Annotated in this window: 52 protein-coding genes; 20 read left to right on the top strand and 32 right to left on the bottom strand. The window is 63.7% G+C overall.

All coding sequences use genetic code 11. From position 1 onward, the window contains the following. Nucleotide 1: 1 nt before the first annotated feature. Both tdh and AB6802_RS29080 read right to left on the bottom strand, forming a co-directional pair. The gene (gene tdh, locus AB6802_RS29085; protein ID WP_371013660.1) at nt 2–1,036 is read right to left on the bottom strand and encodes an L-threonine 3-dehydrogenase; all 1,035 of its coding nucleotides are present in this window, start codon (nt 1,034–1,036) and stop codon (nt 2–4) included. A gap of 46 nt (nt 1,037–1,082) precedes the next feature. Further along, nucleotides 1,083–2,270, bottom strand: coding sequence for a glycine C-acetyltransferase (locus AB6802_RS29080; protein WP_371013659.1), 1,188 nt, complete (start codon nt 2,268–2,270; stop codon nt 1,083–1,085). A gap of 298 nt (nt 2,271–2,568) precedes the next feature. Between AB6802_RS29080 and AB6802_RS29075 the strand changes: the two genes are divergently transcribed. Further along, nucleotides 2,569–4,638: a putative bifunctional diguanylate cyclase/phosphodiesterase gene (locus AB6802_RS29075; protein ID WP_371013658.1), complete on the top strand. Its 2,070-nt coding sequence runs from the start codon at nt 2,569–2,571 to the stop codon at nt 4,636–4,638. Nucleotides 4,639–4,820: 182 nt separating this feature from the next. After that, nucleotides 4,821–5,555 (top strand): polysaccharide deacetylase family protein, encoded by a 735-nt coding sequence (locus tag AB6802_RS29070; RefSeq protein WP_371013657.1) that lies wholly within the window; start codon nt 4,821–4,823, stop codon nt 5,553–5,555. 6 nt (nt 5,556–5,561) lie between these two features. On the opposite strand, the gene AB6802_RS29065 is transcribed toward AB6802_RS29070, so the two are convergent. Then, on the bottom strand, nt 5,562–5,990 hold the full coding sequence (locus tag AB6802_RS29065) for a MarR family winged helix-turn-helix transcriptional regulator (RefSeq protein ID WP_371013656.1): 429 nt from the start codon (nt 5,988–5,990) through the stop codon (nt 5,562–5,564). A 140-nt stretch (nt 5,991–6,130) separates the two neighbouring features. Between AB6802_RS29065 and AB6802_RS29060 the strand changes: the two genes are divergently transcribed. Next, the gene (locus AB6802_RS29060; RefSeq protein WP_371013655.1) at nt 6,131–6,538 is read left to right on the top strand and encodes a hypothetical protein; all 408 of its coding nucleotides are present in this window, start codon (nt 6,131–6,133) and stop codon (nt 6,536–6,538) included. 154 nt (nt 6,539–6,692) lie between these two features. On the opposite strand, the gene AB6802_RS29055 is transcribed toward AB6802_RS29060, so the two are convergent. After that, nucleotides 6,693–8,738, bottom strand: a complete 2,046-nt coding sequence (locus AB6802_RS29055; protein WP_371013654.1) for an FAD-dependent oxidoreductase — start codon at nt 8,736–8,738, stop codon at nt 6,693–6,695. Between the two features lie 128 nt (nt 8,739–8,866). On the opposite strand from AB6802_RS29055, the gene queF reads away from it, so the two are divergent. Further along, nucleotides 8,867–9,328: a preQ(1) synthase gene (queF, locus tag AB6802_RS29050; protein WP_371013653.1), complete on the top strand. Its 462-nt coding sequence runs from the start codon at nt 8,867–8,869 to the stop codon at nt 9,326–9,328. A 4-nt stretch (nt 9,329–9,332) separates the two neighbouring features. Here queF and AB6802_RS29045 read toward each other — a convergent pair whose 3' ends face one another. The 5 genes from AB6802_RS29045 to AB6802_RS29025 form a co-directional block, all read right to left on the bottom strand. After that, complete coding sequence (locus tag AB6802_RS29045; RefSeq protein ID WP_371013652.1) at nt 9,333–10,202, bottom strand: alpha/beta hydrolase; 870 nt, start codon at nt 10,200–10,202, stop codon at nt 9,333–9,335. Between the two features lie 29 nt (nt 10,203–10,231). Next, nucleotides 10,232–10,810 (bottom strand): hypothetical protein, encoded by a 579-nt coding sequence (locus tag AB6802_RS29040; RefSeq protein WP_371013651.1) that lies wholly within the window; start codon nt 10,808–10,810, stop codon nt 10,232–10,234. Nucleotides 10,811–10,814: 4 nt separating this feature from the next. Continuing rightward, a complete protein-coding gene (locus tag AB6802_RS29035; RefSeq protein WP_371013650.1) occupies nt 10,815–11,294 on the bottom strand; it encodes a DUF3828 domain-containing protein in 480 nt (159 codons plus the stop codon). A 100-nt stretch (nt 11,295–11,394) separates the two neighbouring features. Further along, on the bottom strand, nt 11,395–13,044 hold the full coding sequence (locus AB6802_RS29030) for an ABC transporter substrate-binding protein (protein WP_371013649.1): 1,650 nt from the start codon (nt 13,042–13,044) through the stop codon (nt 11,395–11,397). A gap of 64 nt (nt 13,045–13,108) precedes the next feature. Further along, nucleotides 13,109–14,659 (bottom strand): trimethylamine methyltransferase family protein, encoded by a 1,551-nt coding sequence (locus AB6802_RS29025; RefSeq protein ID WP_371013648.1) that lies wholly within the window; start codon nt 14,657–14,659, stop codon nt 13,109–13,111. An 89-nt stretch (nt 14,660–14,748) separates the two neighbouring features. Here AB6802_RS29025 and AB6802_RS29020 point away from each other — a divergent pair, with 89 nt between their 5' ends. Both AB6802_RS29020 and mutL read left to right on the top strand, forming a co-directional pair. Next, a complete protein-coding gene (locus AB6802_RS29020; RefSeq protein WP_371013647.1) occupies nt 14,749–15,651 on the top strand; it encodes a LysR substrate-binding domain-containing protein in 903 nt (300 codons plus the stop codon). Between the two features lie 127 nt (nt 15,652–15,778). After that, nucleotides 15,779–17,644 carry a DNA mismatch repair endonuclease MutL gene (gene mutL / locus AB6802_RS29015; protein ID WP_371013646.1) on the top strand — a complete coding sequence of 622 codons (1,866 nt, stop codon included), beginning with the start codon at nt 15,779–15,781 and terminating at the stop codon, nt 17,642–17,644. 201 nt (nt 17,645–17,845) lie between these two features. Here mutL and AB6802_RS29010 read toward each other — a convergent pair whose 3' ends face one another. Further along, nucleotides 17,846–18,739 carry a DMT family transporter gene (locus AB6802_RS29010; RefSeq protein WP_371013645.1) on the bottom strand — a complete coding sequence of 298 codons (894 nt, stop codon included), beginning with the start codon at nt 18,737–18,739 and terminating at the stop codon, nt 17,846–17,848. 90 nt (nt 18,740–18,829) lie between these two features. Between AB6802_RS29010 and AB6802_RS29005 the strand changes: the two genes are divergently transcribed. Then, nucleotides 18,830–19,756, top strand: a complete 927-nt coding sequence (locus tag AB6802_RS29005) for a LysR substrate-binding domain-containing protein (protein WP_371013644.1) — start codon at nt 18,830–18,832, stop codon at nt 19,754–19,756. Between the two features lie 127 nt (nt 19,757–19,883). Here the strand turns inward: AB6802_RS29005 and AB6802_RS29000 are convergent, their stop codons facing one another. Next, nucleotides 19,884–20,483, bottom strand: a complete 600-nt coding sequence (locus AB6802_RS29000) for a hypothetical protein (RefSeq protein ID WP_371013643.1) — start codon at nt 20,481–20,483, stop codon at nt 19,884–19,886. Between the two features lie 116 nt (nt 20,484–20,599). Here AB6802_RS29000 and AB6802_RS28995 point away from each other — a divergent pair, with 116 nt between their 5' ends. Further along, a complete protein-coding gene (locus tag AB6802_RS28995) occupies nt 20,600–20,833 on the top strand; it encodes a DUF2093 domain-containing protein (protein WP_371013642.1) in 234 nt (77 codons plus the stop codon). A 14-nt stretch (nt 20,834–20,847) separates the two neighbouring features. Here AB6802_RS28995 and AB6802_RS28990 read toward each other — a convergent pair whose 3' ends face one another. The 8 genes from AB6802_RS28990 to epmA all read right to left on the bottom strand — a co-directional run bounded on the left by AB6802_RS28990 (nt 20,848) and on the right by epmA (nt 28,219). Continuing rightward, nucleotides 20,848–21,333: a hypothetical protein gene (locus AB6802_RS28990; protein ID WP_371013641.1), complete on the bottom strand. Its 486-nt coding sequence runs from the start codon at nt 21,331–21,333 to the stop codon at nt 20,848–20,850. Between the two features lie 76 nt (nt 21,334–21,409). Next, nucleotides 21,410–22,438 carry a tetraacyldisaccharide 4'-kinase gene (lpxK, locus tag AB6802_RS28985; protein ID WP_371013640.1) on the bottom strand — a complete coding sequence of 343 codons (1,029 nt, stop codon included), beginning with the start codon at nt 22,436–22,438 and terminating at the stop codon, nt 21,410–21,412. Between the two features lies 1 nt (nt 22,439). Beyond that, nucleotides 22,440–23,756 (bottom strand): lipid IV(A) 3-deoxy-D-manno-octulosonic acid transferase, encoded by a 1,317-nt coding sequence (waaA, locus tag AB6802_RS28980; RefSeq protein WP_371013639.1) that lies wholly within the window; start codon nt 23,754–23,756, stop codon nt 22,440–22,442. Continuing rightward, nucleotides 23,753–24,529 carry a lysophospholipid acyltransferase family protein gene (locus AB6802_RS28975; protein WP_371013682.1) on the bottom strand — a complete coding sequence of 259 codons (777 nt, stop codon included), beginning with the start codon at nt 24,527–24,529 and terminating at the stop codon, nt 23,753–23,755. Before AB6802_RS28975 ends, waaA begins: the two co-directional genes overlap by 4 nt. Nucleotides 24,530–24,534: 5 nt before the next feature. Continuing rightward, nucleotides 24,535–24,780, bottom strand: a complete 246-nt coding sequence (locus AB6802_RS28970; protein WP_371013638.1) for a DUF4170 domain-containing protein — start codon at nt 24,778–24,780, stop codon at nt 24,535–24,537. A 73-nt stretch (nt 24,781–24,853) separates the two neighbouring features. After that, nucleotides 24,854–25,663, bottom strand: coding sequence for a 3'(2'),5'-bisphosphate nucleotidase CysQ (locus tag AB6802_RS28965; protein WP_371013637.1), 810 nt, complete (start codon nt 25,661–25,663; stop codon nt 24,854–24,856). After that, nucleotides 25,650–26,993 carry a TldD/PmbA family protein gene (locus AB6802_RS28960; RefSeq protein ID WP_371013636.1) on the bottom strand — a complete coding sequence of 448 codons (1,344 nt, stop codon included), beginning with the start codon at nt 26,991–26,993 and terminating at the stop codon, nt 25,650–25,652. Before AB6802_RS28960 ends, AB6802_RS28965 begins: the two co-directional genes overlap by 14 nt. Nucleotides 26,994–27,175: 182 nt before the next feature. Further along, nucleotides 27,176–28,219: an EF-P lysine aminoacylase EpmA gene (gene epmA / locus AB6802_RS28955; RefSeq protein WP_371013635.1), complete on the bottom strand. Its 1,044-nt coding sequence runs from the start codon at nt 28,217–28,219 to the stop codon at nt 27,176–27,178. Between the two features lie 129 nt (nt 28,220–28,348). On the opposite strand from epmA, the gene efp reads away from it, so the two are divergent. Together efp and AB6802_RS28945 are read left to right on the top strand one after the other, a co-directional pair. Continuing rightward, nucleotides 28,349–28,918 (top strand): elongation factor P, encoded by a 570-nt coding sequence (gene efp, locus AB6802_RS28950; RefSeq protein WP_371013681.1) that lies wholly within the window; start codon nt 28,349–28,351, stop codon nt 28,916–28,918. Between the two features lie 101 nt (nt 28,919–29,019). Then, nucleotides 29,020–30,108 carry an acyltransferase family protein gene (locus AB6802_RS28945; protein ID WP_371013634.1) on the top strand — a complete coding sequence of 363 codons (1,089 nt, stop codon included), beginning with the start codon at nt 29,020–29,022 and terminating at the stop codon, nt 30,106–30,108. Between the two features lie 38 nt (nt 30,109–30,146). Here AB6802_RS28945 and AB6802_RS28940 read toward each other — a convergent pair whose 3' ends face one another. Continuing rightward, nucleotides 30,147–30,788: a DUF5074 domain-containing protein gene (locus tag AB6802_RS28940; RefSeq protein ID WP_371013633.1), complete on the bottom strand. Its 642-nt coding sequence runs from the start codon at nt 30,786–30,788 to the stop codon at nt 30,147–30,149. A gap of 66 nt (nt 30,789–30,854) precedes the next feature. After that, nucleotides 30,855–32,075: a helix-turn-helix domain-containing protein gene (locus AB6802_RS28935; RefSeq protein WP_371013632.1), complete on the bottom strand. Its 1,221-nt coding sequence runs from the start codon at nt 32,073–32,075 to the stop codon at nt 30,855–30,857. A gap of 122 nt (nt 32,076–32,197) precedes the next feature. Here AB6802_RS28935 and AB6802_RS28930 point away from each other — a divergent pair, with 122 nt between their 5' ends. From AB6802_RS28930 to AB6802_RS28915, 4 genes are all read left to right on the top strand, one after another. Then, nucleotides 32,198–32,947, top strand: coding sequence for a DUF899 domain-containing protein (locus tag AB6802_RS28930; RefSeq protein ID WP_371013631.1), 750 nt, complete (start codon nt 32,198–32,200; stop codon nt 32,945–32,947). 84 nt (nt 32,948–33,031) lie between these two features. After that, nucleotides 33,032–33,265: a hypothetical protein gene (locus AB6802_RS28925; RefSeq protein WP_371013630.1), complete on the top strand. Its 234-nt coding sequence runs from the start codon at nt 33,032–33,034 to the stop codon at nt 33,263–33,265. Between the two features lie 109 nt (nt 33,266–33,374). Then, nucleotides 33,375–34,133 (top strand): SDR family NAD(P)-dependent oxidoreductase, encoded by a 759-nt coding sequence (locus tag AB6802_RS28920; RefSeq protein ID WP_371013629.1) that lies wholly within the window; start codon nt 33,375–33,377, stop codon nt 34,131–34,133. Continuing rightward, complete coding sequence (locus tag AB6802_RS28915) at nt 34,130–35,029, top strand: sigma-70 family RNA polymerase sigma factor (protein WP_371013628.1); 900 nt, start codon at nt 34,130–34,132, stop codon at nt 35,027–35,029. Before AB6802_RS28920 ends, AB6802_RS28915 begins: the two co-directional genes overlap by 4 nt. Before the next feature lie 137 nt (nt 35,030–35,166). Here AB6802_RS28915 and AB6802_RS28910 read toward each other — a convergent pair whose 3' ends face one another. Continuing rightward, nucleotides 35,167–35,397, bottom strand: coding sequence for a hypothetical protein (locus AB6802_RS28910; protein WP_371013627.1), 231 nt, complete (start codon nt 35,395–35,397; stop codon nt 35,167–35,169). A gap of 127 nt (nt 35,398–35,524) precedes the next feature. Continuing rightward, nucleotides 35,525–36,508 carry a methyltransferase gene (locus tag AB6802_RS28905; RefSeq protein WP_371013626.1) on the bottom strand — a complete coding sequence of 328 codons (984 nt, stop codon included), beginning with the start codon at nt 36,506–36,508 and terminating at the stop codon, nt 35,525–35,527. A gap of 208 nt (nt 36,509–36,716) precedes the next feature. Between AB6802_RS28905 and AB6802_RS28900 the strand changes: the two genes are divergently transcribed. After that, nucleotides 36,717–38,177, top strand: coding sequence for a phospholipase D-like domain-containing protein (locus AB6802_RS28900; protein WP_371013625.1), 1,461 nt, complete (start codon nt 36,717–36,719; stop codon nt 38,175–38,177). A gap of 26 nt (nt 38,178–38,203) precedes the next feature. Then, a complete protein-coding gene (locus tag AB6802_RS28895) occupies nt 38,204–39,013 on the top strand; it encodes an endonuclease/exonuclease/phosphatase family protein (RefSeq protein WP_371013624.1) in 810 nt (269 codons plus the stop codon). Between the two features lie 66 nt (nt 39,014–39,079). Here AB6802_RS28895 and AB6802_RS28890 read toward each other — a convergent pair whose 3' ends face one another. The 5 genes from AB6802_RS28890 to AB6802_RS28870 form a co-directional block, all read right to left on the bottom strand. Continuing rightward, the gene (locus AB6802_RS28890; protein ID WP_371013623.1) at nt 39,080–41,071 is read right to left on the bottom strand and encodes a glycoside hydrolase family 127 protein; all 1,992 of its coding nucleotides are present in this window, start codon (nt 41,069–41,071) and stop codon (nt 39,080–39,082) included. Between the two features lie 18 nt (nt 41,072–41,089). Beyond that, nucleotides 41,090–41,947 (bottom strand): carbohydrate ABC transporter permease, encoded by an 858-nt coding sequence (locus tag AB6802_RS28885; protein WP_371013622.1) that lies wholly within the window; start codon nt 41,945–41,947, stop codon nt 41,090–41,092. Further along, nucleotides 41,947–42,867, bottom strand: coding sequence for a carbohydrate ABC transporter permease (locus AB6802_RS28880; protein WP_371013621.1), 921 nt, complete (start codon nt 42,865–42,867; stop codon nt 41,947–41,949). The genes AB6802_RS28885 and AB6802_RS28880 overlap by 1 nt, the downstream gene beginning before the upstream one ends. Before the next feature lie 312 nt (nt 42,868–43,179). Further along, nucleotides 43,180–44,427: a sugar ABC transporter substrate-binding protein gene (locus AB6802_RS28875; protein WP_371013620.1), complete on the bottom strand. Its 1,248-nt coding sequence runs from the start codon at nt 44,425–44,427 to the stop codon at nt 43,180–43,182. Between the two features lie 80 nt (nt 44,428–44,507). After that, complete coding sequence (locus AB6802_RS28870; RefSeq protein ID WP_371013619.1) at nt 44,508–45,551, bottom strand: LacI family DNA-binding transcriptional regulator; 1,044 nt, start codon at nt 45,549–45,551, stop codon at nt 44,508–44,510. Nucleotides 45,552–45,834: 283 nt separating this feature from the next. Between AB6802_RS28870 and AB6802_RS28865 the strand changes: the two genes are divergently transcribed. Next, entirely contained in the window at nt 45,835–49,710 is a 3,876-nt protein-coding gene (locus AB6802_RS28865) for an SIR2 family protein (protein WP_371013618.1), read from the top strand. Between the two features lie 102 nt (nt 49,711–49,812). Here AB6802_RS28865 and AB6802_RS28860 read toward each other — a convergent pair whose 3' ends face one another. Together AB6802_RS28860 and AB6802_RS28855 are read right to left on the bottom strand one after the other, a co-directional pair. Then, complete coding sequence (locus tag AB6802_RS28860) at nt 49,813–50,664, bottom strand: alpha/beta fold hydrolase (RefSeq protein WP_371013617.1); 852 nt, start codon at nt 50,662–50,664, stop codon at nt 49,813–49,815. A gap of 19 nt (nt 50,665–50,683) precedes the next feature. Beyond that, entirely contained in the window at nt 50,684–51,577 is an 894-nt protein-coding gene (locus AB6802_RS28855; protein ID WP_371013616.1) for an Lpg1974 family pore-forming outer membrane protein, read from the bottom strand. A gap of 284 nt (nt 51,578–51,861) precedes the next feature. Between AB6802_RS28855 and AB6802_RS28850 the strand changes: the two genes are divergently transcribed. Both AB6802_RS28850 and AB6802_RS28845 read left to right on the top strand, forming a co-directional pair. Beyond that, nucleotides 51,862–53,055 carry a cytochrome P450 gene (locus AB6802_RS28850; RefSeq protein WP_371013615.1) on the top strand — a complete coding sequence of 398 codons (1,194 nt, stop codon included), beginning with the start codon at nt 51,862–51,864 and terminating at the stop codon, nt 53,053–53,055. After that, nucleotides 53,052–53,651, top strand: a complete 600-nt coding sequence (locus tag AB6802_RS28845; protein ID WP_371013614.1) for a hypothetical protein — start codon at nt 53,052–53,054, stop codon at nt 53,649–53,651. The genes AB6802_RS28850 and AB6802_RS28845 overlap by 4 nt, the downstream gene beginning before the upstream one ends. A gap of 34 nt (nt 53,652–53,685) precedes the next feature. Here AB6802_RS28845 and AB6802_RS28840 read toward each other — a convergent pair whose 3' ends face one another. Continuing rightward, the gene (locus AB6802_RS28840) at nt 53,686–54,552 is read right to left on the bottom strand and encodes an alpha/beta hydrolase (protein ID WP_371013613.1); all 867 of its coding nucleotides are present in this window, start codon (nt 54,550–54,552) and stop codon (nt 53,686–53,688) included. Beyond that, nucleotides 54,552–54,983: a hypothetical protein gene (locus AB6802_RS28835; RefSeq protein WP_371013612.1), complete on the bottom strand. Its 432-nt coding sequence runs from the start codon at nt 54,981–54,983 to the stop codon at nt 54,552–54,554. Before AB6802_RS28835 ends, AB6802_RS28840 begins: the two co-directional genes overlap by 1 nt. Before the next feature lie 248 nt (nt 54,984–55,231). Here AB6802_RS28835 and AB6802_RS28830 point away from each other — a divergent pair, with 248 nt between their 5' ends. After that, nucleotides 55,232–55,771, top strand: a complete 540-nt coding sequence (locus AB6802_RS28830) for a dihydrofolate reductase family protein (protein ID WP_371013611.1) — start codon at nt 55,232–55,234, stop codon at nt 55,769–55,771. The last annotated feature ends 139 nt before the right edge of the window (nt 55,772–55,910 follow it).

Raw genomic sequence — 55,910 nt, 5'->3', positions numbered from 1 at the left:
CTCACCAATCCATCACCACCTTGCCCGAACTCCCACTCCGCATCGCATCGAACCCAACCTGGAAATCATCGATACCGATCCGGTGCGTGATCAACCCCGACACATCGAGCGGTCCCTGCACCAGAGCGATCATCTTGTACCAGGTCTCGAACATCTCGCGGCCGTAGATGCCCTTCAAGTGCAGCATCTTGAAGATGACCTTGTTCCAGTCGATCTCGAAGCCGGTCGGCGCGATGCCCAAAATGGCGATCTTGCCGCCATTGTTCATGGTGTCGATCATATCGCGGAAGGCAGGTGCTGCGCCCGACATCTCCAGGCCGACATCGAAACCTTCGGTCATGCCGATCGAGGGCATCACGTCTCGCAGTTTTTCCTTCGAGGCATCGACGACATGCTGGACGCCGAGCTTTCGCGCCAGGTCGAGCCGCACCGGGTTGATGTCGGTGATGACGACCTTTCGGGCGCCGACGCATTGCGCGACAAGCGCGCCCATGATGCCGATCGGCCCGGCGCCGGTGACCAGCACGTCCTCGCCGACCAGATCGAAGGACAAAGCGGTGTGGACCGCATTGCCGAGTGGATCGAAGATCGCCGCGATCTCGTCGGGCACATCGTCGGGAATCGGCACGACATTGTGCTGCGGGATGACGAGATATTCGCCGAAGGCGCCGGGACGGTTGACGCCGACGCCGAGCGTGTTGCGGCACAGATGCCCTCGCCCGGCGCGGCAGTTGCGGCAATGGCCGCAGACGATATGGCCCTCACCCGAGACGCGCTGGCCGACCTTGTATTCGGTGACCGCGGCGCCGAAATCGGCGACCGTGCCGACAAATTCATGACCGGTCACCATGGGTACAGGTACGGTTTTCTGCGCCCACTGGTCCCAATTGTAGATATGGACATCTGTGCCGCAGATCGCGGTCTTCTTAACCTTGATCAGCACGTCGTTGGGGCCGATGTCCGGCACCGGCACCTCTTCCATCCAGATGCCCGGCTCGGCCTTGGCCTTCACCAGCGCCTTCATCATGTTGGACATTCTTTTGTTCCTTGAATCCCTTGATCCGGAATTGCTTTTCAGCCGCTCAGGAAATCACCCCAAGTTCCTTGCCGGTCGCGCCGAACGCCTCGACCGCGCGGTCGATGTCGGCGCTGGAATGCGCCGCCGACATCTGGGTGCGGATGCGGGCCTGGCCTTTCGGCACCACCGGGAAGGAAAAGCCGATGACATAGATGCCGCGCTTCAGCATGCGCGCCGCCATTTCCTGCGCCAGGGCCGCATCGCCCAGCATTACCGGGATGATCGGGTGGTCGGCGCCGGCCAGCGTGAAACCCAACTTGCCCATCTGCGACCGGAAGCGTTCCGCGTTTGCATATAGGCGCTGGCGCAGCGCGTCGCCATGGCGGATCAGGTCGAACACCTTGATCGAGGCGCCGGCGATGGCCGGCATCAGCGTGTTGGAGAAGAGATAGGGCCGCGAGCGCTGGCGCAGCCAGTCGACCACCTGGCCCTTGCCCGACGTGTAGCCGCCGGAAGCGCCGCCGAGTGCCTTGCCGAGCGTGCCGGTAATGATGTCCACCCTGCCCTCGACGCCGCAATGCTCGGCCGAGCCGCGGCCTTGTCTGCCGACGAAGCCGACCGCATGGCTGTCGTCGACCATGACCATGGCGTCGTATTTCTCAGCGAGATCACAGACGCCCTTGAGGTTGGCGATGATGCCGTCCATCGAAAACACGCCGTCCGTGGCGATCAGCCGGAAGCGGCAATCCTTGGCTTCCTTCAGCCGCGCTTCCAGATCGGCCATGTCGTTGTTGGCGTAACGGAAGCGCTTGGCCTTCGACAGCCGCACACCGTCGATGATCGAGGCATGGTTCAGCGCGTCGGAGATGATGGCGTCCTCCTCGCCAAGCAGCGTCTCGAACAGGCCGCCATTGGCATCGAAGCAAGAGCCGTAAAGAATGGTGTCGTCCATGCCGAGGAAGGACGAGATCGTGGATTCGAGCTGCTTGTGCTCTTCCTGCGTGCCGCAGATGAAGCGCACCGAGGCCATGCCGTAGCCATAACGGTCGAGCGCCTGCTTTGCGGCATTGCGCAAATCCGCGTTGTCGGCAAGGCCGAGATAGTTGTTGGCGCAGAAATTCAGCACCTTTTCGCCGCCGACCTCGATCTGCGCCGACTGCATCGAGGAAATGACCCGCTCGGACTTGTAGAGCCCGGCCGCTCTCAGGCCCTTAAGCTCGCTGTCGATATGGGAGAGGAATGCTGCGCTCATGGTCCTGCCCTGTTGCGTTCGAGGCGGGACTGTCGCGCTCCTCCCGAGAAAAATCCACCGCAAAAACGACCGCTTCGGTGGGGTTGCGAAAGCGAGCCTGCAATCCTTGGCGATAGCGCGATGACGATACACTCAAAAACGGGTGCGCGGGAAACGACATGATAACCATCTTATAAGCTTGTCGCGTCGCCGCGAACGCCGGCCCGGCCTGCTTGCCGACCTGTTAACTCTTTCAAGGCAAGCGTTTCCCGTCGCGAATCCCGGGCAGGATTCCGTCGACCGCAGGGGGCACCCAACTATGTCGCAGCAGCCAGTGCAGAGCGTTTCGCGCAAGCTCGTTCTGCTGATCAAGAGCGGCTACTGGCTGGCTCTGGTCATCATCGCCGCGATGGTGATCGCCTCCTTCCTGCTTCTCCAGCAATTGATGGCGCAGCAGCAGCACAACGACGCGCTGCTCGACATCGTCTCGACGCAAAAGGCGCTGTCGCAGCGCATCGTCTTCCTGGCGAGCGCCACCGGCGCCGCTTCGCGCGACAAGCAGCCGGCGCTCGTCACCGCGCTCAAACAAGCGACGCAGGAGTTCGAGACCAATTACGACCGCCTGCTGACGGAAACCGGCGCCGACCCGCAGTCGCCGGCGGTTAACGATCCGAAGTCGATCGAATATGTATTGTTCAGCAAGCCGTTCCATCTCGACTATTTCTCGGTCGGCCTGATCGCCAACGGCGAGCGGCTCGCCTCATCCTTCGAGTCCCAGCTCGGCATGCAGGCCCAGAGCTACAAGGGTGGCGTCGATCGCGTCGGCCTCGACGCCTCCGTCGCCAACGCGACGATGTCCGGCTACGCCGCGCTCGGCCAGCGCATCAGCGCCTTTGCCGACGAACGTTCGGGCAAGATGCTCGACCTGCATCGCACGCTGTTCTTCGCCACCATTGGCGTCATCATTCTGGTGGCGCTGTTCATCTTCCGCCCGATGTCCAACGCCATCCTGCGCAAGACGCATGAGCTGGTCGACGCGCGCAATTCGATGGCCTTCATCGCCGTGCATGACGGCCTGACCGGGCTGCACAACCGCACCTTCCTCACCGAACATTTCGAAACGCTGATCAAGGGCGCGCATCGTCGGCGCGAACGGCTGGCGGTGATCCAGTTCGACCTCGACCGCTTCAAGCAGATCAACGATACGCTGGGCCACGCCGCCGGCGACTATGTGCTGGTGGTGACAGCGCAGCGCATGCGCGATTCCTGCCGCGCGTCCGACCTTTGCGCCCGGCTCGGCGGCGATGAGTTCGTCATGATCCTCAACGGCGCCGGTTCCACCGAGGACATTCATACGCTGGCCAAACGCATCATCGGCGAGATCAACGAGCCGATCACTTTCCAGGGCGCGACCATCATGCCCGGCGCCAGCGCCGGCATTGCGGTCTATCCGGTCGACGCCGACAACGCGCAGGACCTTCTCGTCCATGCCGACCTCGCGCTTTACTCGGCCAAGAAGCTTGGCGGCGGCAGCTTCTCCTTCTTCTCCGAAGAATTGAGGCGCGAGCTCGACTACCGCAAGCAGCTCGAGCAGGACATCCGCACCGCGATCGCCGACAAAGCCTTCCAGGTCTATTTCCAGCCGCAGGTGTCGCTGACCAGCGGTAAGATCAGCGGCATCGAGGCTCTGGTGCGCTGGAAGCACGCGACGCGCGGCATGATCTCGCCCGGCGAGTTCATTCCCGTGGCCGAGAAATGCGGCTTCATGCCGGATATCGGCCGCATCGTCATCACCAAGGCGATCGAGGAAGCCGCCGAATGGAACCGCGCCGGCATCGATTTCGGGCGCCTCGCCGTCAATGTCTCGGGCACGGAACTGCGCGAGGCCGACTTCGACAATTTCCTGTTCTCGACCCTGGAACGCGTCGGACTGCCGCCACAGAAACTGTCGCTGGAAATCGTCGAATCCGTCATCCTCGACGACGAGAAGACCGGCATTGCCGCGAAGCTCCGCCACATCCGCGCCGCTGGCGTGCATCTCGAGCTCGACGATTTCGGCACGGGCTATGCCTCGCTCAGCCACGTCAACCCCAATGAGATCGACCGGCTGAAGATCGACCGCCGCTTCGTCCAGAACATCAACGAGAATGGCGACAACACCAAGATCGTGCGCGCCATCACCGAGCTTGCCCGCGGGCTCGGCATCTCGATCGTGGCCGAGGGTGCGGAGACCGAGGCCGAGCTCGATTCGCTGATGGCGATCGGCTGCGACCAGGTGCAGGGCTACTCCATCGCCTTCCCGATGCCGCAGGACAAGGCGCGCGAATGGCTGCTGGCGCGCAGCCCGAAGAAGGCGAAGCTGAAGGTGGTGCGGGGCAGCCTGGTTTAGGGTCTGTTGCTATTCGGGTGAAGCCGGCCTGCGAACGGTGGCTTCCTGCGCTTCCGGTGCTCACGTACTTCAAGTACGCTCCGCTCCGGTTCTCGGAAGCCACCGTTCTCGACTCGGCCTGACCCGAATCCCAACAGACCCTTGGCGTGGCGGTCTGCCACGATCGCAAATGGATCTCGCGGATGCCACTTCGTTTTGTACTGCTGATGCTGTTGTTGATCGCCTCACCGGCCTTGGCCGCCGACCGAACCATCTATCTCACCTTCGACGACGGTCCGCTGAACGGCACCAGCAACATCCTCGATGTGCTGCAGGCCGAGCAGGTGCCGGCCACGCTGTTCATGGTCGGCATGCATGCCGAGGCCAGCGCGACCAATCGAGCGCTGCTGCAGCGGGCGAAATCGATGCCGCTGGTGACGATCGGCAACCACAGCTACAGCCATGCCTACAACCATTATCGGCACTTTTACGGCGACACCGAAGGCGTCGTGGCCGATATGCTGCGGGCCAATGCCGTGCTGGGGCTCAAGCCGGCCGTGCATGCGCGGCTGCCGGGACGCGACGTGTTTCGTTTGCCCAGCTATTCGCAAAACGACAATTCGCTCGGCCCGGCACAGGCAGGACGCGAGGATCCCGATTACGAATTCGTCGCGGCCTCAGGCTTCTGGCTTTACGGCTGGGATCATGAATGGGTGCATGAGGACAGCGGCAAGCCGGTGCAGAGCGTCGACCATCTGGTGAGCGAGATCGACCATCTGTTCAGCTACAACCGGTTCGTCAAGCCGCACAAACTGATCCTGCTCATGCATGACGAGATGTTCCAGGACACTTTCGACGGCAAGGCGAAGCTGACGGCGCTGATCGCCGCGCTGCGGCTGCGCCATTACGCCTTCGGCGCGATCGCGGGCTATGACTGAGGCGAATTAGCTGCCCGCATTCGACCTCAGCGCCGCAAGCACCTCGGCGAATTCGGCCAGCCGTTCGTCTTCAATGCCTTTGCGCAATCGCTTATCGAAGGCGAGCGCTGCCAGGCGCAACGTCTCGAACATGGCTTCGCCGGCATCGGTCAACTCCACCTGATGCACCCGCCGGTTTTCCGGATCGCGCCGGCGCGTCAGCAGGCCTTGCGCTTCCATGGCGTTGAGGTGGTGCGTCAGCGTCGCGCCCTGGATGCCGATCATGCCTGCCAGTTCGCGCTGGTTGGCGAGTTCCTTCGACTTGACCGACAGCAAGGTCAGCCAGACCGGCAGCGTGCCGCCGGCCTCGACCATCGCGGCATCGAAAGCCTGCGCCACGATCTTTGAAGTGCGGGCGAGATTCATGCCGACAGGCGGACGGTCAAACGGTGTCATGACGTGACAGTAGAGCAAGCCATGGGAAGGTGAAACTCGGCTTCATGGTTGACATCTAACCATTAGATATCTAACTTTGTCTTATTGATGGCGTCGCGAACATGGCTGCGACGCGGCAGGCAGCAGAGAGGAATGCGGTCATGCAATATGTCTACATCATCACCATCGGCCTGCACGTCATGGCCGGCGTCTTCTGGGCCGGCACGACCATCGCGGTTGCCCGCGATCCGGACATCAAGGCGGAGCGTTTCATCCGGCCGCAATTGGGCGCCTCGGGCGTAGTGTTCCTGACCGGCATACTGCTCTGGTATTTCTTTCATGAAGGGTCTTTCGGCTCGATGGAGAAGGTGCTGGCGCTTGGCATTTTGACCGCGCTGGTCGCCGCCGGCGTGCAGGGCGCCCTTGTGGCCTCCGCCAGCAGACAGCTCGCCGGCGCCGATCAAGCGACGCAGGCTGAGCTGCGGGCAAGAATGACCCGAGGCGAACGCATCGCCGGTGGGCTGCTGGTCATCACCGTGTTTTGCATGGCGACCGCCAAGCTGTTTTGAGATCGCACGGCCGGTGCAAGCCGACCTTGCGCGGCGCGCAATCGACCCAAGCGGCAGGTGGCTCTCCTTGCGAAGGTCGGTTGCGCGTCTTTCTTGTTTGAGCATGATCTTTTCCAAAAAACCGGTTTCCACTTTTTGGGATCATGCTCGAGGATCAAATCCTGATGCCAAACCGAATGCCGTCATAGATGGCGGCGTGGATGTTGCGGGAGGCGACCGCGTCGCCGATGCGGAAGACAACAAAGGCGCCTTCGTGATTGCGCGCGGGGAAGATCTCGCCGCCATTCACCAGCCGCTCGTAGTCGACCGCGCCGCCGTTTTTCGAGAGTGGCTTCAGCGCAAGGTAGAGGTCGTCGAGGGGCGCCGTGCCATGCTCGACCACCACCTGATCGACGCGCCGCACGCCGCGCCAGCCATCGGCGAAATCGGAGGCAAGCTCGGCGACGAGCTGGTTGCCCTCGCGCCGCACCGAACGCAGCCTGGTGTTGATGGTGACGGTGACGCCCTTTTCGTGGAAGGCGCGCATATAGGGCACATGGTTCATGCCCCCCATCTCCGGCGCGAAGAAGCGCTCCGGCGAGACCAGCTCCAGTTTCGAACCGGCGTTGGCGATCAGCTCCGCCGCGCCCATGCCCTGATGGCCGCCATTGTCGTCATAGACAAGCACATTCTCGGCCGGCTTGACGCCGCCCGCCATGATGTCCCAACTCGATGTGACGAGGTTGTCGCCGGCGGCCAGGGGCGGGTTCTGCGGCACGCCGCCGGTGGCGACGATCACCACGTCCGGTGACAGCGCCAGCACATCGTCCTTTTCGGCCCAGGTGTCGTAGCGGACTTCGACCCCCAGGCGATCGAGCTCGGCCAGCCGCCAGTCGATGATGCCGATCAGCTCCTTGCGGCGCGGGTTCTGGGTAGCCAACCGCACCTGGCCACCAGCCTGTCCGGAGGCTTCAAGCACGGTGACCTGATGGCCGCGCTCGGCGGCGACACGCGCAGCTTCGAGACCGCCGGCGCCAGCGCCGACCACCACGACCTTTCTCTTTGGCCCTTCTGTCTTGACGATGATGTGCGGAATTTCGGCCTCGCGGCCGGTCGCGGCATTGTGGACGCAGAGCGCCTCGCCGCCTTCATAGATGCGATCCAGGCAATAAGTAGCGCCGACGCAAGGGCGGATCTCATGCTCGCGGCCCTCCATCACCTTCCGGATGATATGCGGATCGGCGATGTGGGCGCGCGTCATGCCGACCATGTCGAGCTTGCCGGTGGCGATCGCGTGACGAGCGGTGGCGACATCGGAGATGCGCGCGGCGTGGAACGTCGGGAACTTCGTCGCCGCCCTCACCTCGCCGGCGAAATCGAGATGCGGCGAGGAGCGCATGCCGGTCACCGGAATGACCTTGGTCAGCGCCGCGTCGGTTTCGATGGTGCCGCGTATGATGTTGAGGAAATCGACCTTGCCGCCGCCGGCGAGCCGTTTTGCGATCTCCACGCCCTCAGCCTTCGAGATGCCCTTGTCGAGATCCTCGTCGGCGACCATGCGGATGCCGACGATGAATTTTTCGCCGACGGCTTTGCGCACCGCGTCCAGCACCATGTCGGTAAAGCGCAGCCGGTTGTCGAGCGAGCCGCCGAACTCGTCGTCGCGATGATTGGTGGCCGGCGACCAGAAACCGTCCATCAGGTGGCCGTAAGATTCGAACTCGATGCCGTCGAGGCCAGCCGCTTGGCAGCGCTGCGCAGCTGATGCATAGTCGGCGACGATGCGCTCCATGTCCCAGTCCTCGATGGTCTTTGGGAAGGCGCGATGCGCCGGCTCGCGTACCGGCGAGGCCGACAGCACCGGCAGCCAGTCGGCCTTGTTCCAGCCGGTGCGGCGTCCGAGATGGGTGATCTGGATCATCACCTTGCAGTCATGCTCGTGGCAGGCATCGGCAAGCTCCGCCAGCCACGGCACGATCCGGTCGTCATAGACATGCAGATTGCCGAAGGCGGCGGGGCTGTCGCGCGACACGATCGCCGAGCCCGCCGTCATGGTCAGCGCCATGCCGCCTTTGGCCTTCTCGGCATGATAGAGCCGGTAGCGCGCCTTCGGCATGCCGTCCTCCGAATAGGCCGGCTCATGGCTGGTCGACATCACGCGGTTCTTCAGCGTCAGGTGCTTGAGCTGGTAAGGTTGGAGAAGCGGGTCGTTGCTGGTCATCTTCTTCCTGCCGTTTCAATTTGTGCTAATGAGCCGCCGAACATGCCGTACCCTGTTGGATCACGGCGCACTTTCAATCGATTTCGTCTGCCGCCCTTGCAGTCATCGGCGACAGCAAGGAGCCGCCCATGACCGACGCCAAGAACCTCACCCAGCTCGGCAAGCACGTCGAGACGCCACAGAGCCCTGAACAGGCGGTCCTGGAGACAGTGCCGTTCCAGCGCGGCGACGGCCCGCCGGCCATCGTGCGCTTCACCTGCCCGGAATTCACCTCGCTCTGCCCCGTCACCGGCCAGCCGGATTTCGCCCACATCGTCATCGACTACGCGCCCGATAACGCGCTGGTGGAATCGAAATCGCTGAAGCTGTTCATGACCTCTTTCCGCAACCATGGCGCCTTCCACGAGGACTGCACGGTGATGATTGGACAGCGCATTGTGGCTGCGACCAGGCCGCTATGGTTGCGCATAGGCGGCTATTGGTATCCGCGCGGCGGCATTCCGATCGACGTCTTCTGGCAGACCGGCGCGCCGCCGGAAGGCGCATGGCTGCCCGACACTGGTGTTGCGCCTTATCGGGGACGAGGCTGAGCGGTCATCCATGGCTGCTACCAGGCTGGCAAAGATTCTTTGACAGGAATGGCAGCACCGCGTTCATGTATCGCGACTGGTCGAAACGCAGAAGGTCGACATGGCCAGCGCCCTCGAACCAGACGAGTTCGGCTCCAGCTGCCGCGTCCTGCAAGGCCGTCACCTGCCCGCGATCGATGAACGGATCGACGGTTCCCGCCAAAAGGATCAGCGGCCTGCCGATCCGGCCGACGCGATCGACCGGCCGGACATCGTCGGCGCTGAAGCCGAGGCGCACCGGCATCTGCGCCAGCAGCACATCGGCTTGCAGCCCGCGCAGAACGGTGAACGGCATGCGCCAGGCCGTCGTCTCGCGCAGGGTCGCGTAGAGCTGTTCCAGCACATAGGCATCGGCCAGTGTTCCCGGCGTTGCGAACACCAGCGAGGCAGCGCCCAGCGACGAGCCCAGCGCGCCGAGCTTCTGGCCCGGAAAGCGCTGCCGCGCGTAGATGCGGGCGGCATCCTGCCCTTCGGTGTAGCCGAAGCCCTGAACGGTGCCGCCGCTTTCGCCATGCCCCGACAGGTCGAAGAGGACGACCGAGTAGCCGGCGTTAAACAGCAGTTTTGCCCTCTGTACCACTGCAAGCCGGTTGGCGCCGCGCCCGTGCAACAAAACGATGGCGCCGCAACTGCCCTTGCGATCCGCCACCCAGCCAGCCAGGCCGGGAGCGCCGGCCTGCTCCAGCTTGACGGTCTCGAAGGGCAGGTCGGCAGGCACCGCAAGGACCTGACGAGGTTCGCGAGCGATCAGCATCGAGCCGACGCGCCATACGCCGACACAACCCACGATGCAGACCGCAAGCAATGCCAGGGCGACAAACCCACGAAATCTCATCGGCGATCACCGGGAAGCGTCATCGAGGCTCATTCGCACTGGTACTGGCTGAGCGCCCATTCGCCGGTCACCGACAGAAGATCGGAAATCTTCCAGTCGCCGCCGACCTTCTTCAGCTTCCATTCGAGACGGTGCTTGTTGCCCTCGACGACGAAGGCGACGACCACCTTGGCTTCGTCGCCTTTGACCGCCTCGATGGTGCGCAGGCTCCTGTCGATGGCGAGCTTGTCATAGTTGGCATTGTCGAGCGCCATGTTGGGATCGAGGCATTCGCCCTCACCCGAGGCGCGCAGCGCATCGCTCTTGTCGAGCACGGTCTTGGCAGGATCGATGAAGTTCTTGCGTTGGGCCGGATCGATTTCCAGCCCGACATGATCGTAGAAGGGTTTGACCACCGCGGTCGGCGACCCAGGCAGGATCGGCGCCGGCGGCGGTAGTTCGACCGGCGCGGTTAGCGGCGGCGGCAACGCGGCCGGCGGTGCAGCGTTGTTGTCCGAGGGCGACGCGACCGGCGGCGCGCCGAACAGGCCTTGGGCCAAGGCGCCACCACTCAGCCCCGCGGCCAGCATCGATAGTGTCGACAGCGTGAGGGCGAGGCGGCGGAGCATTGCTTCACTGCGGCGCCTTGTCGGGCATGCATTCCAAGGCGCTCAGCGTCCAGTTGCTGGTCTTGGAGGCGATGTCGGCGACCTTCCACTTGCCATCCAGCTTCTTCAGAGACCAGACCATTTCGCGTTTGGAATCATCGCCTTCCGGGAAAAGATTGAACGTTGCCGTCACCTCGGCCGTATCGCCATTGACGGTTTCCGCGAGCTTCAGCGTCTTGGCCAGCGTCTTCTGGTCGAAATCCTGAGCGTCGAGGCCCGGATCGAAATCGAGACAGGCGACCTCGTCGGGATTGTTCTTGGTCGCCTTGTCGTTGAGATCGAAAAGCTTGGTGACCGGGTCGGTGAAGCGGTCGCGGTATTTGGCGTCGCCCTCGAACTTCACGTCAGGCACATAGAAGAACTTCACCGCATTGGAAGCCGGCCCGGCAAGGGCCGCGGCGGGCAGGACAATAGACAGGACAGCGGCAACCACTATCGGTTTCATGCGACAATCTCCGGACGTAAGGCGGCGTGGCGGCAAGATCACCACCACGCACCCTGCATACCGGCTTTTTTGCGGCTCATGAAGTCCCGCCGCTCGTGGCTTAAGCGTCCAGCCAGACGTTCTGGAAGTCCATTTCGTAGGTCTGGTGCATCGTGTGGTTCTTCACCTTCTTGTTCATGTGGCAATAGAGCTTCTGCCAGAACGGCTGGATGATGACGCCGGAGTCTTGCAGGATCGCTTCGACGTCCTTCATCACCTCCTTGCGCTTGGCGACGTCGATCTGCGACAGCGCCTCCTTGAGCTTGGCGTCGAAATCCGGGTTGGAATAGGCCGTCTCGTTCCAGGCTTCGCCGGTGCGGTAGCCCAGCGCCAGCACCTGGACGCCGAGCGGGCGCATGTACCAGATCGTCATCGAATAGGGATATTTCGTCCAGTCGTTCCAGAAGGTCGAGCCCGGCAGCACGGTGCGCTTCACCTTGATCCCGGCATCGCGCAACTGGCCGGCAATGGCGTCACCGGTGTTCTTTTGCCAGTCATCCTCGACCGTGATCAGCTCATGCTCGAAGTCGGCCTGCCCGGCTTCCGCCATCAGCTTCTTGGCGCCGGCGGCGTCGCGCTCTTTCTTGGGCAGCGCGTAATATTCCGGATGGATCGGGCTGACATGGTGGTTCTCGCCGACCGTGCCGCGGCCATTGTAGCCGAGCTGCATCACGGCGTTGTTGTCGACCGCCATCTGCAGCGCATTGCGCACCCGCTTGTCATCATAGGGCTTGTGGGTGACGTTGGTACGGGCAACCAGCGTGGTCGCCGTCGCCACCTCCGATTTCACCAGATCCATCTTGTCCAGGGCGTCGATGAAGTCGGCCGGCGTTTCGAAATCGAGATCGATCTCGCCGGAATCGAAGGCATTCAGCGTGGCGTTGAAGTCGGTGCCGTAGTCGATGAATTCAACGCTGTCGAGCGGGGCTTCGCCACCCCACCACTTGCCGTTCTCGCGGCGCTTGACAACGGCTTTCGTGCCGACCGCGTACGAGACCAGCTCGAACGCACCGGTGCCGACCGGCGCCTTGATCGGATCGGCGCCGCCCTTGTCGAAGTCGCGGTGCACGACCAGCGCCGGATAGTCGGTGAAGCCGGGAATAATGGCGATATCGGCTTCCGCCAGCTTCAGCTTGACGGTGTGATCGTCGACCTTGGTGATGGCGCCATCCTTCGCCTTGCCGGTCTTGGCATCGATCAGCGCGCCGACGCGGGCCGCCATCGAATTGCCGGAAGCGCCCTTCTCGCACCAGCGGTTGAGATTGAAGACCACGTCATCGGCGTTGAAGGCATCGCCGTTGTTCCAGGTCACGCCCTTGCGCAGATGCAGCGTGTATTCGGTGGCGTCGTCATTGACGTCCCAGCTTTCGAGCAGCACCGGCTCGAAGGTGAACTGGTGCGTGTAGCGCACGAGCGGCTCCAGCCAGGTGCGCGTTATATTTGCCATCTCGGTCCAATCGTAAGTGCGCGGGTCCTTCTGCGCCTTGACCGACATCGCGACATGCAGCGTCCCGCCTTTCTTGGGCTCGTCGGCCAAGGCTTTGGTCGGCGCGGCAAGGCCGATCATGCCATAGGCGAAGGCCGTCGATGCGCCGAAGGCGCTGGCCAAAGCTAGGAATTCGCGCCGGTCGACGCGGCCGGCACGCGCCTCTTCGGCCATCGCCTCGATAGCATGAGGAACGCGATCGCCATTGCTTTTGAAAATCGTCATTTGTTGTTCTCCCATTTCTGTTCCCTGCAGGTCTTTGCCTGTCGTTCTAAGTGCGTCCCCTGCTTTAGCTCACGGTGTCGGGCAGCTTCTCCTCACGTCGCGCGATCAGATCCTTGAGGCCTTCGGCGATGCCCTCGTCGAGCTTCGGCTCCTGATAGTCGGCCAGCATATTGCGCGCCTTTTCGATACCGCGGGTGTCATGGTCCTTCGCGCCTTCGGCGCTCCATTGCTCGAAGGAATTGAAGTCCATGATGTTGGGCATGAAGAAGGCGCTCTCGAAATGCTCGAGCGTGTGCTGGGTACCCAGGAAATGGCCCTGCGGGCCGACCTCGCGGATCGCGGCAAGAGCTTCCTTGAAGTCGTCGAACGGCACGCCGCCGGCATATTTGTACCATGCGACCAGCTGCTCGCAGTCGGTGGCGAATTTCGAATAACCGCAGGTGAGGCCCGCCTCCAGCCAGCCGGCGGAATGCCAGATGTAGTTGGCGCCGGACAGGATCGCTGCGTGCATCAGCATGTTCGCTTCGTAGCCGGCCTGGGCGTCGTTGAGCTTGGAGCCGACATGGAAGCCGGAGGTGCGCCACGGCAGTTTGTATTTCCGCGCCAGGGCGCCCATCAGATACATCATCTGCGCCGCTTCCGGCGTTCCGCCCATCGGCGCGCCGGTCTTCATGTCGACGGTGACCATGAACTGGCCGTAGAGCTGCGGCGAGCCCGGACGGATCAGTTGGGTGAGCGCAACGCCAGCCAGCGCCTCGGCATTGACCTGCGCCACCGCGCCGACAGCCGAGGCCGAGGTCGAGGCGCCGCAGAGCGCGAAGGGCGCCAGGATCAGCGGCTGATTGTGGCTCGCATAGACCCGCATCGCATCGATCATGGTGGCATCCCACACCAGCGGCGAATTGCAGTTGGTGATCGCCACCAGCACCGGGTTGTCGCGCACGAAGTCCTCGCCGAAGACGATCGCAGCCATCGCCATCGTGTCCTCGGCGCGCTCCTTCGACGTCACGATGCCCATGAACGGCTTGTCGGAGTGCTTCAGCGCCGAATGGATGATGTGCAAATGCCGCTTCGGCACCGCAATTTCCATCGGCTCGCAGATGACCGAGCTCGAGGAATGCAGCGCCGGTGCCATGTAGGCGAGCTTGTGGAAATTGTTGAGGTCGTCGAGCGTGCCGTAGCGGCGCTTGTTGTCGAGGTCACGGACATAGGGCGCGCCATACATCGGCACGAAGATCGAGTTCTTGCCGCCGACCCGCACCGTGCGCTCGGGATTTCGCGCATGAAGCGTGAATTCCGGCGGGACCTTCGAGACGAGTTCCATCAAGAGCGCGCGGTCGATGCGGACGCGCGTTTGCCTGACATCGGCGCCCGCCGCCTTCCAGAGCTCGATCGCCCCGTCGTCGCGGAACTCGCAACCCACCTCTTCGAGGATTTTGAGCGACTCGTCGTGGATCAGCTCCACCGCCTCGTCGGGTACGATCTCGTAAACGGGTATGTTGCGGACCAGAGTCGGGAAAGACGCGATGGGCGCGCTTCTCAGCGCCTTGCGCCCAAGACGGCCGCCGCCACGACGGTGGGTCTGCTCGATCAATTCAGCGGCCGGTGCGTTCATAGAGCCTCCTTCTTCCCCCCGACCAAGTTAGCGAGGCAAAATATGGCTGTGACGCTAGAAAATCCTGATGGCTTGTATAAGCTGCGCTTATGCGAAGCCTACGCCACCTCCTTCCCTCCGCCGGCAGCCTGATCGTCTTCGAGGCGGCCGGTCGGTTGTCCAGCTTCACCGCCGCCGGCCGAGAGCTCGGCATGACGCAGGCCGCTGTCTCCTATGCCGTGCGCGGGCTGGAGGAACAGCTCGGCGCCCAGCTCTTCCAGCGCCGCCATCGCCAGGTGCTTTTGACCGAGGCCGGCGAGCGCTTCCACGCCGATGTCTCGCTCGGGCTGTCGCATATCCGCAAGTCGGCCGAGGATCTGCGCCTGCAGGCGAGCGGCGGCCATGTCACGCTTGCCGCCTCGACCGCTTTCGGCTCGTTCTGGATGATGCCGCGTCTGCAGCAGTTCCGCGACGAGCTGCCGGGCGTCGATCTGCGCATCCAGACAGCCGACCGCGACCTCGACATCATCGCCGAGGGCATTCCGCTCGGGGTGCGCGGCGGCGTGCCGCGCGACTGGCCGGACTACCATTCGCTGTCGCTCTCCGACGAAGAGATCTTCCCGGTTGCTGGCCCGAGCTACCTCGCCAAATTCGGCATGCCAAGAACCGTCGAGGAGCTGGCGACGCACCGGCTCATCCATCTCGAGGAGCCCTATCGCGAGGCGCCGAACTGGGACGAGTGGTTCGCGTCGGCCGGGACCAGCCTGCGCAATGCCGAGCGCGGCCTGCGCATCAACGATTATGCGCTGGTGATCCAGGCGGTGATGGAGGGCCAAGGCATCTCGCTTGGCTGGCGCCACCTGGTGGAGCGCCTTGTGGCATCAGGCCTGCTGGTGCCGGTGACCGACCATGTGATGCGGACCGGCATTGCGTTTCATGTGATATGGCCGAAGAACCGCGACCTGCGCGACAATGCGCGCAAGGTCAGGGATTGGCTGGTGGCGCAGGCGTGAAGCCGGCCGCCACCGCATGACGCATGATGGCGTCGGCGTTGTACAGGCGCGAAGGAACGCGGCTTGCAGTGATCAAACTTCATTCCGCCCCTCCCCCACACCACTCGAATCCGCCTATAGTCTCGGGATGCCAATCCGCCAGCTATCCGAAACGATGATCAACCAGATCGCCGCCGGCGAGGTGATCGAGCGTCCGGCGAGCGTGGTGAAGGAGCTGGTCGAGAACGCGCTCGACGCCGGCGCAAGCCGCGTCGAGGTGGTCACGGCGGGCGGCGGCTTGAGCCTGATCCGCGTCACCGATGACGGCTCGGGCATTCCCGAGCGCGAACTCGCGCTGGCGGTTGCCCGCCACTGCACCTCTAAGCTCTCGGACGATATCCACGACATCCGCTCGCTCGGCTTCCGTGGCGAGGCCCTGCCCTCGATCGGCTCGGTGGCGCGGCTGTCGATCCGCTCGCGCACGGCAAGCGGCGACGCTGCCGCCGAGATCGGCATCGAGGGCGGCCGCGTTTCGGCGGTGAAGCCCGCGGCGGCCAACCGCGGCACCACGGTCGAGGTACGCGACCTGTTCTTCGCCACGCCGGCCCGGCTCAAATTCATGAAGGGCGAGCGCGCCGAAAGCTCGGCGACGAGCGATATCGTCAAGCGCATCGCGATCGCCTTTCCCGCCGTGCGCTTCACGCTGGCCGGCTCCGATCGCTCGACGCTGGAACTGCCGGCAACGAACGACACGACGGAAGGCCGCCTTGCGCGTGTCGCGCAAGTGATGGGCAAGGATTTTCCCGACAACGCTATTGCCATCGATGCAACGCGCGACGGCGTGCATCTCGCCGGCCATGTCTCGATCCCGTCCTACACGCGCGCCAACGCGCTGCAGCAATATGCGTATGTCAACGGACGTCCAGTGCGCGACAAGCTGATCGCCGGCGCGATCCGCGGCGCCTTCGCCGACGTTTTGCCGCGCGACCGGCACGCGGTGACGGTGCTGTTCCTGTCGCTCGATCCGGCAATTGTCGACGTCAACGTGCATCCGGCCAAGGCCGATGTGCGCTTCCGCGATCCGGGGCTGGTGCGCGGCCTGATCGTCGGCGCCATCCGCGAGGCGCTGGCCGGCGCCGGCATCCGCGCCGCCACCAGTGGGGCTGCCGGCATGATGGCGGCCTTCCGTCCAGGTGCTTCGCCCTATCATCCCGGCCCGGCCAATGGCGATCGCAGCTATGAAGCGGCCTATCGCGCCTCCAGCGATTTCGACCCGGCGCACTCGTCGCAGCGGCCGCTCGACATGGCTCATAGTGAGGCAAGGCCACGCTCCGGTGGTTTTGCGGAAAACGACCAGGCCGCCTTCGACACCGGGCCGCTGGCCAGCGCCGACGCGCGCGCTGGCATCGCCGAGCCGGCCGAAGCGCTGCTCGGCATGGTGCTGGGCGCGGCGCGCGCGCAGGTGCATGAAAACTACATCGTCGCGCAGACCAGGGATTCGCTGGTCATCGTCGACCAGCACGCCGCGCATGAGCGGTTGGTCTATGAGGCGTTGAAGAACGCGCTGCATGCCCGCGCGGTGCCCTCGCAGATGCTGCTTTTGCCCGAGATCGTCGACCTGCCTGAAGAAGATGCCGAGCGGCTGGCGATGCATTCCGAAACGCTGGCCAAATTCGGCCTCGGCATCGAACGTTTCGGCCCGGGCGCGGTCGCGGTGCGCGAGACGCCGTCGATGCTCGGCGAAACCAATGTGCAGCAATTGGTGCGCGACCTTGCCGACGAGATCGCCGACAACGACACGGTCGACACGCTGAAGGAGCGGCTGGACAGAATAGCCGCGACCATGGCTTGCCACGGCTCGGTGCGTTCCGGCCGCCTGCTCAAGGCAGAGGAGATGAACGCGTTGCTGCGCCAGATGGAAGCGACGCCTGGATCAGGCACCTGCAACCATGGCCGCCCGACCTATATCGAGCTCAAGCTTGCCGATATCGAGCGGCTGTTCGGACGGCGGTGACTGCGCCAAGGCCCCTCACCCAGCCTCCGCTTCGCTCGGCTGACCTCTCCCCGCTGGGGAGAGGAGATTTTCAGCGCCGGCGCCAACCTCTTCTCCCCGACGGGGAGAAGGTGGCCGCGTAGCGGCCGGATGAGGGGACGAGAAAAGAGCCGCTCGAAGCGGCTCTTTTCTCGAGTCCGGAAACCGTCCCAACCCTCTGAGCTACCGCTTCAAATTCACCACGATGACGCCACCCAGCGCCAGCGCGCCGCCGATTATGCCGAGGAGCGTCGGCACTTCGCCGAGCCAGAAGAAGCCGATCAGCGCGGAAGTTGGCGAGACCAGATAGAGGAAGTTCGAGGCACGCGCCGCCGGCAGGCGGGAGAGCGCGGTTGCCCAGGCGGCGTATGCGATCAGGCTCGGCACGATGCCGAGATAGATGACGGCGCCGAGACCGGCGGTGTCGGCGACCGCGGCTTGCGAGAATGCCTCCGGCAGGAAGGGCGACAGGCAAAGCGCGCCGAGCACCATGTTGGAGGCGGAAATGGTCAGCGGATGATGGCGGGCAAAGAGCGGCTTCTGGACGATGGTGTTGAGCGCCGAGCACAGGGCCGAGCCCAGCACCAGCAGCGCGCCGGCGTTGAAATGCAGGCCGTGCCCGTCCGCCACCGCAATGATGCCGATACCGGCGAAGGAAATCACGGTGCCCAGCCAGGCCATGCGCGAGAAGCGCTCGCCGAGCAGCGCCATGGCCATGATGGCGGTGAAGATCGGGCTGACATTGATGATGAAGCCGGCGGCGCCCGCCGAGACGGTCAGCTCGCCGAAATTGAGCATGGCGGTGTAGAGCGCGACGAAGACAGCGCCGCCGAATGCAAAGCGCCACAATTCGCCGACCTTCGGCAGCGCCGGGCGCTTCACCGCAAGGTAGATCGCCGCCGGCACTGCCGCGATGCCGAAGCGCAGCGCGCCGAGTTCCAGCGGCTGGAAGGCGACAAGGCCGGCGCGGATCGCCGGGAAGGCCGAGGCCCAGCCGACCACCGTCAAGGCCACCGCGATCATCGCCGTGGTGTCCATGCGCTGTGTTTCATTCAACGTGCCGGTGTATGCGCTCATTGCCGTGGCCTCGTCTTTCTGTGACATGAGCACAGAAGACGCGATTGGGCGGCGATTGACAAACGAGCAATTCGAGGGTCAGCTGTGAGCATGGATCACAGCTCAGACCAGATACTACCGCTCGAGACGTTGCGCGCCTTCGACGCGGCGGCGCGTACCGGCAGCTTCTCGGCGGCGGCGGAGAAGCTCAACCTTACCCATGGCGCGGTGAGCCGGCAGATCGCCAAGCTGGAGGATTGGCTGGGGCTCAAAGTGTTCGAGCGCAATGCGCGCGGGGTGACGCTGACCATCGAGGGCAACAGGCTGCATCTGAGGACGTCGGAAGCCTTTGCGCTGATCTCCTTCAATTCCGATCGCTGGGTCGAGCCGCGCGGCACCGCCGTGGTGCGGCTGGCGTCAATCCCTTCGGTGAGCGGCCTGTGGCTGATGCCGCGCATGGCGGCGCTGGAGAACAGTCCGACCAAGCTGCGCATCGTGCTCGATGTCGACAACCGCCAGGCCGACCTTGCGGACGAAGGCATCGACCTTTCGGTGCGTTGCGGGCGCGGCGGCATTCCCGGCCGCGTCTCGGTGCAGCTGTTCGAGGAACATATTTTCCCGATCGCTTCGCCGGGGCTGGCGAAGGAGATCGGCCACGGCGACCCGGCCCGGCTGCTCAAATTCCCGCTGATCAACGATTCCGACGCATCGGGATGGCGGGCCTGGTTCGCGGCGAATGACATGGATTATCGGCCGCGGTCGCAGGACCGGCGCTTTGAGGATTACAATCTGGTGCTCGATGCGGCAGCGCATGGGCTGGGCATCGCGCTGGCGCGGCCGCCGTTGACGCAGGACCAGCTCAAATCCGGCCGTATCGTTCCGGTCGACGATCGCAAGGTGCTCAATCCGGTATCCTACTGGCTCGACCGCCCGGTTGGCCGGCCGCGCGCGGCGGCGGCCGACCTTGCCAGTCGAATCGCCGGACAGGCCGGACTTGCCCCGGAGAGGGTCGAAGCCTTCCTGCAGGACGACGATTGAAGTCTGGTCGCGATTCGGCTCAAGAGCGCTTCACCGGTTCATGGAACCGGTGAAGCGCTCTATCTCTTTGTTTTACGCAATTCCGGACGGAAAACCGCCCACACTTTTCCTGGAATTGCTCTAGCAATCAGCGCAGCACCAGCACCATGATGCAGGTGGTCACGGCCGACACGACCGCAGTGACCACCGATATCGTCCATAGTGAGACCGGGGTGGATTCCGATCGCGGCGCATGGCCCGCTGGCCGGGCCGCCGACCCCCGCGGCTGTGGCGCGTTAGCATTGGCAGCCACCAGCGCCGGCGACGACAGCACGGCAGCCGCAAACGGTTGTGGCGGCATGGCAGCGGACCTTACGGCACTGTCGGCGACGGGCGGCTGATCCGGCGCGCCGGCGCGTGGAGCCGGGTCCGCATCGGCCGCTTGCCTGCCCGTCGGCGCCCTCGCCGGCGCGTCCTCGGCGCCATCGTCCGGCTCCATCATTGCGCGATAGGCGTCCTCGACCGGATTGGACGACGGACGCTGCGTGGCACGTGCGGGTGGCACCTGCAAGGAATTGGTCTGTGCCTGCGCCGCAAACTGCGCCGCCTGCGCGCTCGGTGGCGCGGCAGGTTGCACCAGCGCCTTGATCAACGCCGTCGTCGCGGGATCCGCCTTGGCCGACGGCAACGGCTGCGGGGTCAGCGTTTCATTGATCAGCGCGCTCAAACGGGTCGGGGTAATGTCCATGCCGGGCTCCCGGGAACCATTGTATCGGTGCAGCGATATTACACGAGCATTGCGTCAAGCTTGACCGCGCACCAGATTTATGGCGATTGAATCTCAATGAAGCCAAGCGTCACTCCATGATGAACCGTTTTGAAGGCCCGGGCGGCAGGGAAGCCCGCATCCGTTATCTCGACGGCGATTTCCAGGTCACCAGCCCGGGGTCGTTCGTGCGCTGCGCGGTGACGGGCGAGAACATCCCGCTCGACGAGCTCAAATATTGGAGCGTCGAACGGCAGGAGCCTTATGTGAGCGCGACCGCCTCGCTGCGCCGCGAGATCGAGACGCATCCGGAACTGCGCAAGCGCGGCTAGACCGGTTTCAATCGCTATTGGGCGTCGCTGCCCGGCACGCTTTCGGCGTTGAAATCGAACGCGTGGAGCAATTGCTCACCAACATAGACCTTAATCGAATATGGCCCGGCGGGATCGCCTTCGGCCACGCACCAGCCATGCGAGATCCAGCCATCCTTCGGCCGGTAGAACATGGTGGTCTCGGAAATCTTCCGATCCTTTGAAAGCTGGCTGGAACTGTAGTCGTTCTCATCCACCCCGCCCCACAGAGTCGGCGGCGCCGGAAGTTCGAACACTTCCCTGGCGCTTACCAGCCTGTCGCCGGACGTCAGGCGTATGCGCCATTCATAGCAGACCCGGCCGGGAATGAGCGGCACGCTGTTGGAACGCTCGACGCGGGTCGCGCCGTTCGAGCCCGTGATGGCGACGAGGAATTCCGTTTCCGCCGCGCCGGGCATCTGCGCCCAGGCTGCGCTGGATGCCAGGCCACAAAGCAGAACCGTTGCGCGCAATCTGGTCAACTGGGCCTCCAAACGGGTTTCTGCGGCCGATGATCGCCAAAATGGCGAGAATATCAACGCCTCGCGCGCTTGAGGTTCAGCCGCGCATCTTGCGCTGGCGCCAGGCGTCGAGCGTTTCGTCGATGATGCGCTCCGGCACATGGTCGAGCTCGAACTTGGCCTCGATGTCGAGCACGTCGAGGCGATCGAGGAAGCCTGCGGGCGTCGTGCCATGGCGCAGCCGCGCGGCGTCCTTGGCGGTGGTGACGAGGCGCAGGCCCTCGCGCTCAGCCAGCGCCAGCAGATCGCCGAGATCGTCCTGAGCGTAGAAATGATGGTCCGGAAAGGCACGCGACAGCGCCACCTCGCCGCCCGCGCCGCGCACCGTGTCGAAGAATTTCTCCGGGTGACCGATGCCGGCGAAGGCAAGGAAACGACCGCCGGCAAAGCGCGCCGGGTCCGCGGGCTCGACATGCGCAAGGAAGATCGGCCGGCCGGCGCGCGCCGCCTGGCGCACCACGCCGTCGGCCGCGGTCCCCTCGCCCATCTTCAGCAAACCGCTGGTGAACACCAGCTGGTCGACGACCTTGGCCCGCAACGGTCCGCCCGGAATGACGCGGCCATTGCCGACGCCGAAGCGCGCATCGACCACGACCAGCGCATAATCGATGTGTATGCGCGCCGACTGAAGGCCGTCATCCATGATCAGGAAATCGCAGCCATGCTCCTCGATGAGCAATTTTGCGCCGGCGGCGCGGTTGGCCGTTACCGCGACCGGGGCATGTTCGGCCAGGAGCAGCGGCTCGTCGCCGACATGCTTGGCGGCGTCGTGATGGGCGTCGACGACATGCGGCTTGGCGAACGAGCCGCCATGGCCGCGCGACAGGAAACCGGGGGTGAGCTGCAGACGCTTGGCCTGCTTGGCGAGCGCAATGGCGACCGGCGTCTTGCCGCTGCCGCCAACGGTGAGATTGCCGACGCAAAGCACCGGTGCGGCTACCTTCTCGCGCGGCGCCCGGCGCATGCGCCGGCCGGCAACCATGCCGTAAGCCGCCGACACCGGCGACAAAGCAAACACCCGCCAGTCCGGCTTTTCCCACCAGAAGGGCGGCGCCTCGCTGGTCATCTCACTTGCCGCTGGCGCCTTTGAGGCGCGACTTGACGATCAGCGGTTGGATGTAAGGCTCAAGCGATTTCAACGTACGGGCGAGCGCGCCGCGCATCTCGTCGACCGTCGCGACCCCGGCTGCCATCATCTCGTGGCGTGCCACTTCATTGCTCAAGAGAAAATTGACGGCGCCGGTCAGCATGTCGCGGTCGCGCACCAGCTTGGCGCCGCCGCTGTCGAGCAGCCGCTGATAGGCCTCGCGGAAGTTCTGAACGTTGCGACCGGCAAGCACGGCGGTGTCGAGCATGGCCGGCTCAAGCGGATTCTGGCCGCCTTCCGAGGTCAGCGAGCGACCAACGAAAGCAATCTCCGTCAGGCGCAGATAAAGCCCCATCTCGCCGATCGTGTCGCCAAGGAAGATGTCGGTGTCGGGCGTGATGCGCTCACCCTTGCTGCGCCGCGCGACCTTCAGCCCCATGCCGGAAATCTCGGCGGCCAGCGTATCGGCGCGGTTGGGATGACGCGGCACGATGATGGTCAGCAAGCCGGGATGGCGTTTGTGCAGGCTGGCATGAACTTCCGCCGCGACGACCTCCTCGCCGTCATGGGTCGAAATCGCCGCCCAGGTCGGACGCCCGGCGAGCTGTCGTTGCAGGCTGGCCAGCGCCCTTTCATCGACCGGCGGCGGATTGGTGTCGACCTTGAGGTTGCCCGAGACCGTGACCGGACGCGCGCCAAGCGCGCGGAACCGCTCGCCGTCGACATCCGACTGGGCAATGACATGAGCGAGGTTCTCGAACAGCGCTTCGGCGACCCCGGCGCGCTTCTTCCACGAGGTGAAGGAGCGGTCGGACAGCCGGCCGTTGACCAGAACCTGCGGCACGTTGCGGGCGCCGAGCTCCAGAATGGTCACCGGCCAGATTTCCGATTCGGCGATGATCGCCAGTTCCGGTCGCCAATGGTCGAGGAAGCGGCTGACCGCCGGCTTCAGGTCGAGCGGCACATATTGGTGGATGATGCGGTCGCCCAGCCGCTCGTCGGCAACCTTGGCCGATGTCACCGTGCCCGTGGTCAGCACGATGTTGACGCCGTAATCGAGGATCGACTGGACCAGCGGCACGACGGCGATCGTTTCGCCGACGCTTGCGGCGTGGATCCAGATCAGCGGGCCTGCCGGGCGCGGCCGGCCGGCAACGCCATAGCGCTCGCGGCGGCGAACGCGGTCTTCCTTGCCGCGGGAGGCGCGCCAGGCGACATACGGGCCGATCAGCGGGTAGGCGGCCGCCCCGGCGTAGCGATAGGCCGTCAGCGCGGCACGCGCCCAGCGCTCGCTCATTTGGCGCCGTCCACGAGGCGATGAGCCTCGGCCGTCGCGGCATTGAGCGAATCCGTGACCTCCCGGCGCTTACGCTCCATCTCGGCCTCATCGGCGTCGGCCGGCACGAAAACCGGCGTGCCGACGACGACCGCGGAGCGCCCGAAGGGCAGATTGATGGTGGTCTGGTCCCAGCTCTTTTCCAGCACCTTGCGGCGGCTGGTGGTGATGGCTGCGGGCAGGATCGGCCGGCCGGACAGCCTTGCCAGAAGCACGATGCCAAGCCCCGCGTCACGCGGCGTGCCATGCGGAATGTCGGCGATCATCGCCACATTCTTGCCGGCAACCAGCGCTTTCTTGAGCGCGATCAAGGCTTTGGCGCCGCCTTTGTCGAGATGCCTGGCATTTTCCCGCCCGCCCGAGCCGCGCACCGCCTCGATGCCGAACTTCTCGATCATCAACGCCTGGAGCTCGGCATCGGCGCTGCGTGAAACCATGGCCACCAGCGGCCGGCCCTTGGGGTAAAAAGCCGGGGTGAGAAGATGCTGGCCGTGCCAGAGCGCGATGATGCCCGGTTCCAGATGTGCCTGGGCGCCGCCGGCAACCGAGGTCGAACCTTCGACCAGCGGGCTGGTGATGCGAACCAAACGCACGAACCAGGCGAGCAGGCCGGCGATGAAATTCTTGACGAAGCTCGACTGCGCCAGCGGCTGACGGATACGGCGCCACCACGTGCGCGTACCGCCGCTTCTGGTGGCGCGCGTCGTCGCCCCTTTCGCCGCGTCATGCTCCATCGATGTCAACCGGCGGTCTTCTTTTCTGGGTCGAGGAAACGGTGCAGGTGAACGACGAAATAGCGCATATGGGCATTGTCGACGCTAGCTTGAGCCTTGGCTTTCCAGACGGTGAGCGCCGACTGATAGTCCGGATAAATGCCGACAATGTCGAGCGCGTCGAGATCGCGGAATTCGGTCTCGCCCAGCGTCTTCAGCTCGCCGCCGAACACCAGGTGCAAAAGCTGTTTCTTTCCGTCTTCCACGGCCATGCCGATCCTTCGCATATTCTTGAATTGTGACAGGTCTAGACCAAAGCGGCCGGTTTTGGAACCGTCGACTGGCTCACCCTTCGTCAAGTCCGGCAAGGACGCCGGTGAGCACGCCGATCAGCGCGCCGCTGCCGGCGGCCAACGCGCCGTGGTTGATGATCTCGCCGGCGTAGCGCGGCGGCGCGCCGGCGCGGTCGACAAGCGCTCCGCCCGCCTCGGTGAGGATCAGGTCCGCGGCCGCGATGTCCCAGTCATGCGCGCTCGGCTTGACGAAGGTGGCGTCGAGTTTGCCGGCTGCAATCATCGCCAGCCGGTAGGCGAGCGAGGGAATATAGGCGGTGCGGCGCAGCCGGCCCTGCCAGGGCTCGGGCACCAGGTCGACCAGCGGCTTCGGGCCGCCCATGTCGACGGCGTCGCCGATCGGCCGCACGTGGATCCGCTCGTCGTTGAGATACGCGCCTTCACCGGGAAGCGCCCAATAGGTCTCGCGCTTGGCCGGACATTCGAGCACGCCGGCCAGCGAACGGCCGTCCTCGACCACGGCGACACTGACGCACCACGAATGCAGGCCGTCGAGAAAGCCGCGCGTGCCGTCGATCGGATCGACGACGAAGGTGCGGCGCGCCGCAAGGCGAGCATGGTCGTCGGCGGTCTCTTCCGACAACCAGCCGTAGTCGGGTCGCGCCTTGAGCAAGGTCTCGCGCAGATAGGCGTCCGCCGCATGGTCGGCCTCGCTCACCGGCGAGGTGCCGCCTTTCATCCACACCTGCGGGTTGTTGCCGAAATAGCGCATGGCGATAACCCCGGCTTCGCGAGCGGCCTCGCGCAGCAAAGCGAGGTCCTCGCGGGCCTCGGCCAGATTGATCGCATCAAGCGCCGGCAAGGGTCATTCCTTCAATCAGGAGCGTCGGCGCCGCGGTGCCGAAATTGCGGTCGAGATCGCTTGCCGGCACCATGTTGAGGAACATCGTCTTCAGGTTGGACGCGATCGTCACCTCGGCCACCGGGTAAGTGAGCGCGCCGTTCTCGATCCAGAAGCCGGAAGCGCCGCGGCTGTATTCGCCGGTCACCATGTCAACGCCCTGGCCGAAGACTTCGGTGACATAGAAGCCGCGTTTCAGCGAGGCAATCAGGTCCTCCGGCGAGCGCTCGCCGGGCTCGATGGCGAGGTTGGTCGACGACGGCGAAACGGACGAGCCGCTGCGCGAACCGCGCCCGTTGGTGACAAGCCCAAGCTCACGCGCCGCCGAAGTCGATAGGAACCAGTGGTTCAAGACGCCTTTCTCGACCATCAGCAGCTTGTCGCCCTCGATGCCTTCGCCGTCGAACGGGCGCGAGGCCTGGCCGCGCCGGCGCAGCGGCTCGTCGGTGACGGTGATCGCGGCTGAAGCCACCTGCTTGCCCATCATGTCGCGCAGGAAGCTGGTCTTGCGGGCGACCGCGGCGCCGTTGATGGCGCCGGCGAGATGGCCGGCGATGCCGCGCGCGACGCGCGGGTCGAACACCACGTCGACCGGGCCGGTCGCCGCCTTGCGCGCGCCGAGGCGGCGTACGGCGCGCTCGCCGGCCTTGCGGCCGATGTCCTGCGGCGCGTCGAGATCGGCAAAATGCTGGCGCGAGGAGAATTCATAGTCGCGCTCCATGCCGGTGCCTTCGCCGGCAATGACGCTGGCCGAACGCGAAAAACGCGAGGCGACATACTGGCCGACGAAGCCGTGCGAGGTGGCAAGCACCAGCCCGCCCAAACCCGCGCCGGCGCTGCTGCCGGCCGAATTGGTGACGCCCTTGACGGCCAATGCCGCCGCTTCCGCGGCAAGGGCCGCTTCCTTCAGCTGATCAGCCGTAACCTCGGTGGCATCGAAAAGGTCGAGATCGCGCAGGTTGCGGGCCAGCAGCGCCGGATCGGCCAGGCCCTGGAAAGGGTCCTCAGGCGAAACCTTGGCCATGGCGACCGCCCGCTCGGCGAGCACCTGCGGGTCGGACGCGGCGGTGGCCGAAACGCTTGCGACGCGCCGGCCGAAAAAGACACGCAGCGAGACATCCTCGCTCTCCGACGATTCGGTGGCCTCGACCTTGCCCAGCCTGACCGAGACGCCGGCGGAGCGGCCGCGCACCGCGACGGCGTCGGCCGCATCGGCGCCGGCGCGCTTGGCAGCCTCGACGAGAGCCGCGACGCGATCTGTCAATTTCGCTGCGTCGAGCTTGTCGGTCATGCAGTTATTCCTGTTTGTTCACGCAATTCGTCAGGGCCTGGCCATGTGCACTATCCATGGATGCCACGGGCACCATCTATTGTTCCGCCGACGCTAGTGCAATGGCGGATGCGGCAATCTCAAGGCAATCGCGGTGGTTCATGCGGAATGCATTGCCGCAGCGGCATCAAAAGAGCAGAAGGCTAGCCTGCGACCGGTGCCCAGATGACGTCGTCGATCCTCGCGGCCCCTGTTGCCAGCATCACCAGCCGGTCGAAACCGAGTGCCGAGCCGCTCGCCTGCGGCATCATCGCCAAGGCGGCGAGGAAATCCTCGTCAAGCGGATAGCGCTCGCCATAGATGCGCTCTTTCTCGTCCATCTCGGCTTCGAAGCGGCGGCGCTGTTCGGCTGCATCGGTGAGCTCGCCAAAGGCGTTGGCGAGCTCGACGCCGCAGCAATAGAGCTCGAAACGCTCGGCGACGTGTGGATCCTCGGCGCTTGGCCGGGCAAGGGCGGCTTCCGAGACGGGATAACCATAAAGGATCGTCGCGCGCCCCTGCCCCAGTTGCGGCTCGATTTTTTCCACCATGACCCGGCTGAACAGGTCGGCCCAATTGTCGTCGGGCGCGGTGCGCAGGCCGGCGCGGACCAGGCCTTCGTGCAAGGCTTCGCGATCGGTGCTGCCGTCGGGCGAAACGGTCGCCAGAAGGTCGATGCCGGCATAGCGGGTGAAAGCCTCCGCGACGCTCAAGCGCTCCGGCTCGGCGAAGGGATCGGCTTCGCGGCCGCGAAAACGGAAGCTTTTGGCGCCAGCCTTTTCCGCGGCGAGGGCCAGGAATTGCGCGCAGTCGGCCATCAGGCGTTCATAGGTCTCGCCGACCCGGTACCATTCGAGCATGGTGAATTCGGGGTGGTGCAGTGGCCCGCGCTCACGGTTGCGGTAGACGGCGCTGAGGCTGAAAATGCGCTTTTCGCCGGCGGCAAGCAGCTTCTTGCAGGCAAATTCCGGCGAGGTGTGGAGATAGAGAGGCTGGCGCGCGGTGTCCGGCCCGATCGCCTCGGTGGCGAAGGCCGCCAGATGCGCTTCGTTGCCCGGCGAAACCTGCAGCGCCGAGGTCGTCACCTCGATGAAATCGCGGTCCGCGAACCAGCCGCGAAGTGCCGCCGCGATGGCGTTGCGCGCCATCAGCCGCGGCCGGCGGTCGGCGTGAACATGCGGCGTCCACCAGGGCGAAACGCCGGTCATGGGCGGGAAAATCGCTTCACAGGCTGGCGGTTCGGCGCAAGATGCGCTACGGCGCAGGCGATGGCCGCCGTCGCCGCTTCGTGGAAATCGACGCTTGCAGGCCGAAAAACTCGATTGGGATTGAACACCGTGGTCAAGGTCATCGCCAGCTCCTTACGCAAAGGCAACGTCGTCGATAAGGACGGCAAGCTCTATGTCATCCTCTTTGCCGAAAACATCCACCCTGGCAAGGGCACGCCGGTGACCCAGCTCGACATGCGCCGCATCGGCGACGGCGTGAAGGTGTCGGAACGCTACCGCACGACCGAAATGGTCGAGCGCGCCTATGTCGAGGAGCGCGAGCACACCTTCCTCTATTCCGACGGCGAAGGCTTTCACTTCATGAACCCGGAAAGCTACGACCAGGTCGTGGCCTCGGAAGCCGTGGTCGGCGACTTCGCACCCTATCTCTTGGAGGGCATGGCGGTGCAGCTGGCACAGTTCAACGGCGTGCCGATCTCGCTGGTGCTGCCGCAGCGCGCCACTTTCGAAGTGGTCGAGACCGAGCCGGTCACCAAGGGCCAGACGGCTTCGTCATCCTACAAGCCGGCGATCCTTTCCAACGGCGTGCGCACGACGGTGCCGCCGCACATTTCCACCGGCACGCGCGTGGTGGTGATGACGGCCGACGGTTCTTACGTCGAGCGCGCCAAGGACTGACCTCGGCGCCCCGCCGCGTTTACGTTAATGGAAGCTTGATGCTGCGCGTGATGTGCCTGTCCGCTACTATGGCGGCAGGTGAATTTTCCCTGGGATCGCAGATGAGCAACCCGAACCGCATGGCGTGGGTGGACACGGCCAAAGGCCTGTCCATCATCCTGGTGGTGATGATGTACTCGGCCTACAACACCGGCGAGTACACCGGCGGTGTCGGCTTCATGCACTATGTCATCGGTTTTGCGACGCCGTTTCGCATGCCCGAATTCTTCCTGATCTCGGGTCTGTTCCTGTCGCTGGTGATCGACCGGCCGTGGCGTCGCTATCTCGACCGCCGCGTCGTCCACTACCTCTATTTCTACGTGCTGTGGGCGATCATCTCGATCGGGTTGAAGATCGGCATCTTCAGCCGTGATCCCAACGGCATGCTGCACGACCTCGCCATGGCCGTCATCCAGCCCTATGGCGTGCTGTGGTTCATCTACATGCTGGCGGTATTCGGCCTCGCCGCGCGGCTGTTGCGCGAGCTTCGCGTGCCGCATTGGGTGGTGATCCCGATCGCCGCCGCGCTGCAGATGTGGGCGCCGCAGTCCGCCAGCTACGCGCTCACCCAGTTCGCTGCCTATTTCGTGTTCTTCTATCTCGGCTTTGTCCTGGCGCCGCTGATATTCCGGCTGGTCGCCTGGACGCAGGAGCGTCCGCCGATCGCCGTTGCCGGCCTGCTCGCCTGGGCCGTCGTCAACGGCCTGCTCGTCTATTCGCCCGGCTACGTGGTCGAGCCGGTCGACACCAAAATGGGTCTCGCGGCATGGCCGCCGCTGCATCTGACGTTGGCCGTCGCCGGCGCGGTGGCGCTCTGCGTGGCCGGCGGCTTCCTGTCGAAATTCGCTTCGATGGAGTGGCTGCGCTGGCTCGGCGAACATTCGCTGGTCGTCTATGTCGCCTTCACCATCCCGATGTCGCTGTTCAGGGCCGCGGCACTCTCCAGCGGCCTGCTCACCGACACCGGCTGGCTGAGCCTGGCGGTGCTGCTCGTCTCGGTGATCAGCCCGGTGATCCTCTACGCGATGGTCAAATGGAGCGGCTTCGGCAATTTCCTGTTCGAACGCCCGGCCTGGGCGCATATCGACGGCCCGAAGGCCGGACAGCGCTCCAACGAGGGCGTTACCCGCCCAGTGCGCGAGGCGGTCTGATCTCGGCCGCCCTGCCCGCTTCAAGCTAAACCAGCCGATTATTTGCCGGCGCCATGCTCCGGACGGCGCACGGCCTTGATCTTGCCGCTGCTGCCGCCGCCGCAGAAGAAGCAGCCGCCGCCATCGGATTCCAGTCCCGACACACCGGATGGCATCTTCACCTCCTGCAGGGTGTCACCCGTCTCGGGGTCGATGCGCAGCAGATCGCCTTCCTCGCCTTCCCAGGTGGCATGCCAGAGCTCGCCGTCGACCCAGGTAACGCCGGTGACGACGCGTTTGGACTCGATGCTGCGGATCACCTTGCCCGTCTCGGGATCGATCTGATGGATCTTGTGCGCCCGGTATTCGCCGACCCAGAGAGAACCCTCGGCCCAGGCCATGCCTGAATCACCGCCATTGCCAGGCGCCGGAATGGTGGCAACGACCTTGCCGATCTTGGGATCGATCTTATGGATGCGATCTTCGGCGATCTGGTAGAGATACTCGCCGTCGAAAGCGGTTCCGGCGTGCGAAGCGACGTCGATCGAGCGCAGGATCGCACCGCTTTCAGGATCGAGCGCGTTCAGTCTGTCGTCGCTCGCGAACCAGACATTCTCGCCGTCATAGGTGACGCCGTTGACGCGCTCGATGCCGGGAAACGGTCCGTATTCGCGCAGGATTTCGGCAGTCGCTCGCTTCATTGTTTCTCTCCATCGATCTGAACAAGGGCACCGGATTCTTGGTTCGGGCCGTTTTCGGAGACATGCTTAGTCGCTCGGCAGCGGACCCGGGAGTAACAAGACAGTCGGGAATCCGGTCACCGGCGGCATCATCCAGCGGCGCGCCCGGCCACGGCCAACGGCCTGCACCTTGCTTCCTGTCGACAGATCCTCCAGCGCTCGCTGCACGGTGCGGGCGCTGGCGCCGAGCGCGATCGCCAGCGCCGAGCTCGACCAGGATTCGCCGTCGGCGAGGAAGGCGAGCACCGCGCCATGGTCCTCCTCGACCGCCGGCGCCAGCACGACGACCTCGGTGGGGCCGAGCGGCGTAAGCGCAAAGCCGGCGGCCGTGGCGTTGATTTCGGCCAGTGCGGTGAGTTCGGCGCGCAGCCGCCCCATCTCGACCCTGAGCCGCGCGCGATGCGATTCGTCGGCATGCATGGCTCGGAAGGCACGCTTCAGCAATATCTCGCGAGACGCATCGCCCGGCCAGGCTTCGGCCAGCGTGCGCGCCAGCGCAAACAGCACCGGACGCGTGGCCAGCGAGACAACCGCATCGGCCCGCCGGACAGCGTTGCGGCAAGCATCGACGACCAGCGCGCCGGAGGCCAGCAGCGTCTCGACCTCGTCGAGCATGAGCGGTTTCTCCGACCCTTGCGCGATCAGCCGACCAACCGGGGTGTTCAACACCAGGGATGCGGTTTCGACCTCGGCCTTCAGCGCCGGAATGTTGGCTTGGTAAGCGGCGAGCGAGGCGCGGCCGAAGGCCGAGCGCGCCGCTTTAGTCCTGAGGCGCCGAACCGCGATGCCGGCGGCGGCGAGTTCATGCGCGACACGCGCGACCGGCGGCAGCGGCCCCGGATCGAAACCGGCGAGCAGCCGCTCGGCCTCGTCGAGGCGGCCAATCAGGATGAGCCGGCGCGCCTCGAGGCTGCCGGCATAGGCGGCATTGACCGGGTCGCCATGCGTGGCAAGCGTCGCGCGCGCCGACCGCAGCGCTTTGTCCGGCCAGCCGAGGTCGCGCGAGACAAGAGCGATCTCGGCCTCGGCGACGACGCAGCGCGCCCGCGCCACCGCCTCCTTCGAACTGAAAGCGCGGGCAGCGCTTTTCAGCAATGCCTTTGCCTTGGCGAAGTCGCCGAGCTGCGCCATCGCGATGCCGCGCAGCGCCAACGCCGGCGCATCATCGCGTAGCGCTACGCGCTTCAGGGCGCCGAGCGGATCGCCCGCTGCCAGCGCGCGGCCGGCGGCGTTGATCAGCGAGTCCATGCCGTCGCCTCAAACCCCGCCGCTGCAAATCGCGTCACACTTGTAACTCTCACCATCGCCGGATGCGGCCCTATGTCTGTCCTCGTCACCCCCCAACCAAACCCAAGAACGGGACAAGAGCAATGACCCAACACATGAAGACACCGCCGGTCGTTTCGCAGGAAGCGTGGGAAGGCGCGTATGAGGAGATGCTGGTGAAGGAAAAGACCCTGACCCGCGCCCGCGACGCTTTGGCCGCCGAACGGCGCCGCATGCCGTGGATGGAAGTCAAGACGGATTATGTGTTCGAAGGCCCGAACGGCAAGACCAGCCTGCTCGACATGTTCGAGGGCCGCCGCCAGCTGATCATCTACCGCGCCTTCTTCGAACCGGGCGTCTATGGCTGGCCGGAACATGCCTGCCGCGGCTGCTCGCTCGGCGCCGACCAGGTCGGCAACCTGGCCCATCTCAACGCCCGCGACACCACGCTTGCCTATGCCTCGCGCGCGCCGCAGGCCGACATCGCGCGGGTGAAGGAGCGCATGGACTGGAAGATGCCGTGGTACACCATCACCGACAGCTGGGATAAGGATTTCGGCGTCGACGAATGGCACGGCCACAACGTCTTCATCCGCGACGGCAACCGCATCTTCCGCACCTATTTCGTCAACAACCGCGGCGACGAGGCGTTCGGCACTGTCTGGAGCTACCTCGACATCACGCCGCTCGGCCGCCAGGAGGTCTGGGAGGATTCGCCCGAGGGCTACCCGCAGACCCAGACTTACAAATGGTGGAACTGGCACGACAATTACGATGAGGGTGCTGCCCCCGACCAGAGGTGGGTCGAAGTGTCGGATGCCGGCGAAGCGGCGTTCCGCAACAAGGACGCCTGAGCGGGAAGCGACTTTGGCGGCGCGAAACCAAGCGCCGCCAAAGCCGAGTTTCTTCTACGCGGCAATTTCCGAAAGGTCGAAAAGATGAGCATCGACAGCCCCGCCCCTCGCCCAAGCGGCTTCGGCCTTGCCGACTGGCTCTGCCTCGCGGCCGCGCCGACTTTTGCCGGCATGGCGCTGTTGACGGCCGCCTATGACAGCGGCGACATGACATGCATGTCCGGCGGCTCGATGCTCGGCGGCATGGTGCCGATGTATCTTTTGATGGCGGCGTTTCATCTGGCGCCGTGGCTGAGGCTGGTCGGCAGCCGGAGTTAGCCGGCGGCGGATCGGCTCCAGGTGCTTGACCGACCCGTTTCAGCGGACCTGACTCTTTTTCGATGTCCCGATCGTCTTGGTTACAGACACTGGACATCGGAGCAGACAGATGAGTTTGAAAAACAAAACAGCGGTCGTCACCGGCGGAAGCCGCGGTCTTGGCCTGGGATTGGTTGAAGCACTCGTGGCGGAGGGCGCCGACGTCACGGTCGTCGCGCGCGGCGCGGAGGCGCTTGAAGCCGTCAAGGCTCGGCTGGGCGTTGCGACCATCTCGGCGGATGTTACCGATCGCGCAGTCGCCAATCGCATCCTGGCTGACATCAAGCCGGATATCCTGGCGCTCAACGCCGGCGTAACCCCACGGATGGGACGATTGGACAAATTGAGCTGGGAGGACTTTTCCGTGTCGTGGGAGACGGACGTGAAAGCCGGCTTGTTCTGGCTGCAGACTGCACTCAATCTCCCATTGAAGCCAGGAAGCAGGGTTCTGGTGGGATCGAGCGGGGCGGCCGTGACCGGCTCGCAAATGTCGGGCGGCTATGGCGGGTCCAAGCGGATGCTGTGGTTCATGGCGAAATACGCGAACGGCGTTTCGCAGGAGTTGAAGCTAGGCATCCGCTTTCAGGCAATCCTGCCGAGGCAGATGATTTTAGGAACAGGGACCGGCGATGCGGCCGCAGGCGCCTATGCAGGCTCGATGGGAATCACGCCGGAGCAGTTCGTCACCCGGTTCGGCAAGCCGATGCCGCCACGGGAGTTTGGCGACCGGGTGGTTTCGGTTTTGAACGATCCGCGATACGTCGACGGCGTCGTATTCGGGCTTAGTGGGGATGACGGCGTGACGGTCATGGAAGAGGCGGCCGCTTGACCGGTACCGAGCACTCTCATGAAGCCGATCGGCGGGCTGAGCTTCTCGCATTGGCCGGAGAGTTGCGACCCGAACTCCACCGCTATTGTTCCCGTCTCATGGGATCGGTGATCGAGGGCGAAGACATCGTGCAAGACACGCTTGCCAAGGCTGTCGTCGCTTTCGACGGGCTGACCGAAACGGTCTCGCTTCGCGCCTGGCTTTTTCGAATTGCCCATAACCGGGCATTGGATGTGCTGCGCGGCAGGGCCATCCGTCTGGCGGAGCCTTTGGAGGCAGCTGATAGCGTGGTCGACAAGGCAACCCGCGATCCGTTGGAGGAGTTGATGCGCCAGGAAGCGATAGAGACAGCCGTGTCGCGCTTTACGGAGCTTCAGCTGGTTCAGCGCAGCGTCATTATCCTGAAAGACGTTCTGGACGAACCGCTCACCGAAATCGCCTCGCTGCTGGATCTGTCCGTTGACTCGGTAAAAGCGCATCTCGCGCGCGGACGCGCCCGTCTGCGCGAAATCAATGAGAAAGCGTCTCGGCGTGCTGAAGTGAGATCGCCGTCCGCCGCAGTGACACGGTATGTCACCCTTTTCAACAACAGGGACTGGGACGGGCTGCGCGCGATGCTGGCGGATGATGTCAAACTGAAGCAATCGAGCCATCCCGATCGGCTCGGCTCAGCGGATGTCGGAATGTTCTTCAGTATTTATTCCAAGTCGGACGGCGTGTGGCTTGCACCCGCCTGGCTGGAAGGACGGGAAGTCCTGGCTGTCTACGAGCGCCGCCTCGACACAAAACCGAGTTATTTCATGTGGCTGGAGTGGCGTGACGACGAAATTACCTTCATCCGCGATTACAAATATGTGCGCTACGTCATGGCGGATGCCGAGATAACACTCATCTGACGTGTCGAGCCTGCGTGTCCAGCCGGGCGCGAAAGCTGCGTTTTCTTAAGCAAAGGCAGTTTTCCGGCGCCGGCTTGCCCCTTTCCGAAATTGCCTGCATCGGTTTTGGAAGCGTTCAGAACGCCCGAACGGAGTTTTTATTCCGAAAACCCAACGCTCACGCCGCGCTGCCGGAAATAAGCCTGCATCAGCTTGCGGCCCGAGCGGTTGTTCTGCACCAGTTTGGTGGGATCGAACACCGCCTGTTTTGTCCCCTCACGGGCCAGCGCCGCCTTAAGCGCCGCAATATGTGTGTCGATCTCGGCATTGTCCGCCCGCAGCGACGCATAGATATTTTCGATCGCCTCGGCCACGGTCAGTTCGCTCACAGGTATCGTCCTTTGGTTGATTGGGCGGCGGCTTAGCACAGATTCGCGGCTCCGCCGATACCGATGAGGCGCGCTGTGGACAGCGCCCTCGATGCGCCTTGCGTCCGAACCAGCCACCCGGCCACGATCAGCCCGTGAGGCGGCCGCGAAACAAGGCGGCGCCGTCGGCAAGGCGCGACCTCGATATATCGCGCAATCCAGCCTCGGTCATCCACGCCCGATACTGACCTTCGGTGTAGGATTCGCCGTGGCGATAGAGGTTCAGGAAGGTGAGATTGAGAAAGACACCTTCGGGCGGGCCGAGGCGGTCGTCGTCGACGACGCCCCACCCGGCAATTGCGATCTCGCCGCCGGGGTTGAGGCAACGCGCCGCGTTCAGGATCGCACTGCGCGCCTGTTCAGGCGGAAGCACCTGGACGACGGCCTTCAGGATCGCCAGATCGTGCCGGCCGGTCGATGGCGCGACGGTGATGTCGCCTTCTTCGACAACCACGTCGCCGGCGCCGTATTCGGACAGGATGGCTGGCGCGACGGCCGCGACCGTTGGAAGTTCCATCAGCGTCGCCGCAATCTGCGGCCGCTGCTCGCGTAGTCCAACGAAAATGGTCCCGGCGCCGCCGCCGATGTCGATCACCGAACGAACTGCCGAAAGGTCGATCTCGCGGGCCAGATGCCGACCGAAAATCACCCCGCCCGGCGCGAGCATGCGGCTGAAGGCGGCCGCGGATTCGGCGTCGGCTTCGGAAAAGTCATGCAGTGCCGCCGGCCGGTTCTGGCGCAGCGAGTCCGCCGTCAAAAGGTCTGCTCCCCAAAGCTCGCGCAACAGCGCATGATCGCCGCCGCGATAGGTCGGTACCGAAGCGTCGAGGAAGGCCGACGCTTCGGCTCCGTTGCGAAACTCACCATCCTTGACCTCCAGGAGACCAATGCTGGCGAGCGCATAGAGGAGCCGCGACAGGCGATCGGGCGCGACTTCAAGCGTGGCCCCGAGGCTTTCGGCAGTCGCCGCGCTTTCCCCGAGCAGGGTGAAGATGCCAAGGTCCAGCCCGGCGCGAAGCGCCAAGGCGGGAGGCACCGCCGCGATCATTCTGTCGATCCGATCGGAATCCATTGTTCACCTCCCTTGCGCGATCCGACTTTGAAGCAGCTCCGATCAGATTAGAACCTCCGTTCTCCGGAAAATGACGACAAATCATTGGCGCTGTGGGGTCGACGCTCAGGCCACGCACAGCTCCGGTCGCCAATCGGCACCGTCCTCATCCGGCACCGCCTCCCTCCCGCATTGCGTTTCCCTACCCTCTCGCCCAATAGTCGAGTCGATGTTCGAAGCGATTGCGAGTCACTGGTCCGTATTGATCCTGATCCTGTCGATGGCCATGGCGGCTGTCGGCATCGTGCACGCCATCATGACCAAGGAAGACGTGCGCGCCGCCACCGGCTGGGTCGGCGTGATGCTTTTGTCGCCCTTTCTCGGCGCCATCATCTACGCCATTGCCGGCATCAACCGCATCCGCCGCGCGACGATCAGCGCCATGCGGCCCGTAACGCCTGAAGCGGCCGCGGCAAGGCATGATCGCGACGTCGCGCTGGAAGCGTTGATCAGCTCCGAATACGGCCAGCGTTTCATCGGCTTGAAGACGCTGGGCGACCGGGTGGCGCGCAGGCCGCTGTCCTCGGGAAACACCATCGCGGTGCTGAAGACCGGCGACGCGGCCTATAGCGCGATGTGCCGGGCGATCGACGGGGCGCGGAAAAGCGTGCTGCTCGAAACCTACATCTTCGACAATGACGCGGCGGGCGCAATCTTCGTCCAGTCGCTCGGCAATGCCGTCAAGCGCGGCGTCGCGGTGCGTGTGCTGATCGACGCCGTCGGCGTGCGCTATTCGGTGCCGAGCATCCTGAGGCAGCTCAGGGAGGCCAATGTCCCGGTCGACCTCTTCAACGGCAACATCGTCATGGGGTTGAGACTTCCCTATGCGAATCTCAGAACCCACAGGAAGATCCTGATCGTCGACGGCACGGTGGCGTTTACGGGAGGCATGAACATCCGCAAGGGATTCTCCGCCGAATTCGCCGGTTCCGACAGTTCGCGCGACACGCATTTCGAGGTCACCGGACCGGTGGTGGCCGATTTGTTCGCGGTCGCCGCCGAGGACTGGCGCTTTGCCGGCAACGAGGCGCTGAAAGGCGATGCCTGGCAGGCCGAAAAGCCCTCGCCGCCGCCCGGGCAGCCGATGCTGGTGCGCGCGGTGGCGAGCGGACCCGATGCTTCCAACGAAACCAACCACAAGCTTCTGATGGGCGCGTTTTCAGTGGCGCGCAAATCGATCCGCATCATGTCGCCCTATTTCCTGCCGGACCGCGAATTCATCAGCGCGCTCACCACGGCGGGACGGCGCGGCGTCGAGATCGACATCGTGGTGCCGGCGGTGAACAACCTCTTCCTCGTCGGTCGTGCGATGACGGCGCAGTTCGACCAGGTGTTGAAGCATTATTGCCGGGTCTGGCGCCACGAAGGCGCATTCGACCATTCGAAACTGATGGCGATCGACGGCGTGTGGGCCTATGTCGGCTCCTCCAACCTCGACTCGCGCTCGCTGAGGCTGAATTTCGAGATCGACATGGAGGTTCTCGATGAAAACTTCGCCGCCGAGATCGACGCCCGCATCGAAGCCGCCATTGCGACAGCCAAGCCGATGACGCTTGAAGCCCTGAGAGCCCGCCCCTTCGTCATTCGTGTCTTCGACGGGTTGCTGTGGCTGGGATCGCCCTATCTTTAAAGCAGAGAGATCGAGCACTAGGACCGATGGAGACAAACGACGTAAACGGACGCAGCCTGCCCGAGACCGTGCTGCTCACCATCCGCGGCAGGAACGCGCGCAAGGCGAAGGCGACGCCGCGCAAGCGCGTCCACGGCGCCGAGATGGTTGTCGCCTCCTACAATGTCCACAAATGCATCGGCACCGACCGCCGCTTCGACCCCGAGCGCACGGCACGCGTGATCCGCGAAATGAGCCCCGATGTGATCGCGCTGCAGGAAGCCGACAACCGTTTCGGCGACCGCGCCGGCCTGCTCGACCTTGCCCGCCTCGAAAACGAAACCGGGCTGGTGCCGGTGCCGATCTCGGGCAACGGCAAGGGCCATGGCTGGCGCGGCAACGTGCTTCTGTTCAAGCGCGGCACGGTGCGCGACGTCCACCAGATCAAGCTGCCGGGGCTGGAGCCTCGCGGCGCGTTGGTCGCCGAGATCGATCTCGACGAAAAACGCTCGCTGCGTGTGATTGCCGCGCATCTTGGCCTGTTGCGGCGCTCGCGTTCGGAACAGGCGCGCGCCGTGCTCGACATCATGAGCCGGGCCGATGAAAGGCCGACGCTTCTGCTCGGCGATTTGAACGAATGGCGCCTCGGCAACCGCTCGGCGCTGAACACGCTGCACACCACGTTCGATCCGACGCCGCCGGCCGTGCCGACCTTCCCGTCAGGCCTGCCGGTGCTGGCGCTCGACCGCATCATGGGCAACCGCCGCGACATGGTCACGGCGGTGGAAGCGCATGACACGCCGCTGTCGCGGGTCGCCTCCGATCACCTGCCGCTGACGGCTTTCGTGCATCTTTAGAGCAATTCCAGGAAAAGTGCGTAGCGGTTTTCCGTTCCGAATTGCGGAAGAACAAGCAACCCGGCCCTACCCCTCCCTCAGCCAGACCAGCATTTCGCCGGGATCGCGATTGTCCCAGGCGAAATAGGGAACCGCCTTGAGTTTCGTCTGCGCCGTGCCAGGCGGCTCGGGCCGGTAGAGATCACTCCCCCACTTGTCCGTCTCCGACTTGCTGCCAATGGCGGAAAGCGTGACCACGCCGCCGAGCAGGTTCGGCTCGCTATGGGCCTCGAGTTTCGCGGTGCGCGGCAGCGCGATGCGGTGCAGCTCTGCGCCATTGTCGGTTTCCTCGACGCAATAGATCAGCGGGCCGCGCGCCAGCGCCACGCGGCCGATGTCGTCGCGCACATGCGGGTTGGCGAAGATCCTGGACATCGACATTTCAAGGTCGAGTTCGACACGGTCGCCCTTTTGCCATTCGCGGCGGATCGCGACATAGCCGTCGGTCGTTGCCGCATCGAGCTCGATCAGCTTGCCGTTGAGGCGCAGCGCTGCCTGGCGGCACCAGCCGGGCACTCGCAAATGCAGCGTGAACTCCACCGGCGCCTCCGGCCCGATCTCGATCGCAACCGCGCCGTCCCAGGGATAGTTGCTGGTCTGAACAAGGCCCACCGAACGGCCGGCGATCTCGAAGCGCGCGCTTGAATCGCCGTAGAGATGCACGGCCAGCGCATCGTCGGACAGCCCGTAGAAATAGCTGCCGATCGAGGCGACCATGCGGCCGATATTGGGCGGACAGCACGGGCAGCGGTGCCATTTCCAGCGATGGTGGCCGCCCCGGCTCTCCAGTGGGTTCTCGTAGAAGAACAGCGAGCCGTCGAGCGACAGGCCCGAGATCGAGCCGTTGTAGAGCGCGCGCTCCATCATGTCGGCGTAGCGCGCGTTCGGCCCCATGCCGAGCATGCGGCTTGCCCAGAACACCAGGCCGACGGAAGCGCAGGTCTCGGCATAGGCGGTTTCGTTGGGCAGATCGTAGTCGCTGGTGAAACCCTCATTGTGCGCCGACGGTCCGAGGCCGCCGGTGACGTAAAGGCTTTTGGTCATCAGATCGTCCCAGAGCCGGTCGAGCGCGGCGCGCAGCGTGTCGTCGCCATATTCGGTGGCGATGTCAGCCATGCCGGAATAAAGATACATCGCCCTGACCGCGTGGCCGACGACCTTGTCCTGCTCGCGCACCGGCTTGTGCGACTGGTTATATTCGTAGGTCTTGAAGTGGTAGGCCTTCGGGTCGGCGCCGCGGGCGCGCGCCTCCTCGTCGAAATAATGCGGTTGCTGGCCACGCTGGTCGATGAAGTATTTTGCCAGGTCCATGTATTTGCGGTTGCCGGTGGCGCGGGCGAGCTTGACCAGCGCCAGCTCGATCTCCTCATGGCCGCAATAGCCTTTTTTCTTCCCCGGCTCCGGGCCGAAAGTGTCGGCGATGTGGTCGGCATAGCGGCAGAGGATATCGAGCAGCTTGCGCTTGCCGGTCGCCTGAAAGTAGGCGACAGCGCCCTCGATCAGATGGCCGGCGCAGTAAAGCTCGTGGCAATCGCGAAGGTTCGTCCAGCGCAGCCCAGGCTGGATGCGCTGGTACCAGCTCGACAGATAGCCGTCCTCCTGCTGCAGCTTGCCGAACATGTCGATGACGGCGTCGATCTTTTTCTCCAGCTCCGGATTGCGGCGGCGGTAGAGCGAATAGGCGGCGGTCTCGATGGTCTTGCCCCAGTCGGAATCCCAGAACATCTGCGTCGTCACCGTCGAGCCGGTGAAGGTCGGGCTGGCCGCCTCGTCGGGCGACGGCGAATGGAACGGGATGACGACGCCGGGCGACGGCCGGTCAGGATCGATCTGCTCCAGCATGCGCGCCTCGACGCAGCGATCGTAGAGGATCTCGGCGGTGCGCGAAGCGACCGCGTCGACGCGGTCGCCCCAGAAGCCGCGGACATCGACCTGCGGTACAGGCAGCGGCCGGAAGGCGAGCTTCGGCCTGGCGGATGTCTCGGCCTTGGCTGAGGCGGCGGTTTGCTGTGCGGTCATCATTTCACTCCATTCGAATTACTTGACGGCCCCGGCCATGAGGCCGCGGATGTAAAAGCGCTGCAGCGCCAGGAACAGGATCAGGCACGGCACCATCATCACCGTGACGCCGGCCTGCACGGCGCCCCAGTCGATGGCGCCGAAACGGCCGGACTGGAGCGCCGTCATCATCACAGGCAGCGTGAATTTGGACTGGTCGGTCATCAGCACCAGGGCCGCCAGGAATTCGTTCCAGGCGCCGAGGAAGGCGAACAGCGCGATGGTGACGACCCCCGGCCAGACCAAAGGCAGCATCACCTTCAAAAGCATGGTGACATTGTTGGCGCCGTCCATGCGCGCCGCCTCCTCGATCTCGCGCGGCACGGCGTCGAAGGCGTTGCGCATCATGAAGATCGAGAACGGCAGTTGCAGCGTGACGTAAACACAGACCAGCCCGGTCAGTGTGTTGTGCAGGCCAAGCTTCGTCAGCACCAGGAAGATCGGCGTCAGGATCGACTGGAACGGGATCATGATCGTCGATAGGATGAGGATGAAGAAGAAATCCCGGAACGGAAAGCGGAAGCGCGAGAAACCGTAGCCGGCAAGCACGCTGACCAGAACCGACAACAGCACCGTCATCACCGAGACGTAGATTGAGTTTTGCGCCGACGCCCAGAGCCCGTCGCCGAAGGAGTTCAGCGTCCGGTAGTTCTCCATTGAGAAGCCGGTCGTCGGCCAGGGCGGCAGCGGCGGCTGGCGAGCCTCCTGCGCCGGCTTGAAGGTCGACAGCACGGCCCACACGATCGGCGCCACGAACAGCACCGAGGCGATGATGCCGGTGGAATGCCTGGCGAAACCAAAGGCGGCCTTGCGGTTCTGCGACAACGCCTGCGCCATCAGTCGAGCCCCGCGGGCTTGCGCAGCAGCCAGAGCTGGATCAGGCTGAGCGCCACCAGGATGACCAGCAGCACCATCGAGAGCGCGGCGCCGTAGCCTAGTTTGAACGATACGAAGGACTGGTTGAAGATCCAGTAGACCGCCGTCAGCGTCTGGTTGCGCGGGCCGCCGCGCAGGATGATGTAGAACTGGTCGAAGGCGAGGATCGAGCCCGCCACCGACAGGATCAACGCCAGCGCCAGCGTGCGGCGCATCAGCGGCAGCGTGATCGCCCTGAACCTGGCGAACGGGCCAGCGCCATCGATGACGGCCGCCTCCTGCAGATCCTGCGGGATCGACTGTAGGCCAGTCATCAGGATGATCATGGTGAAGCCCGCGACCTTCCACACCACCATGGCGATGATCGACCAGAAGGCCGGCTGGAAGGTAGCGAGCAGATTGAACTTCTTGTCGATCAGGCCAAGCTCATAGGCAGCCGGGCTGAACAGGCCGGAATCGACGTTGAGCAGCCAAGACCAAAGCAAGCTCGCCGAGGCGAAGCCGACCACCGCCGGCATGAAGAAGGCGGTGCGATAGAGATTGGTGAGCGGCCGGGGCTTTTCGATGAAGATCGCCAGCGGAAAGGCGACGGCGAAGATCGCGATGGTGACGATCACGGTGTAGTAGGCGGTGAATCTGAGCGCGTTCCAGAAGCGCGTGTCGCGCAGGATAGCGACGTAATTGTCGAGGCCGACGAAGGAATGCTCGCCCATCAGCGGCCAGTTGTTGAGCGACATCCACGCCGTCATGCCGAGCGGGATGACGAAGAAGACCGTGACCAGGGCGACAGCCGGCAGGACATAGAGCAGGCCGACCCATTGCCGCAGGTTGGTGCGCGCGCGGGATTTGGCGCGGACGGTGATGGCTGGGATGGCGGTCATGGCAGGGCGCCCGATGGCGTTGGAAAAGCCCCCCTCACCCGGACTGCCAGCCGAATTGCGAAAAGCAATTCGGGGCAATCCGACCTCTCCCCGAGGGGAGAGGAGATCACGAGCGCCGGCGCCGACCTCTTCTCCCCGCCGGGGAGAAGGTGGCCGCGAAGCGGCCGGATGAGGGGGTCTCTTCTCAACACGATATCCTGCCGTGAACGATGCATCGTCCGGCCGCCCGGCCAGGGAGACGGGGCGGGCGGCCGGTCAGAGCTTTGGGCGGCGAGGCGTTGCGCATCCCTCGCCGCCGGAGAGCCCTGGTCTCTACTTGTTCGGCGCCTGGTCGATGATCGACTGCATGGTGTCCTGCGCGTTCTTGATGGCGCCGTCGACATCGTCGCCGAAGAACACCTCGTTGACCATCTGCGTCCACGGGCCGTTGGCGGAGTTGATCAAATCGTTGAACACCACCGAATACGGCGTCTTGCCCTTCGCCATGGCTTCGGCCGCCACCTGGTAGCGCGGATCGAGATCCTTCAGCGCCTCCTTGGCGATGTCGTTGCGCACCGGCAGGCTGCCGTATTTCGCCAGGATCGTCTGGCCTTCCAGCGAATAGGCGAAGTCGAGGAACTGCTTCACCACCTCGATCTTCTTGGTGCCCTTGGTGACGACGAAATTGTCGCCGCCGGCAAAGGACGACCAGCCGCCATCCTTGCCCGGCAGGAAGGTGATGCCATAGTCGACATTGGGATATTGCGTGTTGAGCGCGCCGATGGCGAAGGCGCCGGAAGGCGAGATGCCGATGTTGCCGCCGGCAAACGCCGCGAAGAAGTTGGCGCCGGTGTCGGTCTGCGCCCCTTCGGGCACCAGCCCCTTCTTGACCATCGAGCGGTAGAGGTCGATGGCGCCGCGCAGCTGCGGGCTGTCCAGCGTCGCCTTCGAGCCGTCCTCCGACAGGATGTCGCCGCCCGAGGCCCAGATCAGCGGCGTGAAGGTGAAGATGTTGCAGCCGCCGCAATTGCCCGAGAAATAGAAGCCCTTGATGTCGCCGCCGAGCGCGTTGACCTTCTCGGCGTCGGCCTCGATCTCGGCCCAGTTGGTCGGTCCCTTCTCGGGGTCGAGGCCGGCCTGCTTGAACAGCTTCTTGTTCCAGATCAGCACCGAGGCATCGGCCGAGAACGGCAGGCCGTAGATACGGTCCTTGTAGGTGCCGGTCTTCACATGCGCCGGCGACAGGCTGGCAAAATAGGGCAAGGATTTCGCCCAGTCGGTGATGTCCTCGAGCTGGCCGGCGGCGGCGAAGGACGGCGTGTAGATCAGGTCGAGCGACAGCGCGTCGGGCGCGGTGCCGCCGGCGGCGGCCGCGCCATATTTCGGGATGATCTCGGCATTGGGGATGATGTCGAGCTTGATCTGGTCCTTATGCGCCTTGTTGAAGGCATCGACGATGCGCGGCATGAAATTCGAGCCGTCGGCGCGCACCCAGATGTTGGCGGTGTCGGCGGATGCCGCCTGCAGGCCGCCGCCGATCAACGCGGCGGCAAGCGCCAGTTTCGCGGTCATGGTGTTCATCATTCTCCTCCTCATTGTTCTCCTCCCTGTTTGGCCGTCCGCCCGGCGGTTCGGGCGGCAACGGCCTTTGCATTCACCTCTCAGCCGCCCGGCGGACGGCCGCATGACTGACGCACCACCAGCCGGCACGGCAGTTTCCTTATGCCCGGCGCGGCCGACTGGCCGCCCACGAGCGACAGCAGAGCGAGCCCGGCCTCGCGGCCGAGCGCTGCCAGGTTCATGTCGACCGAGGTCAGCGGCGGCCGCGTCGCCTCGGCCACGATCTCCCAATTGTCGAAGCCGATGACGCCGACCTCCTCGGGCACACTTATGCCGCGCTCGCGCAGCGCATCGATGACGCCGCGCGCGATCTGGTCGTTGCCGCAAAAGACGGCGTCGGGTGCTTCGCCCCTACCCCCGAACAGCTTGCCGACCGCCTCGTGCCCCCAGCCTTCCGACCAGGCGCCGAGCAACGGCTCGAAGGCCGGCAGGCCGTTCTCGACGAGCACATCGCGGTAAGCCTGGGCCCGCGCGTGCACCACGCCAAAGCTCGCCGGGCCGCTGACATGGGCGATGCGCCGGCGCCCGAGCCGCAGAAAATGCTCGACCGCCAGCTGCGCGCCGCCGGCATCGTCGCAGACGAAGGCGATCGCGCCGGGATCGGGCTGGGTGAAGGCGTAGACGACGGGAACGCGCAAATTGGAAAGATCGACCGGGAGATGGCGGTCGATGCGTTTTCCGGTGGCGATGATGCCGTCGACGCGCTTGTCGAGCATGGCCTCGACATGCAGCTGGCCGAGCCGCTGATCGTCCTCGACATTGCACAGGAACACCGACACGCCGTTGTCGACCAGCGCATCCGAAACGCCGGCCATCAGCGGCAGCGAGAAGCGGCCATAGGTATCGTTGGTGAGCAACCCGACCGTGAAGGAGCGTTTTCGCAGCAGGCTTTGCGCCAGGCTGTTCGGTCGGAAGCCGAGCAGCCGCGCCGTCTCGCGGATGCGCTCGCGCGTCTCGGCCGTCATCCGCCCCTGCCCGTTCAGCGCCTTGGACGCGGTGGCCACGCTGACGCCGGCGGCCGCGGCCACCTCGCGGAGGGTGACGGGCTTGGCAAAAACAGGCGCTGACTCGGCGTCTGAAACCATCTTCGGCGCAGGACCTCCCAGTTTGAGAAAACCTTTTCTCACAGGGGCCTGCTGCATTCGGACCGGGGGGCGGATGTCGAAAGCAAAGGGTTGGGAAAAGGTTTTCTCAGTTGGGGAGATTAAAGGGAAGATGGGGAGGTTGGCAAGGGATAAGGACGTCATCAGTTATCGAATGACCGGAATGGGCCGAGAGCCGCTTGGCAGCAACGGCAGCAACCCTACAAACAGGCCGCTGGCGTTGTGGTGGGCGTTGTGGGCAAAATCGATTACTTAAGTAAACCTGTTGCGTGCAGGCTATTTGCCGTCTTACATTTTGCTTTCATATATCAAGAAGGAAATATTTTTGAGATTTACGGCCAAGGGACCCGCGATTCCGAATGAGCTCTTGACATTGAGAGATCAAGGAGAGGTTGTATTCTTCTGTGGCGCCGGCATTTCCATTCCTGCTGGATTGCCAAGCTTTTTTGACCTCACGAAATCAGTTATGCAGAGAGTCGGAGTTTCGCCAGTTTCAAAGATTGGCCAACTTATGGCGCGAGCGATCACAGAAGGTGATCCGGAGCTGGCGCCGCCACTCGATCAAATCTTCCGCATGCTTCAGCGCGAATACACGCCACAAAGGATCGAACGCGAAGTCACGTCTTTCCTAAAAACACCGAGAAAAGCAGACATTTCCAAGCATGACATCGTTCTACGACTGTCGAGTGACGCCGCCGGAGCACCTTTTGTTGTTACTACGAATTTTGACCTGCTCTTCGAACGCGCAAAGCGCGGTTTGAACCGTTGGCTGCCGCCGACACTTCCCATGATGACCGGCGAACAAAATCACACCGGTGTCATTTACCTTCACGGCCGGCTGCCCGCAAACCCTGGGTCCGACGGAAGCAACAACACATTGGTGTTGGGATCAGGCGACTTCGGGCGGGCCTATCTAGCGGATGGTTGGGCAACAACGTTCATTAGGCAACTTTTGGAACGTCGCGTGGTTGTACTTCTCGGCTATTCAGCTGGCGATCCGCCCATTCGATATCTGCTTGAAGGCCTCGAAGCTAGTACCTCAGCCCGGCTGAGGACAATCTACGCCTTCGATCGCGGCGAAGAGGACGAAGTCCGCGCCAAATGGCGTGATATCGGCGTAACGGGAATTCCCTTCGGCGAATTCTCCGATCTCTGGCAAAGTTTGGAGCAATGGGCGTCCCGTGCTGACAACCAAGAGAAATGGACGGCGGACACCATCGCACTCGCACGACGATCGCCACGCGACCTCATGCCATTCCAGAGGGGCCAAGTTGTGTCACTCCTCAGCACTAGTGAAGGCGCAAGGGCCTTTGCCGCCTCTACCCCTCCACCGGGTTCGGAATGGCTATGTGTCCTTGATAGGTCCATCCGGTATAGCGAACCGAGAAAAGATGGGTGGGAGGAGGATAAACCTGAGATCGATCCCCTTGAGGTTTATGGCCTCGATGACGATCCGATGCGTCCCGATCCATCGGAAAGGCGCGCAAAGGTTGAGGCGATCGATGCACTTGCTTCGTTACCTGCGGATGGTGATGGCCCTCGCTACTCCAGACTTTCCGGGATTCCAAACAATCGGCGCGGCACCCTACCAGCCCGTCTACAAGCACTTGGAAGTTGGTTCGAGTCCGTTGCACACGAATTGCCCGCCATCTGGTGGGCAGCGCGCCAATCTTACTTAGATCCCGATTTGATGTGGGGCGTAAACCGACGTCTCAATGGACACGGGGCCAAGTTTGATGACGGGCCAAGGCGGGCTTGGTTGATTCTGCGAGAAATAAGTCTTGCGGCCTCAGATGACATTCACGATCGAAGCTGGTTCGACCTTGCAGCGCAATTGCGCCAAGACGGATGGACACGAAGTGTACTGCGAGCGCTAGAAGAGGCAGTTCGTCCAAGGCTTGCGCTTGGCCCACCGATACTCCGGTCGCCGCTTCCACCACTGCCGGGTCAGTCAGACGACCCCATGTCGATGTTAAGAATCAAAGTAGAGGTGCCTGAACGTCACGAAACACCTACCGAAATTCCACCGGACATGATCCCGGAAATTTTCAAGGCGCTTCGAGGTTCATTGGAGCGCGCAATCAGTCTGCTAGAAGAAACCCCGTTTGCAAATTATTTCCATCTGCCTGCGATTGAACCCGATGAGAAGCCAGGTGAGCGACATCTCGGCAACGATGGCCTGGACGCTTTGTTCATGTGGACCGTCGATATTCTGAAGCGTTATCTCGATATCTCGCCTAATGCTGCAAAAAGAGAGGTGTTGGCGTGGCCAGAGAACGACCGATTTTTCTTTGATAAGTTAAAACTATTTGCGTGGAAGAATTCAATTTTTCCTGGCTCGGACGTGGTGACCGGCATTATCAGTCTGTCACAAGACGCCTTTTGGAATGCATATTTGCAACGCGAGATGTTGCACCTGTTGACGGTACGATGGTCTGATTTTTCGATCCAAGAGCGGATGGCAATTGAGACCCGTATCATAAACGGGCGCGACCGATACAAAACGGAACCTCTCGACGAATTTGAACAAAATGCAGCAGAGACGGCGGCTGTGCGGTTGGGGTGGCTAGATCACCATAGTCGCACTTTGTCGGAGGCTGCTCGAGCATTTCTAGAGGAACAAAGGAAGCAGCCGGGCTATCGACGTGTGTGGGAGGAACACGCCGCAGATGACAGGGACGGACGCGCCGGTTGGGTTGAACGGCGCAAGGATGGAAGCAAACTTCTGAACACTCCGCTCGATAAGATTCTAAGTTCAGCCGCCGACGCTTCTGGCCGTGATCATGAGATGTTTGTCGAACACGCGCCCTTCGAAGGACTGGTACGCGAACGTCCATCCCGTGCGCTCGCGGCGTTAGCGTTTGAGTCGAGGCGAGGTAAGTACTCGGCACAATTTTGGCAACAGTTGCTGTCTGACTGGCCGGAGGGCACTTCACCGCGCCTGCTCGTGTTGTGTGGCCTGCGTCTTTCCCGTCTTCCGCAGGAAACCGTTTTCGAATTGCGTTTCTATCTTCCCGATTGGATTGAAAAACATCTTGCTCCCAGCGCGCTTAATCAGACCGCATATTTCTTCGACATTTGGGATGCGATCTTCTTGAAACTGAATGCCTCCGGTGAAGAGGCAACTCAGAGTTCTATGGGCGAGGTTCGCGTTGGCGGGCATATCGTGAAGCGATCGCGAAAGACATTAGATTACGCGATAAATGGGCCGATTGGTAAATTGGTCGATTCCCTCTTTCATACGTTTGAAGACCGAAAATTCGCCAAGGATGAGCAGTTCCCTGTCAACATTACCGAGAGATTGGGCAGGGCACTCGCCGCCGTTGGCGAAGGTGCCAGCCATGCGGCATGCTTGTTGGGTCGACGTCTGGATTGGTTGTTCTATGTCGACCCCTCATGGGTGCGATCGGTTCTTTTGCCACTTTTCAAACTAACAGACCCGCTTTCTGAGGCTGTGTGGAGTGGCTTTTTGTTCAGAGGCGAAACTCCGCAATCCGCTGAATTGTTCGACCTTATAAAGGCGGAATTTCTAAACCTGATCGATACGCGAAGCGATCTCTTGGAAGAGGATGAGCTTGAACGTCAGACCGCACAGATTCTTACCGTTGCCACTTACTGGCACAAGCATGACGCACGCTATCTGACAAATGCGCAATGCCGAAGGGCGCTCCAGGCGATGAGCCCAACAGGACGCGCCTCGGCCTTGTGGACCGTCAGTCAAATCCTAGACCAAGAAGACGCTTGGTCTTCGTTTGGCAAGAAGTTCTTTGCAGATATTTGGCCTCAGGAAGCGCGGTATCAAACCAGTTCCTCTTCCGAGACGATGGTGCGTATTGCCGAGCACAACACCGAACGCTTCCCGGACGTCGTTCAGACGATAGCCGAGTACTTAAGACCGGTCGATCATCCCGATATGTTCATCTTTCGCCAAAGACAAGACACTGGAGCGGACAGTGAGCCCGTGCCTTTGGTAAAACGTTGGCCGATGCAGGTCTTGACAGTGGCGGATCGCATCATCGCGAGAGAGCCGGCCCAAATTCCCTATGACCTAGCTGCACTTCTCAACGACATAGCGGAGTGCGCACCGACTGCTCGAACGACAAGAAGCTGGCGACGTCTGTACGAACTTGTCTCAAAATAAGATGTTGGACCTCGACTAATTGGGATTAAGCCTTTTGCTGACGGGAAAGCCCGCGCATGCGGGGTGGATCACTCCCGGAGCACCTCCAACCTTCCCCCGCCCCTACCCCAGTCCCCTAAAACTCGACGGCGGCCGCGACACCCACGCTTCGATCTCCCGGTTCACGAATCCCGCCGCCTGGTGGTGGATGAAGTGACCCGCTCCGGGCAGCGCCACCACCGACGTGACGTTATCCACCTCGCGATAAGTCCCGTCATAGGCGGCGGCGGGGATATAGGGGTCCTCGGCGCCGAAGATCACCAGCGTCGGGGCTCTTACCGGCGGCAGCGCGCCGATATCGGGCATTTTGCCCAGCGGGATGTTGGCCCGGTAGTAGCCGAGCATCGGCTCCGGGTGGGCGCGCTGGAGCGCTTCGATGAGCGCTTGCCGCTCGGCGGCATCAGTGACCCAGGCGGCCAGTTCCTCCGGGCTCGGCAGGGCCACCGAACCGATGCCCTGGAAACGGCGGATATATTCGATGGTGCCGGCATTGGCCGGGTCGTTGATGGCGCGCAGATAGTGGCGGGGGTGCGGCGCGCAGAGCAGCACGAGATGGCGCACGACCGGGGGCGCGCGCATGGCCAGCCACCAGGCGATGAAGCCGCCCCAGTCGTGGCCGACTATGGAAGCCTGGGAAAGCTGTTCGGCCGCAAGCACGGCCAGCACATCGTCGACCAGATAAGGCATCAGCGCGTAATTGGCGTGTCCCTGCGGAGCGTCGCTTTTCCCGAAGCCGCGCAGATCCGGCGCCAGCACGCGGTATCTGGCGCTGAGCGCCTCGATCTGCCGGCGCCAGCCGAGGCCATGATCGGGAAAGCCATGCAGAAAAACGATCGGCGGGCCTGAGCCCGCCGCGATGTAGTGCAGTTTGACGTTGCCGTTGACCGCGACCCTGGACTCGAAACCTGCTTCCAAGCTCACACGCCGCCGGTCGTCACATCTTGACTTCGAGACGCAGGAACGGACCGTCGAACGTCTGGTTCTTCTGGTCCGCGTTCACAATCAGATTGTGCCACTGCTCGAACTTGTAGCCGGCGGTGAAGGTGGTGTTGGCGATAGGCGTCCAGCTAAGGCCGGCCGAAGCCTCGACATTGGTGACCGTCTCGCTCGAGTGCTGCTTGGCCTCGCCCACGACTTCCGTGAAGTCGGGATTCCTGCTGTGTTCCACCAGCGCGATACGATCGGTGCGCCGACCCCACATGACGGAGCCCGAAACCGCGCCTGTCAGGCCCCATGTCTCGCCGATCGGATAATAGGCCTCGACGCCGGCGCGCGGACCGATGCCCCAGAATTCCGAGGTGCCTATCTTGTCCACCGAGCCGCCCTTGTCGGCGGGATTGCTGGGCGTCGCCGATTCGGAGAAATCGAAGCCCTTCTGATCGGCATGCAGCAGCCGCAGGCCGCCGAAGAACCGGATGTCGGCGGTCTGCACCTTCACGTGCTTGCCGAGATCGAAGTCGACCGTCTGGAAGTCGAAGCCGTGGCTGAGGGACGCCTTGAGCACGCCGCCAGGCACAGTCTCGCTTTGGCTCTCGGACCAGTCCCTGCCCAGATGGAAGGCGCCAGCCAGGCGCCAATCCATGTCCGGGGAAATCTGCTTGGTCAGCGCGACGGAGCCGTTGAACCCGCCCTTGCTGTGTCCAAGAACGTCCGGGGCGAAGCCGAGCTTGTCGCCATCATGGATTTCGTTGCTGAAGTACGACCCTTCAAAGGCAAGCTTGATGTGCGAATCGATGACCGCCTGGTCAACTGCCTGGCCCTCACCCGCGTGCGCCGCGACAACGCCCACCGACGTCATCGATGCAGCCGAGGCCGCAACCGTCGCCAAAAATTTTCCTGATGCCTGCGCCCGCACGCTTTCCCCCTAGAATCCAACCCAAAACCGAGGGCAAGCTAACCGAACGGAAGCATGTGCGAAAGCCACCGATATCTCTTCGTCAGGCACTGTGACAGCTTTGCCACACTGACGACCCGCCAGACCTCGCTTGTGCGGTGAACGCGCCGCAAGTGCTGGGCTGTCAGACCTATCGGCTTGAAGCAAATGTGCTAAGCGTCTGGACGGATATGTCGGCCGCCGGTGCGGCCATATCCGCTTGCGGGGAGCGGGGCCGGATGAATCAATCGCAGATCGAGGATGTCCTCAACAGCATCGTCTATGCGCTCTACGCCCAGGGCGGGCAGCCGGGCGCGGGCGAAAACCGCATCGGCAATCTCGAAGTGTTCGATCATCCCGACGCGGTCGACCACATCGTCAAGGCGCCGGCGCTGTTTCGCAAGAATTTCTCGATGATCTCGGCCCTGGGCTACAGCCGCTTCAACACCAACGACGAGAATTGGGCCATCCGGCGCGAGATCACGCAGGACGCCTATCTGGCGGCGGCGCGGCCGGCCCGGCAAAACGCAGTGTCCGAGATCTACGCCGCCAGCCTTTCGCAGAGCGATGCGAGCCTCGCCGGCATCCAGAAGGCGTTGTTCTCGGCCTCGCTCACCATCTTCTATGGCGCCTTCGGCCTGGTCCCCAGCATCGAGCCGACGCTCGCGCTGATCGACCGGGTGCGCGACGTGCTGCGCAGGCTGCAGTATTTTTCCTGGGTCGCCCCCACGGTCGCGGAGCGCGACAGGGCCCTGCACGACGCCCGCCAGGTGGTCATAGATTTTGCCGCCCAGCTCGCGGCCGAGCCGGGCGGAGCGGCGGCGATGGCGCACTTCGCCGAAAAGGCCAAGGAGATCGAGGGTTTCTCGCCGGTCGAGGAGTTCGTCATGAATGTCTTTGCCGGCGTGGAGACCACCGTCGCCACCGTGCTGTGGGTGATCGACCGCATGGGCGCCAACGAGAAGGTCCAGCAGCGCCTTCAGGACGAGATCGCCGCCGGCGGAGCCGCCACACCCTATAGCGACTGCATCGTCAACGAGACGATGCGCTACCTGCCGCCGATCCCCTTCCTGGTCCGCGAGGTGGGTGCGGAGACGTCGCTGGACGGCAGGCAGCTCAGGCCGGGACAGCTCATCCTCATCTCCGTGGTGGGCGTGCACCAGCATCCCGCCTTCTGGAGCGATCCGAAAACCTTCGATGCCAGCCGCAAGGAATTCATCGAGGATAGTTACGACCGCCGCGCCTTCATCCCTTTCCTCACCGGGCCGCGCATGTGCGGCGGCGCGCGCCTCGGCCGGCTCGAGGTCAAGGAAGCGGTGCGCGCCGTGGTGCGCCAGTTCGCCTTCAGCCGCGCCGACAATGTGATCCGCTTCGATTATGGGCTGGCGTTGCGCCCGGCGGCCGGCTCCTCGGTCGGCGTCGCGCGGCGATGAACTTGGCCGGCTTGCCCTTCGTCGACGGCGAGCGGCTCGCCTTTCCGCTTGTGGGCGGGCGACGCTATGTGCGCGGGCTGGACGTCGTGGCCATGATCGAACGGCGCTATCCGGATTTCGCCCGTCTCGACCTGAAGTTCCTGCGGCCGATCGCCAACCATGCGGCGATCAGCTTCCGGCGCGATCACCGTGCGGCCGTGGCGGTCTCGCTCGCGCCAGCCGAAGGCGCGCCGCTCGATCTCTACATCGTCAACCTGGAGCAGACCGAGGCAGCGTCCGAAAAGGAACCCCGGCTCGCGCCTCATATCGCGCTGCCTTGGGCCTTGCCCGGCAGCGGCTGGAAGCGCCGCTATCTGGTGCTCGGCCGGCGCGGCCACGCCGACATGCTCGCCGTGGTGTTCAATCGGTATCAGGCGGCCACGGGGCGGCGCTTCGTGCTGAGGACCTTGCACCTCGAACGGTCGCGTGCCGCTGGTATCGAACTGGTCAGCCTTGGCGAACCGAAGACCGAGCGCGGCCTCAGCCTCTGGTCGATCAGCCGGCAAGGCCGGCGCTGGTGCCGGATCGAGACGATCGACGGCCAAGCGTCGGGCTGACCGCAGCGGTCCCTCAATCCTGCGGCCCCCGCCGTCACGCGGCGGTGAGGAACCCCAAAATGAGCAGCGCCTGGTCGATCGTCATCAGCGACGGCGGATGGCCGGCATCGACGTTGTCGGCCACCCACAGGTCCGGCCGGACAAGCCGGGTGCGCTCGATGGCCGGCCGGTCGATGAAATTGCTGTCGCGGCCGTACATCAAAAGGAAGCGCGCCTGAAGCTTGGCGACGATCTGAAACAGGTCGTAGTCGCGCCCGGCCATGGAACCGAAGTTTCCGGTGGTGGCGGGGTCGTAGGCAAGCCGGAATCCCTCGGCATCGGAAACGATCTTGTTGGCGACATAGCGCGAGAAGACAGCCTCCTCGACCGGCCCCATGAAGGAGCGCGTCGCGCGCACATAGGCCTCGGCATCGGCACGGGTGGCGAACTTCGCCTCGCTGTCGCGGACGATCTCGGCGCGGATGTGGTCGACATTGGCGCCGCCCAGCATGGGCACGTCGTTGAGCACCACCTTGGTCGCCCGCGACCGGGTCATGTAGAGAAACAAAAGCAGGATCGTGCCGCCCCAGGAGGATCCGATAAAATGGTTCTCCTTGCCGGCAAACTCGCCGAGTGCCCGCAGGCAGCTGTAGTAGACGTTGATGTCGTAGCCGCCGCCGAGATAGGCGCTGCGCCCGCGCCCGAGCAGATCCGGACAGACCACCAGATAGCCGTTGCGGCACAGGAAAGCGGCGAGATAATCGAAATCGGAGCCGTTTCCGGTAAAGCCGTGCAGGCAGAACACGCTGCCGCGGGGCGTGCCGGCCGGCTGCCAGATGCGCACGAACATCGAGGCATAGCGGTCGCCGAGGCGGATGAGGATTTCCTGGGTCAGTGCCTCGGGGGACGCGGGCTTGTCCATCACGCGTCCCGCTTGCGCACGGCGCGCTTCATGGCGCCGCGCGCATTGATGAAATCACGCTTCCAGAAGACGGATTTGTCGAGATTGAGCAGCTTGGCTTCCTTGATCAGCGGCAGGATGTGCCCCGACGAGCGCGTCGCCATCACGGTCGCGGCAACGGCGCTGCCGCCGGGGTCCGGATTGAGCGGACCGTCATTTGCGACCCAGGCCTCGGCGATCTCGCGACTGGTGACGATCCAGCCGAGATAGGCGACGATATCATCGTCGACCGAACCGATGAGATGCGTCTGCTGTTCCAGCTGATAGCGCAGCGTCTTTACCATCAACCCGAATTCATAGCCGTCGAAAGGCGGGTAGTGAGCAATAAAATTGCAAACCAGCCCCAGCGAGACCGGATTGGAGGGAACGCGGGTGAAATAAAGTTTTTGCATAAGGACTCAAGGGGTTCACACGGCGCGAGATTATGATGAGGAACCGATCCCGGGCTAGTGGGAAAGCGCGGCCGGCGCGCCGCAATCGCCGGATCTTTTTTTAAGTGTGCGCCCAACGCTGCCGCGAACCGCGGTACGACGGATTCGCGATCGGCAACCGTCCTTGCTAAAATATTTCGATGATCGTACTATTCGTCGCTCGAACTGGCTGATCGCAGCATAACAGCTTGTCGGCAAAGGAGAGCACAATGAGACAGCTGATCGTCACCGAATTCATCAGCATCGACGGTATCGCCGAGCACGAGAAACTGCCCGATGTGACGTGGAACGACGAGATGCAGGCCTTCAAGGAGGATGAGCTTGCCGACAGCGGCGCCATGCTGTTGGGGCGCACGACCTACGAGATCTTTGCCGGTCATTGGCCGAAAGAGAAAGGCGACTTCGCCGACCGCTTCAACGCGTTGCCGAAATATGTCGCATCGACCAGCCTGAGGTCGGTCGATTGGAAGCCGGCCGAACTGCTTGACGGCCCCCTGCTCGACGCGGTCGCCCGGCTCAAGCGCCAGGCCGGCCGCAACATCTATGTGCATGGCAGCGTCAGCCTCGCGCGGCAACTTCTTGGCCATGGTCTCGTCGACCGCCTCAGGCTGCTCGTCTATCCGGCAGCCGCGGGCCAGGGTGAACGGCTGTTTCCGTCCGAGGCTCCGGTCGCTCTTGAACTGGTCTCGGCCGTGCCGTTCGGCAATGGCGCGGTGGCGATGGAATACAGGCCAGCCGCGAAAGCTTAGGCTCCCTGGTATCGCTGGGCTAAGACGCGGCGCAATTTCAGGCGCCGGCATTATCCAATGCCCTAGGGCCTGTTGAGATTCATCTTGAGTTTATGACGGCGGCGGCGAGATGGATAATGGCGTTGAAGCTCTGGTCGGT

Origin of the sequence: Mesorhizobium sp. RCC_202 (assembly GCF_041355295.1) — a bacterium.
Taxonomy (GTDB): Bacteria; Pseudomonadota; Alphaproteobacteria; order Rhizobiales; family Rhizobiaceae; genus Mesorhizobium.
This window is presented reverse-complemented; position numbering and strand designations above follow the sequence as displayed.

What these genes read in the sequence shown, in the direction of transcription:
- waaA (WP_371013639.1), bottom strand. Translation starts at nt 23,756, where the DNA reads ATGAGCGAGCGCTGGGCGCGTGCCGCGCTGACGGCCTATCGCTACGCC.
- AB6802_RS28895 (WP_371013624.1), top strand. Translation starts at nt 38,204, where the DNA reads ATGGAGACAAACGACGTAAACGGACGCAGCCTGCCCGAGACCGTGCTG.
- AB6802_RS29010 (WP_371013645.1), bottom strand. Translation starts at nt 18,739, where the DNA reads ATGAGCGCATACACCGGCACGTTGAATGAAACACAGCGCATGGACACC.
- AB6802_RS28995 (WP_371013642.1), top strand. Translation starts at nt 20,600, where the DNA reads ATGATGAACCGTTTTGAAGGCCCGGGCGGCAGGGAAGCCCGCATCCGT.
- AB6802_RS28875 (WP_371013620.1), bottom strand. Translation starts at nt 44,427, where the DNA reads ATGAACACCATGACCGCGAAACTGGCGCTTGCCGCCGCGTTGATCGGC.
- AB6802_RS29065 (WP_371013656.1), bottom strand. Translation starts at nt 5,990, where the DNA reads ATGACACCGTTTGACCGTCCGCCTGTCGGCATGAATCTCGCCCGCACT.
- AB6802_RS29000 (WP_371013643.1), bottom strand. Translation starts at nt 20,483, where the DNA reads ATGGACATTACCCCGACCCGTTTGAGCGCGCTGATCAATGAAACGCTG.
- AB6802_RS28900 (WP_371013625.1), top strand. Translation starts at nt 36,717, where the DNA reads ATGTTCGAAGCGATTGCGAGTCACTGGTCCGTATTGATCCTGATCCTG.
- AB6802_RS28940 (WP_371013633.1), bottom strand. Translation starts at nt 30,788, where the DNA reads ATGAAGCGAGCGACTGCCGAAATCCTGCGCGAATACGGACCGTTTCCC.
- AB6802_RS29025 (WP_371013648.1), bottom strand. Translation starts at nt 14,659, where the DNA reads ATGAACGCACCGGCCGCTGAATTGATCGAGCAGACCCACCGTCGTGGC.
- AB6802_RS28880 (WP_371013621.1), bottom strand. Translation starts at nt 42,867, where the DNA reads ATGACCGCCATCCCAGCCATCACCGTCCGCGCCAAATCCCGCGCGCGC.
- AB6802_RS29040 (WP_371013651.1), bottom strand. Translation starts at nt 10,810, where the DNA reads ATGCTCCGCCGCCTCGCCCTCACGCTGTCGACACTATCGATGCTGGCC.
- AB6802_RS28870 (WP_371013619.1), bottom strand. Translation starts at nt 45,551, where the DNA reads ATGGTTTCAGACGCCGAGTCAGCGCCTGTTTTTGCCAAGCCCGTCACC.
- lpxK (WP_371013640.1), bottom strand. Translation starts at nt 22,438, where the DNA reads ATGACCAGCGAGGCGCCGCCCTTCTGGTGGGAAAAGCCGGACTGGCGG.
- queF (WP_371013653.1), top strand. Translation starts at nt 8,867, where the DNA reads ATGACCGACGCCAAGAACCTCACCCAGCTCGGCAAGCACGTCGAGACG.
- AB6802_RS28830 (WP_371013611.1), top strand. Translation starts at nt 55,232, where the DNA reads ATGAGACAGCTGATCGTCACCGAATTCATCAGCATCGACGGTATCGCC.
- tdh (WP_371013660.1), bottom strand. Translation starts at nt 1,036, where the DNA reads ATGTCCAACATGATGAAGGCGCTGGTGAAGGCCAAGGCCGAGCCGGGC.
- AB6802_RS28845 (WP_371013614.1), top strand. Translation starts at nt 53,052, where the DNA reads ATGAACTTGGCCGGCTTGCCCTTCGTCGACGGCGAGCGGCTCGCCTTT.
- AB6802_RS28850 (WP_371013615.1), top strand. Translation starts at nt 51,862, where the DNA reads ATGAATCAATCGCAGATCGAGGATGTCCTCAACAGCATCGTCTATGCG.
- AB6802_RS29070 (WP_371013657.1), top strand. Translation starts at nt 4,821, where the DNA reads ATGCCACTTCGTTTTGTACTGCTGATGCTGTTGTTGATCGCCTCACCG.
- AB6802_RS28925 (WP_371013630.1), top strand. Translation starts at nt 33,032, where the DNA reads ATGAGCATCGACAGCCCCGCCCCTCGCCCAAGCGGCTTCGGCCTTGCC.
- AB6802_RS29075 (WP_371013658.1), top strand. Translation starts at nt 2,569, where the DNA reads ATGTCGCAGCAGCCAGTGCAGAGCGTTTCGCGCAAGCTCGTTCTGCTG.
- mutL (WP_371013646.1), top strand. Translation starts at nt 15,779, where the DNA reads ATGCCAATCCGCCAGCTATCCGAAACGATGATCAACCAGATCGCCGCC.
- AB6802_RS29005 (WP_371013644.1), top strand. Translation starts at nt 18,830, where the DNA reads ATGGATCACAGCTCAGACCAGATACTACCGCTCGAGACGTTGCGCGCC.
- AB6802_RS29055 (WP_371013654.1), bottom strand. Translation starts at nt 8,738, where the DNA reads ATGACCAGCAACGACCCGCTTCTCCAACCTTACCAGCTCAAGCACCTG.
- AB6802_RS29030 (WP_371013649.1), bottom strand. Translation starts at nt 13,044, where the DNA reads ATGACGATTTTCAAAAGCAATGGCGATCGCGTTCCTCATGCTATCGAG.
- AB6802_RS28885 (WP_371013622.1), bottom strand. Translation starts at nt 41,947, where the DNA reads ATGGCGCAGGCGTTGTCGCAGAACCGCAAGGCCGCCTTTGGTTTCGCC.
- AB6802_RS29020 (WP_371013647.1), top strand. Translation starts at nt 14,749, where the DNA reads ATGCGAAGCCTACGCCACCTCCTTCCCTCCGCCGGCAGCCTGATCGTC.
- AB6802_RS28960 (WP_371013636.1), bottom strand. Translation starts at nt 26,993, where the DNA reads ATGACCGACAAGCTCGACGCAGCGAAATTGACAGATCGCGTCGCGGCT.
- AB6802_RS29035 (WP_371013650.1), bottom strand. Translation starts at nt 11,294, where the DNA reads ATGAAACCGATAGTGGTTGCCGCTGTCCTGTCTATTGTCCTGCCCGCC.
- AB6802_RS28970 (WP_371013638.1), bottom strand. Translation starts at nt 24,780, where the DNA reads ATGGCCGTGGAAGACGGAAAGAAACAGCTTTTGCACCTGGTGTTCGGC.
- AB6802_RS28935 (WP_371013632.1), bottom strand. Translation starts at nt 32,075, where the DNA reads ATGGACTCGCTGATCAACGCCGCCGGCCGCGCGCTGGCAGCGGGCGAT.
- AB6802_RS28835 (WP_371013612.1), bottom strand. Translation starts at nt 54,983, where the DNA reads ATGCAAAAACTTTATTTCACCCGCGTTCCCTCCAATCCGGTCTCGCTG.
- AB6802_RS28945 (WP_371013634.1), top strand. Translation starts at nt 29,020, where the DNA reads ATGAGCAACCCGAACCGCATGGCGTGGGTGGACACGGCCAAAGGCCTG.
- AB6802_RS29080 (WP_371013659.1), bottom strand. Translation starts at nt 2,270, where the DNA reads ATGAGCGCAGCATTCCTCTCCCATATCGACAGCGAGCTTAAGGGCCTG.
- AB6802_RS29045 (WP_371013652.1), bottom strand. Translation starts at nt 10,202, where the DNA reads ATGAGATTTCGTGGGTTTGTCGCCCTGGCATTGCTTGCGGTCTGCATC.
- epmA (WP_371013635.1), bottom strand. Translation starts at nt 28,219, where the DNA reads ATGACCGGCGTTTCGCCCTGGTGGACGCCGCATGTTCACGCCGACCGC.
- AB6802_RS28920 (WP_371013629.1), top strand. Translation starts at nt 33,375, where the DNA reads ATGAGTTTGAAAAACAAAACAGCGGTCGTCACCGGCGGAAGCCGCGGT.
- AB6802_RS28840 (WP_371013613.1), bottom strand. Translation starts at nt 54,552, where the DNA reads ATGGACAAGCCCGCGTCCCCCGAGGCACTGACCCAGGAAATCCTCATC.
- AB6802_RS29060 (WP_371013655.1), top strand. Translation starts at nt 6,131, where the DNA reads ATGCAATATGTCTACATCATCACCATCGGCCTGCACGTCATGGCCGGC.
- AB6802_RS28905 (WP_371013626.1), bottom strand. Translation starts at nt 36,508, where the DNA reads ATGGATTCCGATCGGATCGACAGAATGATCGCGGCGGTGCCTCCCGCC.
- AB6802_RS28930 (WP_371013631.1), top strand. Translation starts at nt 32,198, where the DNA reads ATGACCCAACACATGAAGACACCGCCGGTCGTTTCGCAGGAAGCGTGG.
- AB6802_RS28975 (WP_371013682.1), bottom strand. Translation starts at nt 24,529, where the DNA reads ATGGAGCATGACGCGGCGAAAGGGGCGACGACGCGCGCCACCAGAAGC.
- AB6802_RS28890 (WP_371013623.1), bottom strand. Translation starts at nt 41,071, where the DNA reads ATGACCGCACAGCAAACCGCCGCCTCAGCCAAGGCCGAGACATCCGCC.